This is a genomic window from Desulfothermus okinawensis JCM 13304 (assembly GCF_054654515.1).
On the sequence record NZ_BAAIEW010000006.1, the window covers coordinates 1 to 57,671 of the forward strand.

The 57,671-nt window shown below is 36.3% G+C and carries 57 protein-coding genes (1 of these 57 running past the window's edge); 20 read left to right on the forward strand and 37 right to left on the reverse strand.

Annotated elements, in window-relative coordinates; translation table 11 throughout:
• Nucleotides 1-255 precede the first annotated feature (255 nt).
• The 6 genes from ACYQ0O_RS03460 to alaC are packed head-to-tail and all read right to left on the reverse strand — an operon-like array spanning nucleotide 256 to nucleotide 5,100.
• Nucleotides 256-687, reverse strand: a complete 432-nt coding sequence (locus ACYQ0O_RS03460) for an acyl-CoA thioesterase (RefSeq protein ID WP_459890666.1) — start codon at nucleotides 685-687, stop codon at nucleotides 256-258.
• The gene (locus tag ACYQ0O_RS03465) at nucleotides 684-1,877 is read right to left on the reverse strand and encodes a cofactor-independent phosphoglycerate mutase (protein ID WP_459890668.1); all 1,194 of its coding nucleotides are present in this window, start codon (nucleotides 1,875-1,877) and stop codon (nucleotides 684-686) included. The genes ACYQ0O_RS03460 and ACYQ0O_RS03465 overlap by 4 nt, the downstream gene beginning before the upstream one ends.
• 18 nt (nucleotides 1,878-1,895) lie before the next feature.
• Nucleotides 1,896-2,222: a DUF190 domain-containing protein gene (locus ACYQ0O_RS03470; protein WP_459890670.1), complete on the reverse strand. Its 327-nt coding sequence runs from the start codon at nucleotides 2,220-2,222 to the stop codon at nucleotides 1,896-1,898.
• 10 nt (nucleotides 2,223-2,232) lie between these two features.
• A complete protein-coding gene (gene crcB / locus ACYQ0O_RS03475) occupies nucleotides 2,233-2,604 on the reverse strand; it encodes a fluoride efflux transporter CrcB (RefSeq protein ID WP_459890672.1) in 372 nt (123 codons plus the stop codon).
• A gap of 18 nt (nucleotides 2,605-2,622) precedes the next feature.
• Nucleotides 2,623-3,909 carry a homoserine dehydrogenase gene (locus ACYQ0O_RS03480; protein WP_459890674.1) on the reverse strand — a complete coding sequence of 429 codons (1,287 nt, stop codon included), beginning with the start codon at nucleotides 3,907-3,909 and terminating at the stop codon, nucleotides 2,623-2,625.
• A gap of 24 nt (nucleotides 3,910-3,933) precedes the next feature.
• A complete protein-coding gene (gene alaC / locus ACYQ0O_RS03485) occupies nucleotides 3,934-5,100 on the reverse strand; it encodes an alanine transaminase (RefSeq protein WP_459890676.1) in 1,167 nt (388 codons plus the stop codon).
• 153 nt (nucleotides 5,101-5,253) lie between these two features.
• Between alaC and ACYQ0O_RS03490 the strand changes: the two genes are divergently transcribed.
• The 8 genes from ACYQ0O_RS03490 (at nucleotide 5,254) to ACYQ0O_RS03525 (ending at nucleotide 11,850) form a co-directional block, all read left to right on the forward strand.
• The gene (locus tag ACYQ0O_RS03490) at nucleotides 5,254-5,715 is read left to right on the forward strand and encodes an Hsp20/alpha crystallin family protein (protein WP_459890678.1); all 462 of its coding nucleotides are present in this window, start codon (nucleotides 5,254-5,256) and stop codon (nucleotides 5,713-5,715) included.
• Nucleotides 5,716-5,740: 25 nt separating this feature from the next.
• The gene (gene htpX / locus ACYQ0O_RS03495) at nucleotides 5,741-6,583 is read left to right on the forward strand and encodes a zinc metalloprotease HtpX (RefSeq protein ID WP_459890680.1); all 843 of its coding nucleotides are present in this window, start codon (nucleotides 5,741-5,743) and stop codon (nucleotides 6,581-6,583) included.
• Between the two features lie 220 nt (nucleotides 6,584-6,803).
• Nucleotides 6,804-7,052 carry a DUF4160 domain-containing protein gene (locus tag ACYQ0O_RS03500; protein WP_459890682.1) on the forward strand — a complete coding sequence of 83 codons (249 nt, stop codon included), beginning with the start codon at nucleotides 6,804-6,806 and terminating at the stop codon, nucleotides 7,050-7,052.
• A 12-nt stretch (nucleotides 7,053-7,064) separates the two neighbouring features.
• On the forward strand, nucleotides 7,065-7,331 hold the full coding sequence (locus ACYQ0O_RS03505; protein ID WP_459890684.1) for a DUF2442 domain-containing protein: 267 nt from the start codon (nucleotides 7,065-7,067) through the stop codon (nucleotides 7,329-7,331).
• 331 nt (nucleotides 7,332-7,662) lie between these two features.
• Nucleotides 7,663-9,012 carry a trypsin-like peptidase domain-containing protein gene (locus ACYQ0O_RS03510; protein WP_459890686.1) on the forward strand — a complete coding sequence of 450 codons (1,350 nt, stop codon included), beginning with the start codon at nucleotides 7,663-7,665 and terminating at the stop codon, nucleotides 9,010-9,012.
• A 27-nt stretch (nucleotides 9,013-9,039) separates the two neighbouring features.
• The gene (locus ACYQ0O_RS03515) at nucleotides 9,040-10,107 is read left to right on the forward strand and encodes a glycosyltransferase (RefSeq protein WP_459890688.1); all 1,068 of its coding nucleotides are present in this window, start codon (nucleotides 9,040-9,042) and stop codon (nucleotides 10,105-10,107) included.
• A gap of 25 nt (nucleotides 10,108-10,132) precedes the next feature.
• Nucleotides 10,133-10,864: a polysaccharide deacetylase family protein gene (locus ACYQ0O_RS03520; protein WP_459890690.1), complete on the forward strand. Its 732-nt coding sequence runs from the start codon at nucleotides 10,133-10,135 to the stop codon at nucleotides 10,862-10,864.
• Nucleotides 10,861-11,850 carry a glycosyltransferase family 9 protein gene (locus ACYQ0O_RS03525; RefSeq protein ID WP_459890692.1) on the forward strand — a complete coding sequence of 330 codons (990 nt, stop codon included), beginning with the start codon at nucleotides 10,861-10,863 and terminating at the stop codon, nucleotides 11,848-11,850. The genes ACYQ0O_RS03520 and ACYQ0O_RS03525 overlap by 4 nt, the downstream gene beginning before the upstream one ends.
• On the opposite strand, the gene ACYQ0O_RS03530 is transcribed toward ACYQ0O_RS03525, so the two are convergent.
• From ACYQ0O_RS03530 to ACYQ0O_RS03565, 8 genes are all read right to left on the reverse strand, one after another.
• The gene (locus ACYQ0O_RS03530) at nucleotides 11,827-13,359 is read right to left on the reverse strand and encodes an ABC transporter ATP-binding protein (RefSeq protein WP_459890694.1); all 1,533 of its coding nucleotides are present in this window, start codon (nucleotides 13,357-13,359) and stop codon (nucleotides 11,827-11,829) included. The two genes, ACYQ0O_RS03525 and ACYQ0O_RS03530, sit on opposite strands and share 24 nt — an antisense overlap.
• The gene (gene gpt, locus ACYQ0O_RS03535) at nucleotides 13,352-13,840 is read right to left on the reverse strand and encodes a xanthine phosphoribosyltransferase (RefSeq protein ID WP_459890696.1); all 489 of its coding nucleotides are present in this window, start codon (nucleotides 13,838-13,840) and stop codon (nucleotides 13,352-13,354) included. Before gpt ends, ACYQ0O_RS03530 begins: the two co-directional genes overlap by 8 nt.
• 12 nt (nucleotides 13,841-13,852) lie before the next feature.
• Nucleotides 13,853-14,773, reverse strand: a complete 921-nt coding sequence (locus ACYQ0O_RS03540) for an ABC transporter permease (RefSeq protein WP_459890698.1) — start codon at nucleotides 14,771-14,773, stop codon at nucleotides 13,853-13,855.
• A gap of 1 nt (nucleotide 14,774) precedes the next feature.
• On the reverse strand, nucleotides 14,775-15,833 hold the full coding sequence (locus tag ACYQ0O_RS03545) for an ABC transporter permease (RefSeq protein WP_459890700.1): 1,059 nt from the start codon (nucleotides 15,831-15,833) through the stop codon (nucleotides 14,775-14,777).
• Between the two features lie 4 nt (nucleotides 15,834-15,837).
• Complete coding sequence (locus ACYQ0O_RS03550) at nucleotides 15,838-16,893, reverse strand: BMP family ABC transporter substrate-binding protein (protein WP_459890702.1); 1,056 nt, start codon at nucleotides 16,891-16,893, stop codon at nucleotides 15,838-15,840.
• A 75-nt stretch (nucleotides 16,894-16,968) separates the two neighbouring features.
• Nucleotides 16,969-17,760 carry a nitrilase-related carbon-nitrogen hydrolase gene (locus tag ACYQ0O_RS03555; protein WP_459890704.1) on the reverse strand — a complete coding sequence of 264 codons (792 nt, stop codon included), beginning with the start codon at nucleotides 17,758-17,760 and terminating at the stop codon, nucleotides 16,969-16,971.
• Between the two features lie 2 nt (nucleotides 17,761-17,762).
• Nucleotides 17,763-18,470 (reverse strand): DNA/RNA nuclease SfsA, encoded by a 708-nt coding sequence (sfsA, locus tag ACYQ0O_RS03560; RefSeq protein WP_459890706.1) that lies wholly within the window; start codon nucleotides 18,468-18,470, stop codon nucleotides 17,763-17,765.
• On the reverse strand, nucleotides 18,467-19,102 hold the full coding sequence (locus ACYQ0O_RS03565) for an N-glycosylase/DNA lyase (protein ID WP_459890708.1): 636 nt from the start codon (nucleotides 19,100-19,102) through the stop codon (nucleotides 18,467-18,469). Before ACYQ0O_RS03565 ends, sfsA begins: the two co-directional genes overlap by 4 nt.
• A gap of 277 nt (nucleotides 19,103-19,379) precedes the next feature.
• Here ACYQ0O_RS03565 and ACYQ0O_RS03570 point away from each other — a divergent pair, with 277 nt between their 5' ends.
• Nucleotides 19,380-20,543: an acyl-CoA dehydrogenase gene (locus ACYQ0O_RS03570; protein ID WP_459890710.1), complete on the forward strand. Its 1,164-nt coding sequence runs from the start codon at nucleotides 19,380-19,382 to the stop codon at nucleotides 20,541-20,543.
• 33 nt (nucleotides 20,544-20,576) lie between these two features.
• On the opposite strand, the gene ACYQ0O_RS03575 is transcribed toward ACYQ0O_RS03570, so the two are convergent.
• Both ACYQ0O_RS03575 and ACYQ0O_RS03580 read right to left on the reverse strand, forming a co-directional pair.
• A complete protein-coding gene (locus ACYQ0O_RS03575; RefSeq protein WP_459890712.1) occupies nucleotides 20,577-21,494 on the reverse strand; it encodes an HpcH/HpaI aldolase/citrate lyase family protein in 918 nt (305 codons plus the stop codon).
• Complete coding sequence (locus ACYQ0O_RS03580) at nucleotides 21,482-23,881, reverse strand: ComEC/Rec2 family competence protein (RefSeq protein WP_459890714.1); 2,400 nt, start codon at nucleotides 23,879-23,881, stop codon at nucleotides 21,482-21,484. The genes ACYQ0O_RS03575 and ACYQ0O_RS03580 overlap by 13 nt, the downstream gene beginning before the upstream one ends.
• A gap of 100 nt (nucleotides 23,882-23,981) precedes the next feature.
• Here ACYQ0O_RS03580 and pyrF point away from each other — a divergent pair, with 100 nt between their 5' ends.
• Nucleotides 23,982-24,686, forward strand: a complete 705-nt coding sequence (gene pyrF / locus ACYQ0O_RS03585) for an orotidine-5'-phosphate decarboxylase (protein WP_459890716.1) — start codon at nucleotides 23,982-23,984, stop codon at nucleotides 24,684-24,686.
• A 107-nt stretch (nucleotides 24,687-24,793) separates the two neighbouring features.
• Nucleotides 24,794-25,150, forward strand: coding sequence for a flagellar basal body rod C-terminal domain-containing protein (locus ACYQ0O_RS03590; protein ID WP_075068895.1), 357 nt, complete (start codon nucleotides 24,794-24,796; stop codon nucleotides 25,148-25,150).
• On the opposite strand, the gene ACYQ0O_RS03595 is transcribed toward ACYQ0O_RS03590, so the two are convergent.
• The 17 genes from ACYQ0O_RS03595 to ACYQ0O_RS03675 form a co-directional block, all read right to left on the reverse strand.
• Nucleotides 25,142-25,816, reverse strand: coding sequence for an NUDIX hydrolase (locus tag ACYQ0O_RS03595; protein WP_459890718.1), 675 nt, complete (start codon nucleotides 25,814-25,816; stop codon nucleotides 25,142-25,144). The genes ACYQ0O_RS03590 and ACYQ0O_RS03595 overlap by 9 nt on opposite strands.
• Complete coding sequence (panB, locus tag ACYQ0O_RS03600) at nucleotides 25,813-26,643, reverse strand: 3-methyl-2-oxobutanoate hydroxymethyltransferase (protein WP_075068917.1); 831 nt, start codon at nucleotides 26,641-26,643, stop codon at nucleotides 25,813-25,815. Before panB ends, ACYQ0O_RS03595 begins: the two co-directional genes overlap by 4 nt.
• A complete protein-coding gene (locus ACYQ0O_RS03605; protein WP_459890720.1) occupies nucleotides 26,636-27,568 on the reverse strand; it encodes a ketopantoate reductase family protein in 933 nt (310 codons plus the stop codon). Before ACYQ0O_RS03605 ends, panB begins: the two co-directional genes overlap by 8 nt.
• Nucleotides 27,569-29,830 (reverse strand): aminodeoxychorismate synthase component I, encoded by a 2,262-nt coding sequence (pabB, locus tag ACYQ0O_RS03610; RefSeq protein ID WP_459890722.1) that lies wholly within the window; start codon nucleotides 29,828-29,830, stop codon nucleotides 27,569-27,571.
• 40 nt (nucleotides 29,831-29,870) lie between these two features.
• Complete coding sequence (locus ACYQ0O_RS03615; protein ID WP_459890724.1) at nucleotides 29,871-30,524, reverse strand: anthranilate synthase component II; 654 nt, start codon at nucleotides 30,522-30,524, stop codon at nucleotides 29,871-29,873.
• A gap of 127 nt (nucleotides 30,525-30,651) precedes the next feature.
• Nucleotides 30,652-32,205: a SidJ-related pseudokinase gene (locus ACYQ0O_RS03620; protein WP_459890726.1), complete on the reverse strand. Its 1,554-nt coding sequence runs from the start codon at nucleotides 32,203-32,205 to the stop codon at nucleotides 30,652-30,654.
• Nucleotides 32,183-32,917: an MBL fold metallo-hydrolase gene (locus tag ACYQ0O_RS03625; protein WP_459890728.1), complete on the reverse strand. Its 735-nt coding sequence runs from the start codon at nucleotides 32,915-32,917 to the stop codon at nucleotides 32,183-32,185. Before ACYQ0O_RS03625 ends, ACYQ0O_RS03620 begins: the two co-directional genes overlap by 23 nt.
• Nucleotides 32,907-34,511, reverse strand: coding sequence for a citramalate synthase (gene cimA / locus ACYQ0O_RS03630; RefSeq protein WP_459890730.1), 1,605 nt, complete (start codon nucleotides 34,509-34,511; stop codon nucleotides 32,907-32,909). Before cimA ends, ACYQ0O_RS03625 begins: the two co-directional genes overlap by 11 nt.
• Nucleotides 34,511-35,746, reverse strand: a complete 1,236-nt coding sequence (locus ACYQ0O_RS03635) for an aspartate kinase (RefSeq protein ID WP_459890732.1) — start codon at nucleotides 35,744-35,746, stop codon at nucleotides 34,511-34,513. The genes cimA and ACYQ0O_RS03635 overlap by 1 nt, the downstream gene beginning before the upstream one ends.
• 67 nt (nucleotides 35,747-35,813) lie before the next feature.
• Nucleotides 35,814-36,230 carry a type VII toxin-antitoxin system HepT family RNase toxin gene (gene hepT, locus ACYQ0O_RS03640; RefSeq protein ID WP_459890734.1) on the reverse strand — a complete coding sequence of 139 codons (417 nt, stop codon included), beginning with the start codon at nucleotides 36,228-36,230 and terminating at the stop codon, nucleotides 35,814-35,816.
• Nucleotides 36,221-36,676 (reverse strand): nucleotidyltransferase domain-containing protein, encoded by a 456-nt coding sequence (locus ACYQ0O_RS03645; RefSeq protein WP_459890736.1) that lies wholly within the window; start codon nucleotides 36,674-36,676, stop codon nucleotides 36,221-36,223. The genes hepT and ACYQ0O_RS03645 overlap by 10 nt, the downstream gene beginning before the upstream one ends.
• Nucleotides 36,677-36,921: 245 nt before the next feature.
• Nucleotides 36,922-37,374 (reverse strand): tRNA (adenosine(37)-N6)-threonylcarbamoyltransferase complex ATPase subunit type 1 TsaE, encoded by a 453-nt coding sequence (gene tsaE / locus ACYQ0O_RS03650; protein ID WP_075068884.1) that lies wholly within the window; start codon nucleotides 37,372-37,374, stop codon nucleotides 36,922-36,924.
• On the reverse strand, nucleotides 37,371-38,900 hold the full coding sequence (locus ACYQ0O_RS03655; RefSeq protein WP_459890739.1) for an NAD(P)H-hydrate dehydratase: 1,530 nt from the start codon (nucleotides 38,898-38,900) through the stop codon (nucleotides 37,371-37,373). The genes tsaE and ACYQ0O_RS03655 overlap by 4 nt, the downstream gene beginning before the upstream one ends.
• 21 nt (nucleotides 38,901-38,921) lie before the next feature.
• The gene (acpS, locus tag ACYQ0O_RS03660; RefSeq protein WP_459890740.1) at nucleotides 38,922-39,293 is read right to left on the reverse strand and encodes a holo-ACP synthase; all 372 of its coding nucleotides are present in this window, start codon (nucleotides 39,291-39,293) and stop codon (nucleotides 38,922-38,924) included.
• Nucleotides 39,294-39,297: 4 nt separating this feature from the next.
• The gene (locus ACYQ0O_RS03665) at nucleotides 39,298-40,023 is read right to left on the reverse strand and encodes a pyridoxine 5'-phosphate synthase (protein WP_459890741.1); all 726 of its coding nucleotides are present in this window, start codon (nucleotides 40,021-40,023) and stop codon (nucleotides 39,298-39,300) included.
• A 14-nt stretch (nucleotides 40,024-40,037) separates the two neighbouring features.
• The gene (locus ACYQ0O_RS03670) at nucleotides 40,038-41,687 is read right to left on the reverse strand and encodes an AMP-binding protein (protein WP_459890742.1); all 1,650 of its coding nucleotides are present in this window, start codon (nucleotides 41,685-41,687) and stop codon (nucleotides 40,038-40,040) included.
• A gap of 26 nt (nucleotides 41,688-41,713) precedes the next feature.
• Nucleotides 41,714-42,280, reverse strand: a complete 567-nt coding sequence (locus ACYQ0O_RS03675; protein WP_459890744.1) for a cupin domain-containing protein — start codon at nucleotides 42,278-42,280, stop codon at nucleotides 41,714-41,716.
• Nucleotides 42,281-42,552: 272 nt separating this feature from the next.
• On the opposite strand from ACYQ0O_RS03675, the gene ACYQ0O_RS03680 reads away from it, so the two are divergent.
• Together ACYQ0O_RS03680 and ACYQ0O_RS03685 are read left to right on the forward strand one after the other, a co-directional pair.
• On the forward strand, nucleotides 42,553-43,851 hold the full coding sequence (locus ACYQ0O_RS03680) for a GAF domain-containing sensor histidine kinase (RefSeq protein WP_459890746.1): 1,299 nt from the start codon (nucleotides 42,553-42,555) through the stop codon (nucleotides 43,849-43,851).
• Nucleotides 43,844-45,007, forward strand: a complete 1,164-nt coding sequence (locus tag ACYQ0O_RS03685) for a tetratricopeptide repeat protein (RefSeq protein WP_459890748.1) — start codon at nucleotides 43,844-43,846, stop codon at nucleotides 45,005-45,007. Before ACYQ0O_RS03680 ends, ACYQ0O_RS03685 begins: the two co-directional genes overlap by 8 nt.
• 16 nt (nucleotides 45,008-45,023) lie before the next feature.
• Here ACYQ0O_RS03685 and ACYQ0O_RS03690 read toward each other — a convergent pair whose 3' ends face one another.
• The gene (locus ACYQ0O_RS03690; RefSeq protein WP_459890750.1) at nucleotides 45,024-47,324 is read right to left on the reverse strand and encodes a PEP/pyruvate-binding domain-containing protein; all 2,301 of its coding nucleotides are present in this window, start codon (nucleotides 47,322-47,324) and stop codon (nucleotides 45,024-45,026) included.
• Nucleotide 47,325: 1 nt separating this feature from the next.
• Nucleotides 47,326-48,576 carry a Glu/Leu/Phe/Val family dehydrogenase gene (locus ACYQ0O_RS03695; protein WP_459890752.1) on the reverse strand — a complete coding sequence of 417 codons (1,251 nt, stop codon included), beginning with the start codon at nucleotides 48,574-48,576 and terminating at the stop codon, nucleotides 47,326-47,328.
• Nucleotides 48,577-48,835: 259 nt separating this feature from the next.
• Between ACYQ0O_RS03695 and ACYQ0O_RS03700 the strand changes: the two genes are divergently transcribed.
• The 5 genes from ACYQ0O_RS03700 to ACYQ0O_RS03720 are packed head-to-tail and all read left to right on the forward strand — an operon-like array spanning nucleotide 48,836 to nucleotide 53,636.
• Nucleotides 48,836-49,426 carry a helix-turn-helix domain-containing protein gene (locus ACYQ0O_RS03700; protein ID WP_459890754.1) on the forward strand — a complete coding sequence of 197 codons (591 nt, stop codon included), beginning with the start codon at nucleotides 48,836-48,838 and terminating at the stop codon, nucleotides 49,424-49,426.
• An 18-nt stretch (nucleotides 49,427-49,444) separates the two neighbouring features.
• Complete coding sequence (locus ACYQ0O_RS03705; protein WP_459890756.1) at nucleotides 49,445-49,993, forward strand: 2-oxoacid:acceptor oxidoreductase family protein; 549 nt, start codon at nucleotides 49,445-49,447, stop codon at nucleotides 49,991-49,993.
• Between the two features lie 15 nt (nucleotides 49,994-50,008).
• Complete coding sequence (locus tag ACYQ0O_RS03710; protein ID WP_459890758.1) at nucleotides 50,009-51,604, forward strand: FAD-dependent oxidoreductase; 1,596 nt, start codon at nucleotides 50,009-50,011, stop codon at nucleotides 51,602-51,604.
• Nucleotides 51,604-52,758: a transketolase C-terminal domain-containing protein gene (locus ACYQ0O_RS03715; RefSeq protein ID WP_459890760.1), complete on the forward strand. Its 1,155-nt coding sequence runs from the start codon at nucleotides 51,604-51,606 to the stop codon at nucleotides 52,756-52,758. The genes ACYQ0O_RS03710 and ACYQ0O_RS03715 overlap by 1 nt, the downstream gene beginning before the upstream one ends.
• Nucleotides 52,759-52,769: 11 nt before the next feature.
• On the forward strand, nucleotides 52,770-53,636 hold the full coding sequence (locus ACYQ0O_RS03720; protein ID WP_459890762.1) for a thiamine pyrophosphate-dependent enzyme: 867 nt from the start codon (nucleotides 52,770-52,772) through the stop codon (nucleotides 53,634-53,636).
• On the opposite strand, the gene ACYQ0O_RS03725 is transcribed toward ACYQ0O_RS03720, so the two are convergent.
• Nucleotides 53,629-54,480 carry a deoxyribonuclease IV gene (locus tag ACYQ0O_RS03725; RefSeq protein ID WP_459890764.1) on the reverse strand — a complete coding sequence of 284 codons (852 nt, stop codon included), beginning with the start codon at nucleotides 54,478-54,480 and terminating at the stop codon, nucleotides 53,629-53,631. The two genes, ACYQ0O_RS03720 and ACYQ0O_RS03725, sit on opposite strands and share 8 nt — an antisense overlap.
• A gap of 133 nt (nucleotides 54,481-54,613) precedes the next feature.
• Here ACYQ0O_RS03725 and ACYQ0O_RS03730 point away from each other — a divergent pair, with 133 nt between their 5' ends.
• Entirely contained in the window at nucleotides 54,614-54,958 is a 345-nt protein-coding gene (locus ACYQ0O_RS03730; RefSeq protein WP_075068869.1) for a CGGC domain-containing protein, read from the forward strand.
• A 7-nt stretch (nucleotides 54,959-54,965) separates the two neighbouring features.
• Here ACYQ0O_RS03730 and ACYQ0O_RS03735 read toward each other — a convergent pair whose 3' ends face one another.
• Complete coding sequence (locus ACYQ0O_RS03735) at nucleotides 54,966-55,790, reverse strand: substrate-binding periplasmic protein (RefSeq protein WP_459890768.1); 825 nt, start codon at nucleotides 55,788-55,790, stop codon at nucleotides 54,966-54,968.
• A 98-nt stretch (nucleotides 55,791-55,888) separates the two neighbouring features.
• Here ACYQ0O_RS03735 and ACYQ0O_RS03740 point away from each other — a divergent pair, with 98 nt between their 5' ends.
• A protein-coding gene (locus ACYQ0O_RS03740; protein ID WP_459890772.1) for a PAS domain S-box protein crosses the window boundary here: on the forward strand, nucleotides 55,889-57,671 show its 5' portion. The gene runs 848 nt beyond the window's last position; 1,783 of the gene's 2,631 nt are visible here — the first part of the coding sequence; it begins with the start codon at nucleotides 55,889-55,891; its stop codon lies beyond the right edge, outside the window.

Sequence of the window (57,671 nt, forward strand, 5' to 3'; positions counted from 1 at the left end):
GTATATATTTTTTGAGGACAGGATTAAAAATGTAGTTCAATAGTATTAAGACTACAAAAGGATTTACACAGATTATGTTACAGGCTCATAAAGAGTACTGTATAATAATCACTACAAAAAAATCAAGGTATGCTCTAAATATTGGGTTCTTAGCCTATACAGAAAGCAGCTTTTCAAAAGCACACCTAAACTCTCCCAATGGCCGTAAGTAAACTCGCCTATTATTTTAAAAAAGCTTGAGGTGCAACCATTTACTCAGGTCTTCTTTTGTACCATTTCAATGAGCCAGTCAGGCACTTTTACTATCTTGCCATTTATATCAACACATGGATGCTTGGTCCAACCTGTTGTGATTTTTTTGTTGTCATGTGTCCTGTTATAGATCTCATACACAAATTTTAAAGAAGCCTTACCCCACTCTCTTATTCCACATCTAACTGCAACTAAATCCTCATATCTTGCTGGTCCTAAATAGTTACAATGGGCCTCAATTACAGGTAAAAATATACCTTTTTTTTCTATCTCAAGGTAACTATGACCTAACTCCCTTAAAAAATGGCTTCTGGCCTGCTCAAACCAGTGAAAATAATTGCCATAATAGACCACTTTCATTCCATCGGTCTCACCATAGGATACCCTATGCTCCCACGTAACCTCTGGCTCTGGAAATTCTCCTATTTTTTTCATTTTTTAATTTCTCCAAGGATCCAGGTTATGAGCTCTTCTCCCCTCTCTATAAATATACCTGTATTTTTGGCGTTAGCTTCTGAAAATGCACCATTTTTATCCACTTTTGGTTCTTTAAAATCAACAAAAAGTACAGGGACAGGGTCTTTAACATGCGTGCGTTTATATACTGGGGTCAAGTGGTCACAACAAATTAAGACTCCTCCTTTTTTTGACTTCAAAAAATCACATATTGGTCCCACAATGTGTTTATCAAATCTCTCTATTGCCTCTATTTTACATTTTATATCCCCAGCATGGCTGCATTCGTCAGGACCTTCTAGATGCACAAACACAAAATCATTTTCTCCAAGAAAATCTATAGCTGCCCTTGCCTTTCCCTCATAATTGGTATCAATAAGTCCTGTTGCCCCTTCTATATCTATTACCTCCATATTAGCTGCATATCCCAGTCCCTTTATAAGATCCACTGCAGATATCACAGCCCCCTTTAGTCCATATGTGTTATAAAAATCTGGTAGCTTAAGCCTCCTACCCTGTCCCCATGGCCATATGCAATTTGCCTTGGAGTCTGGGAAATGGGTTTCTAAGATTTGGGCTGCTTCACTTATTAACTTATACAACTCCTTTTCATTTTTATATGTTAGAACATCATCTTTTATTGATTTATCTAAAATATCATGTGGAGGATTTATTTTAATTCTATCTAAAGATGTATCTTTCCCATGTCTTTTAATGAGCAAATGACGGTACTGAAAACCTGGAACTATCTTCCATGTTTTGTCTTCTAATTTTTCCTTTAAAGCAGAAACTATTTTATTGGCCTCTTCACTTGATATATGTCCAGCACTGTAGTCAATCATTATTCCATTTTCAGAAAATTCTGATACAGTCACAAGATTCATTCTAAAGATTATGTCGTCTTCTTGAGTATCTACTTTTAGTGCTGCAGCCTCAATTGGACCTCTCCCAGTGTGGTATAAGGTTGGATCAAAGCCCAATATTGCCATATTTGCTATATCTGATCCTGGCTCCATGTGCTCAGGGATTGTCCTGCAAAGGCCAACTTTTCCTATTTTTGCCAAATTATCCATATTTGGCGTGTTTGCCTTTTGCAAGGGTGTAAGTCCCTCTAGTTCTTTTAAAGGATAGTCTCCCATTCCATCTGCTATTAAAAATGCAAGCTTCATGATATGCTCCACATGGGGTTATGAGTCTTTTTTTCCTTTGTGTACAAGGCAATCGCTTATAATTATGAGTCCATTGTCCTGTACAATATTATATATTTCAGGAAGTAGTGGCTCTATTTTTTCTTCCTCATCAATACACTCAATTACAAGGGGAAGGTCCATAGATAGCCTGAATATGTCAAATTCAGAGACCCCTCTAACTCCGTAGCCGCATATCCCCTTGTATACAGTGGCTCCTCCAATACCTTTTGATTGTAAAAATTCTAAAAGGTATTTATATATTGGCGATCCTTTGTATTTATCACCTTCTTTTACATATACTTTGAGTAATTTTGCCTTCATCATAAAATTTACTTTATCTAAATAGTGCCAGGGCAACCATCCTGCCCAGATAGATTAATATAAGACATCCCAATACATTTATAAAAATATTGAACATGGCTTTTAATATTAATCCTTCTTCAATAAGGGTAAATGTCTCAAATGCAAATGTGGAAAATGTGGTGAGAGCACCACAAAATCCAGTGCCAAATAGGAGTTTATATTCTGGTGGCAGATATATAAACATGGATGTATACATTAAAAAACCAAGAAAAAAACTACCTATAAGATTTACTGTAAGTGTACCAGTGGGGATACCAAACTTAACTGGTATTATTCCACTTACTATATACCTTAAAACAGCACCTAAAAGTCCACCAATTCCAATTATCAGATACTTTCCCATTTTTATATTCTATCTATATTAATTGAGAATCCTGTAGTGTCTTGTCCCTGGCATTACAAATGAAAGTCTATCTATCTCTTCTATTGCATCTTTTATATTTTTTATCTGTGCCCTATGGGTCAAAAATACAACTGGCACATATTTACCTATCTTTTCCTGCCTTTGTACCACTTGGGCAATGCTTATATTCCTCTCCCCCATAATTCCTGCAAGTATCGCCAAAACACCCGGCCTATCTTCAACCTGGAATCTAAAATAGTGACAGCAGGATGTGTATTTATCTTCCAAAATAGTAGCATCCTCTATTTCATCGCTGTAAAAGCCAGTATTATTGTATGAATTAGATCTTATTATTGCCATGATGTCAGATAGTACAGCACTTCCAGTTGGAAGATCACCTGCCCCCTGACCATACAACATAATTGGTCCAACCCCGTTTCCTTCAATTAAAATAGCATTAAACGGTCCGTCAACCTTTGCTAAGATGTGTTTCTTAGGTATGAGCACAGGATAAACACCTGCCTGTAAGTCTCCACTTCTCTCCTTTACTTTTGCTATTAACTTTATGGTGTATCCAAATTCCTCTGCCATTTTGATGTCATATGGGTCTGTGTTGGAAATCCCTTCAATGGTAAGCTTTTCCAGGGGAAAGTTTTTACCATATGCAAGCATAATCAGGATGACAAGTTTATGGGCAGCATCAACTCCCTCGATATCAAGGGTTGGATCTGCTTCTGCATATCCCTTTTCCTGGGCAATTTTAAGGGCTTTTTCAAAGGAAAGTTTTTCCTGGGACATTTTAGATAAAATAAAATTTGCTGTACCATTTAAGATACCGGTAATTGAGATGATTTTATTTCCTGATAGGTTTTCTTTTAATGTCTGAACTATTGGTATACCACCTCCAACACTTGCTTCAAAATAGAGTGCAGTATTCTGGAGTCTTGCCAGTTGAAATAGCTCTCTGCCCATTTCCGCTAACACTGCCTTGTTGGCTGTGACAACATGTTTTTTTGCCAGAATAGATTTTTTTATGAGATCTTTTGCTATATGGGTTCCTCCAATTAGTTCAACCACTATGTGAATTTCTGGGTCGTCAATAATATCTTCTACTCTGTCAGTGAACTTAACATCCTCTGGGGGCAGGAAGTCCCTTTTTTTATTTATGTCTTTAACCAAAATAGTTTTTATTTTTATTTTTTTTCCAATGCGCCTTTCTATGATTTCATTATTTCCAAGGATTAGTTTAGTAAGTCCTGTACCAACAGTTCCAAAACCTGCAATGGCAATATTTATAGAATCCATATTTTCTCCCTGAAATATTCTTAACTAAAATATCTTCTTTAAGCCGCGGACAGCCTGATTAATCCTATGTCTATTTTCAACAAGTGCAAAACGCACATAGTTGTCCCCAAAATGTCCAAATCCCAGACCAGGTGATACAGCGACTTTACACTCATTTAACAGGAGCTTTGAAAACTCAACAGAACCCATTTTTTGAAACTTTTCAGGTATCTTGGCCCATACAAACATTGTGGCCTTAGGTGGTGGTGTTTCCCATCCAATCCTGTTTAGGCCCTGAATCAGGGTATCTCTTCTTATTCGGTATTCTTCTACAATTTCTCCAACACAGCTCTGATCACCATTTAGAGCAATAATTGAGGCTATTTGTATTGGTTGAAAAATTCCATAATCTAAGTAACTCTTTATCCTTGTGAGTGCATGTACCATTTGTTTGTTTCCACAACAAAATCCCACTCTCCAACCTGCCATTGAATAGCTCTTTGACATTGAGAAAAATTCAACACCAACATCCTTTGCACCTTTTGCCTGTAAAAAGCTGGGTGGTGTATATCCATCAAATGCAAGGTCAGCATATGCAAAGTCATGAATTACAAAGATATTGTGTTCTTTGGCAAAGTCCACTATTTTCTGGAAAAAATCCAGATCAACTATTACTGTAGTAGGATTGTGCGGATAAGATATTATAAGCAATTTGGGCTGTGGCCAGGTCTGTTTTGTGGCTGTTAAAAGGTCTTCAAAAAAATCTCTTTCGGGGGATATTGGAATTCTCCTGACATCAGCTCCTGCAATAATTGCACTGTATGTATGTATAGGATAAGTAGGGTCAGGCACAAATACCACTTCACCGGGGCTAAGCATTACAAGGGCAAGGTGTGAGAGCCCTTCTTTTGCCCCTATTGTTACAACTGCTTCGGTCTCAGGATCAATGTCCACATTATATCTTCTTTTATACCAACCGGCTATGGCCTTTCTTAAATTTGGTATACCCCTTGATGCTGAATATCTGTGATTTGTTGGTTTTTGAGCTGCTTCTACCAATTTATCTACTATATGTTTTGGGGTGGCAATATCTGGATTTCCCATCCCGAGATCAATTATATCTTCTCCCTGCCTCCTTAATTTCATTTTAAGCTCATTTACTATGGAAAAAACATATGGAGGCAGCCTCTTCATCCTTGGAAATTCTTGCATGACAATTTCTCCTTGAGGTAGTTAATTGAAAAAGGAAATATAGCCCTATTGATATGTTTATGTCAAAGGTTAACTTGGGTGACAAGAGTTGACTTTTTAAATAAACTAATTACAAATTCTATTAACTAAAAGAGGAAAAAATGGGAGAGTAAAATGGGTTCTTTTAACTATTTGTCTTCGAATCTATTTTTAGAGATCCAGGATATGAAAAAAAGGGTGGATAAGGTTATGGAATATACATTTGATGTCTTTTCAAGAAAGAATGAGTCACCATCTGGCACCTGGGAACCAGCCACTGATGTGTATGAAACTGAAAAGTTTTACGTAATTCAAATGGAAGTGCCAGGTGTTGAAAAAGAGGACATTCAAATTGAATTAAAGGGAGATGAATTGGTAATTTGTGGCATAAAAAGGTTAATTAAAGAAACTCCTACCTGTTCATATATGATTCTGGAGAGATCTTATGGACCCTTCGTAAGAAAGTTTTGTTTGCCAAAGGACATTGATGTAGAGGGGATTTCTGCATCTTTAGATGTGGGGATCTTAGTTGTTAAGCTACCTAAAAAACCCGTTCAGGTAGAAGATATAAAAATCCATATCCAGTTTGAAGAATAAAAAAATTTTACAGGAGGAAGAAAATATGAAAAATCAAATAAAAACAGGGCTTTTTTTGGGGATTTTAACTGCCCTAATCCTGCTTTTTGGAAAGATGCTAGGAGGGAGTACAGGATTATATATTGCCTTTTTCTTTGCTATTTTGATGAATGTTGGAAGTTATTGGTTTTCTGATAAAATAGTATTGGCAATGTATAGGGCAAGGGAGGTGGACTACCACGAGGCCCCCATGCTCCATGAGATTGTAGAAGAATTGGCAAAAAGGGCAGGTATTCCAAAACCAAAGGTGTATATTATCCCATCTGAGCAACCAAATGCATTTGCAACAGGACGAGGACCAAGTAGTGGGGTTGTTGCAGTGACTGAAGGTATAATGGAACTCCTTACCCCTGAAGAGCTAATGGGTGTACTTGCCCATGAAATAGGACATATTAAAAACAGAGATATTTTGATCCAGACAATAGCTGCAACCCTGGCAGGTGTTATAATGTTTATCTCAGACATGGTGAAATGGTCCATGATTTTTGGTTTTGGAAGTGATGACGATGACTCAAATCCATTTTTAGCTATTATTTTGGCAATCATAGCACCTATTGCAGCTATGCTTATTCAACTGGCAATTTCAAGGTCCAGGGAATATCTTGCAGATGAGACAGGGGCAAAGCTGTGTGAGAATCCCCATTATCTTGCAAGCGCCCTGGAAAAATTAGATGCATACGCACATAGGATACCAATGAGGGTGGGGAATCCATCAACAGCGCATATGTTTATTGTAAATCCATTTAAAGCCAATTCTTTTGTAAAGCTATTTAGTACCCATCCACCAATTGAGGACAGGATAAGACGTCTCAGGGAGATGCAGTTGTAAAGTTATATGCCTATTTCTTTAGCTCCGCTTATTGATTGGGTTATGGAGAAAGTGATTAAGTAATTAGTGATTAGTGAATAGTGAAAGGTAGAAGGATGAAGGGTGAAGGTAGAAGGGCGAATAGTATCCACAGACACAAATTACATACACAGACACATCAAAGCTTGAGACTTCGGAGTTAGTGGAATAAGCAGATAAAGTTATTAATTGGGGAAACGATATGCCCATTATAGCTAGGTTTTACGGTATAATAATAAAGATGTATTTTAAAGATCACGGGATTCCTCATTTCCATGCATTATACGGTGAATATAATGGTGTTTTTAGTATAGAGACATTAGAAATGATTGAGGGCGACCTGCCAAATAGAGCTCAAAGTATGATAAAAGAATGGGGTATGATGTATAAAGATGAATTGATGGAATTGTGGAAGACGCAAAAATTCAAAAAACTTCCAGGCTTAGAATAAGGAGGAGAAAAAATGTTTCCAAAGATTAAATATGTACAACCCCTAGAAGGAAAAAAATTATTGGTTATTTTTGATAACCATGTGAAAAAGATATATAATTGCGTTTCTCTCCTATCCCACGAGGTATTTCGACCATTAGAAGACGATGTATTGTTTAAGAATGTAAAGGTCGATCCAGGAGGTTATGGGATAAGTTGGAATGAAGAACTAGATTTAAGCGAAGCAGAGTTATGGATAAATGGAATGTTAGTAGAAGAAATGTCTGAAATAAGATGTTAATTTTTGTTGTTTTTTGTCACAGAGTATCTACCTTCTTATTCCAATGAAAAAAATTGAATTTTAGCGGCTAATCCTTTAAGCTCAGGATTTGTCCTGAGCTTTTTTTATTTAGAAAAATCTGCCTATTTCTTTAGCTCCGCTTATTGATTGGGTTATGGAGAAAGTGATTAGTAATTAGTGAGTAGTGAATAGTGAAAGGTAGAAGGATGAAGGGTGAAGGTAGAAGGGCGAATAGTACCCACAGACACAAATTACATACACAGACACATCAAAGCTTGAGACTTCGGAGTTAATGGAATAAGCAGATAGAAAAATTTAAGGAGTGCTTATTATGAAAAAACAAATTACTCTGGTTATGTTAACACTCTTTTTGTTGTTCTCACACAGTGTGTTTGCAAAAAGTGGATTAGAGATTAGAAGGAATTTGGTTGTCCAGGCAGTTGAAAAAACTGCTCCTGCTGTTGTTAACATAAAGGCAGCAAAGGTGGTTGAGAGGTATTCAAATCCATTCAGGGATTTTTTTGGGGATGAGTTCTTTTCTCCATTTTTTGGGGATATTTTTCCAGGATATAAGCAAAAATTTCTGGAACAGAGCCTTGGATCAGGGGTTATTATTGATGGCAGTAGAAGGCTGGTACTTACCAATGCCCATGTAATTATGGGGGCATCTGACATTAAGGTGAAGTTATTAGATGGTAGGGAGTTCAAAGCAGATTTGATTGGGAGTGACCCTGATTTTGATATAGCCCTTTTAAAATTAAAGGGCACAGGGAAACTACCCCAGGCAAAAATGGGAACATCCAGAGACCTAATGGTAGGTGAGACAGTGATAGCAATAGGAAACCCCTATGGTTTTAGTCATACAGTTACAACTGGTGTTGTATCTGCTCTAAATAGGTCAATCAGGACAAAACAGGGCACTTATTTTGGTTTTATCCAAACAGATGCAGCCATTAATCCTGGTAATAGTGGTGGACCCCTTTTAAATATCCTGGGTGAAGTGATAGGAATTAATACTGCAATTTATGCAAAAGCCCAGGGAATTGGATTTGCCATACCAATAGACAAGGCAAAAAATGTAATATTTGAATTAATACACTATGGTAAAGTGCAACCTGTTTGGCTGGGGATTTTTGGACAGGACGTAGATCCTCAAATTGCATCTTATTTAAGGCTAAGATCTCCACGGGGATTTCTGGTAACTGAAGTGGTTAAGTCCTTACCTGCAGAAAGAGAAGGTATTAAGCCCGGAGATGTTATATTGTCCATAAACGAAGTGGCAATAGAGGATAAAGAAGACTATATTAGATATCTGCTAAATACCACATCTGAATCAAAGTTAAAGATTCGCCTGTATAGAGAAGGAAAATTCTATGAGACATCTCCTCTCACCCCGGTACATTTTACTTTTGATATGGCATCCAGATTTATAAAGAGAAAATGGGGATTTTGGGGAAAATTTAAAAAGGATCACATAGTGGTTACACAGGTGTATCCAAATAGCCCTGCATCAGACTTAGGCCTCAGGCCTGGGGACTTTATTTATAGAATAGGCGTTATTGGGCTAAAGAAAAAACAGAATTTTTTCCGTGCTTATATAAGATACAGGTTAGAGAAAAGGGTCATGTTGGTTGTTGTTCGCCAGGGTCGCATGTACTATGTGAGGATGCACGTTGGATAAGGATAGGTTTTTGCGGCGGTTTTTCCCATGAAGACATTACATTTAATTGGGAGTAAGACCCTTGGAGGAGCTGAAAACTGGTTTTTTAGATTTACCAGTGCACTTGGGGAAAAAGGAGTTGAGACTTATAGGGGAGTTAGGAAGGGAAGTGATTTAGAAGGGGTGATAGATGGTGTAAAATCATTTACACTTCCCTTCTTCACTGTGTGGGATCCCATCTCAAAGTTTAGCATATCAAATCTTATTAAAAGATTAAAACCTCAAATAGTGCAGACTTACATGAGCAGGGCCACAAGGCTTACCCATGTGGATCCTGGGAAATATGTTCACATCGCCAGACTGGGTGGGTATTATTCCCTTAAGGCCTTTAGACATGCCCATGTGTGGATTGGGAATACAAAAGGTATTTGCGACTACCTTATTAAAAATGGCTTTCCAAAGGAAAAGGTCTTTTATTTGACCAATTTCGTAGATCTGCCTAAACCTTGTCCCAATGAGCAGATTTTAAGAATCAAGGATGAGCTGAATATATCCAAAGAGGACTTTGTCATCGTACATCCAGCTCGATTTGTCCCTGTTAAAGGTCATGAGACACTTTTAAAGGCAATATATTTTCTGGCTCAAGATAGAGATATTAAAAGGAGCTTTAAGGTTGTATTACTTGGGAATGGTCCATTAAAACCAAAACTATTTGTCCTAGCCAGTTCCCTTAAAATAGATAAATACTTAGTTTGGCCAGGATGGAAGTCAGATATGTCTTTATATTACCAATTGTCAGATCTTGTGGTTTTTCCCTCAATGGAACAGGAAACCTTGGGAAACGTGATTTTAGAGGCATGGGCACATAAAAAGCCAGTTGTATGTACAAGATTTAGGGGTGCTAGGGAGATAACCAAAGATTTAGAAGACGTTATACAGGCAGATTGTGAAGATGAAAAGGGTGTTTATGTTGCCATAAAAAAAGTGCTTTTAGATGAAGATTTGAGAAATTACATTTCACACAATGGTTATAAAAATGTGCTCAAAAATTATACAAAAGAACATATTGTTAGTGAGTATATTCATTTATATAACTATCTATTAAATAAAATGTAATTTCTTCAAAGGAAAATACAAAAATATGCCTATTTCAGTTTTAATGTACCATCAAGTGGGGGAATTTCGTAAGATAAAATATCATAGAGCAACATATTGCAGACAGAAGAGATTTAAGTCTCAGATGTGGTTTTTGAAGTTTTTTGGATATCATGTAATATCCATTAATGATTTATTAAAAATAATAGAAAATGGTAGGTATGTAAAAAAAAGGATGGTTGTCCTTACATTTGACGATGGATATGCAAATTTCTATAGATACGCATATCCTATTTTAAACAAATACAATTTCCCTTCTATTGTATATCTTCTATCTAATCTCATAGGAAAAAGGGCAATCTGGTTTAAAAGGGAAGGACGAGATGATCCACCCCTTTTGACTAGAGAACAGGTAGTAATACTTAAAAATAGGGGAGTTGATTTTGGATCACATGGTAGGAACCACGTAAAGCTTGCCAAAGTCTCCCATGAAGTTGCACGTGAAGAAATTGTAAGGAGCAAAATAGAGCTAGAACACATGTTTGGATTCCCATTTCAACACTTTTGTTATCCCTATGGAAGTTTGAACCAGGATGTAAAAGAGTTAGTTAAACAAGCTGGTTATAAAACCGGAGTCAGTTGTTATAGAGGTGCAGTCTATCCAGGGGTTGATCCATTTGAAATACCAAGAAAGGCAATATCCTTTGGGGATAACTTAATAGGATTTCTCTGGAAACTGGAATTTAAAAACAGGCTGAAAAAAAGGGAGGCTGCTTGAACATATTAATTTTTAGGCTTTCTGCAATTGGCGACATTATAATGGCCTCTGGTATATTGCCATGTATAAAAGAACATTTTCCCAAGTCTAAGGTTACATGGGTGGTTCAAGAAGAATATAAGGGACTTGTTGAGAGTTCACCTTATGTTGATCTCACAGTTCCAATTAAGAGAAAAGAGCTGTCCTATTTATTTAAAAAGGGCAGGATCAGTGAATTTATAAAAGAGGTAAAAGATACTGTCTCTATCCTTAGAAAAAATAAATACAAACTGATTTTAGATCTGCAGGGTATATGGAAAAGCGGGATATGGGCTCTATTATGCAAAGGTGAAAATAGGGTAGTGGTTGATCCAAAGGAAGGGATAGAATTTTTATATAGAAATAAGGTGTTGTCCAATTCTTTGGATAAAAGAATTGGCGCAGAGTATAAGGTCTTATTGGATTCTCTTGGTATTCCTGGCAAACACTTTAAACTGGGAATAGGAGCGGGATCTCCCGGCGTAGAGCTCCCTGATAAGTTTGTTGTATTTTGTCCATTTACCACCAGGCCTCAGAAATTCTGGGTTAATGAATATTGGATGGAGCTTGCTCACCACATAGGGAATATGGGATATACAGTAGTTTTATTGGGAGGTCCTGGTGACAGGCACATGGTGGAAAAGATTTTCCCTAATTTATCAGGAATAGTTGATTTAGTTGGAAAACTTGGGCTAACTGAATCCATTGGGGTAATAGAGAAATCCACTGCAATAATTGGAGTGGATACAGGACTTACCCATGCAGGTATGCTTTTACAAAAGCCCACTATTGCAATATTTGGATCCACCTGTCCCTATTTGGAGACAGAATTTGAAAAGGGTGTAGTCTTATATGATAAACTTGACTGTTCTCCCTGCAAACGAAATCCAACATGTAATGGTGATATAACTTGTATGAGAAGATTGACTCCTGACAGGGTGATTTCAACTCTGAGCAGATTGATCTAGGGGTATATCTTTTTTTGATTCTCGTATGCCGGCAATATACATTCCAATATTCTCCACTTTCTCTTTATCTCTGGCATTAAATGTGATTATTATTTCCCCTTTAAATATCACAGAAATGGTATCTGCAAGTGTTAATGCCTCTTTTAAATCTCCAGTTAAAAGCAACACCCCTGCATCCTGTCTTGCATCAACTAGATATTTCCATACTTCCCTGGTAGCTGCAATGTCCAGTCCCTGGGATGGTTGTTCAGCGATCACCAGTTTTGGTCTTTTAAAGAGCTCCCGTGCCACAACCACCTTTTGTAAATTGCCTCCTGAGAGTTGTCTTGCCTTTAAGTTTATATCCAAGGGATGGACTTTGTATTTTTTCATCCATTTTAGTGCATGGTCTTTTGCTAGTTTGTTTTTTACAAACACGCCCTTGGAGAAGATATTTCTTGTGGTGAGCAAGAAGTTTTCCCAGATGCTTAGCTCCATGCAACATCCCATATTGGTTCTATCTTCCGGGATATAGGATATACTTTCCAGCATCTGACCTTTTTCATAAAAATCTTCCCATCTAAGCCCCAATATATTTATCTCACCTGATAGGGGCCTTTTAAATCCATAGACAATGTCTATTAGCTCTCTTTGTCCATTTCCTGCAACTCCCACAATCCCGTGTATTTCTCCTTTTTTTACCTCAATGGAGACATCTTTTATTGTCTCTCCCTTTATATTTTCCAGTTTTAAAACAGTCTCTTCTTTATAAGATGACTCTTTTTTTTCTATTTCTAAAATAACCTGTTTCCCCACCATTTTTTTTGCAAGCTCATCAGGAGATGATACATTATCTGTTTTTATCCTATCTATTATTTCTCCTTTCCTGAGTATTGCTATTTCGTCTGATATCTCCATGACCTCTTCAAGCTTGTGGGAGATAAAAATAATGGCTTTCCCTTCTTTTTTCATGTTTTTTAAAGAGTTAAATAGACCTGTTATTTCCACTGGTGTAAGAACAGTTGTGGGTTCATCAAGTATCAGGAGCTTCACATCTTTATACAAGAGTTTTAATATTTCTACCCGTTGCCTCTCTCCCATTGATAGGTCTTTTATTTTCTTCCGTGGATCTATTTTGAGCCCATATAGATCTGATAGTTTTTTTATTTTTGATATAAATTTTTGTTCCTTAAAGATCTTATAAGACCTGTCTCCCAGGACTATATTTTCCATCACAGTGAAGGCAGGTATGAGTTTGAAATGTTGATGCACCATTCCTATCCCAAGCTCAGTGGAGTGTTTTGGAGATTTTATCTTTTTTTCTCTACCTTCTATTAATATTTTACCTGAATCAGGTGACAGATTTCCAGACAGGATTTTCATGAGAGTGGATTTTCCCGCTCCATTTTCTCCCAAAATGGCCAGGATTTCCCCTTTATACACATCCAGGGATATGTCGTTGTTGGCAATAATGTCTCCAAATTTTTTGGTTATGTTTACAAGAGAGACAAAGGGGAGCTTTTTATTCATATTGTTTTCTCTTTTTTATTATTGGCTCAGTAAATTTTGGCTCACTATCCCATGGGAATAAAATCCAGGTATCTTGACTCACTTCAGTTATATAGATGTCCACAAGGGGCCTTCCAGCTGGTTTGGCATAAACTGTTGCAAAGGTGCTTTTTGGAAGCATTGTTCTAATGGTCTTTGCTGTTTGACCAGTGTCCACAAGGTCATCAATAAGGAGCCAATCTTCTGAATCCTTTATGTCAATGGATTTTAATACATTTATCTGTTGTTGTTTTTGATAGTCATAAGATGCTATGCAAACAGTATCCACAAGCCTTATCTCAAGCTCCCTTGCAATTATTGCCGCAGGTACCAGTCCTCCCCTTGTTATGGCCACTATGCCCTTGAACTCTTTTATGTCCATGAGTTTCCATGCAAGTGCCTTGGAATCACGATGCAATTGATCCCAGGTAACTGGAAAGATTTTTTTATATCTCTCATTCAAACCCTGTTCCTCCTAATCCTTTGGCTCAAGATTGATCCCAAGCCCCATTGGTCCCCAGGAACCTTTATGTGCTTTGGATGCAATGGTTAAAACCAATATAGTTAAAATATAGGGCAGCATGAGTAAAATTGAGGAAGGGATATTGGTACCTGTTGCCTGGAGTTGTAGTTGAAACGCCATAATACCCCCAAAAAGATATGCACCTATTACTGCCCTAAAGGGATCCCAAAAGGCAAATATAACAAGGGCTACTGCAATCCAACCACGTCCAGCAACCAACCCATTTGTCCAGATATGGGTGTAGGCCAAAGACAGATATGCACCTCCTATTCCACATAGAAATCCCCCTATGAGAATTCCAGCAGACCTCAACATGCCCACATTAAGACCTGATGTTCTGGCACCTTCTGGAAATTCTCCTGCTGCCCTTATTTCAAGTCCCCACCTGGTTTTGTTGAGTAAAAACCATATACCCAATGGTAAAATATATGAGAGATATACAAGTATGTCCTGTTTAAAGAATACATCGCCGATAATTGGAATTTGTGACAGAAGGGAAAGGTTCAGTTTTTGAAAGCCTGTGGTTTTTTCCCCCACAAATGGGGTGCCCCAGAAATTACTAAGACCAGTGCCAAGTATAGTGAGAGCAAGTCCAGAGACAATCTGGTTGGCCTGAAAAAAGAGCACAGCTATTGCGTGAATTGAGGCGAGGATTGCTGCTCCAATGCCTCCTCCTAAGACTCCTAGGTAAGGATTTCCTGTTATCTTTGTTATAAAAAAGCCAAAAAACGCCCCAATTAACATCATTCCCTCAACTCCAAGGTTCAGAACCCCACTTTTTTCTGTTACTATTTCTCCAAGTGTGGCATAGAGGATTGGGGTCCCTGCCTGGATTGTTGCAGCAGCTGTTGCAACAATTATATTAAGGTCCATATTATTCTCTCTTTATAACAATCTTGTATCTTTCAAAGAATTGAACACTCACAACAAATATTAAGATCATTCCCTGGATAATCATACCATATGCCTCAGGGACTTGCATCTCAAGCTGAAGGCCCTCAACACCAACTAGCATTGCACCAAGAAAGTAAGAAAAAATGCCCATGCCAACAGTTGATAGCCTGGCAAGCCATGCAACGATTATTGCGTTATAACCATAACCAGCAATAACACTGGGTTGAAGTCTACCCAAAGTGGATGTGGTCTCTGTAAAACCTGCTATCCCACAAATGGCACCACTTAAGAAAAGTACAAAAATAATAAGCTTATTTCGTGGAATATGTGAATACCTAGCTACATTTTTATTTTCACCGCTTACCTTTATTTCATATCCAATCCTGGTGGTATGAAAAAATATTTTATATAAAATTCCAAGGATTATACAGAGATAAAAGGTCTTATACAGAGGGGTATTTAAAATAGTAGATATGGTTCCATTGTCACCAAACTGAACACTCATTGGAAAACCAAGGGATGTTGGATCCTGCCACGGCCCATAGACCAAATAGTCTATGAGAAAGATGCCCACATAATTTAACATCAAGGTGGTGATGATTTCATTTGCATCAAAATATACCTTTAATAGACCAGGGATAACTCCAAACAACCCACCTAAGATTGCAGATAAAATAAACATAAGAGGAAGGAGAAAATACCATGCAAGGTTGGGAAAATGAAGATATACAAAGGTTGCCCCTATTGCACCAAGGGCGTATTGTCCTTCTCCTCCTATGTTCCATATTTGCATTTTAAATGCGATGGATAGACCAATTGCACAGATAAAGAGTGGAATTGCCTTATTTAAGGAATCAAAAAAAGCGTACCATGAACCAAAACCACTTTTTAGAAATATTACTATTCCAGATAAAGGGGATTTCCCCAGGGTGGCAAGTAGTAATGAACTAACACTTAGGGCCAGGAGCACCGCCACTACAGATAGAAGTATGCCCCTGGCCCTGGATTGTGTATATATCTTTTTTATCTGGATCTTCATTTTATTATTTTGTAGATCCAACTACCCCGTCAACAAACCAGTTCATGGACCAGATTTCTGTGTCTGTCATCTTTTGTCCAGGTTTTATCCTGAGTTTTTTGTTTTGATCATAGATTGGGCCTTTAAAAATAATAAATTCCTTTTTAATTATTTTATCTCTAACATTCATAACATGTTTTTGTACATTTTCTGGAACCATTTTCCCAAATGGTGCTATATCAACAACACCCTGGTCCATTCCTGCCCAGATATTGCAAGATTTCCATTTATTTTCTTTCACCTGTAGAACTATTTTTTTATAAAGATTTCCCCATTTCCATATTGCAGCAGTTAAATGGGCATTTGGTGCAAACTTGGACATATCTGAATTATAGCCAATTGAATACACGTGTGCCTCCTCGGCTGCTTCCTGGGGTGCTGGGGAGTCCACATGCTGGGTTATAACATCTGCTCCAACATTTAAAAGGCTTTTTGCAGCCTCTTTTTCTGTTGCTGGATCATACCAGCTTTTTGTCCATACGACCCTGACCACTACTTTAGGATTTACTGATCTTGCACCAAGAGTAAATGCATTTATTCCCCTAATTAGCTCTGGAAGGGGATATGCAGCCACATATCCAATGACATTGCTTTTGGTCATATATCCTGCAACCATCCCTGTTAAATACCTTGCCTGATACATCCTTCCAAAATATGTTCCAACATTTTTTGCCCTTTTAAATCCTGAGCAGTGCATAAATATCACATTGGGAAATCTCTTTGCCACCTTTATAACTGAATCCATGTATCCAAAGCTGGTTGCAAAGATAAGGTTGTAGCCCTTTCTCGCCATATTTGTGAGTACCCTTTCTGCATCCTGACCTTCCCTGATAGACTCCAGATAAAAGGTCTTTACCCCAGGAAGCTTGGCTACCTCCTGCCTACCTAAATCATGGGCATAGGAATATCCTGCATCTCCTATTGGAGATACGTAAATAAAACCTACCTTTAGATCCTTTGCAAAGGATGCAGTTGTAAGTAAAATAAAAATCCCTAAAAAGAAGAATATGTTTTTTTTCATTGGACCTCCCCTTTTTTGATTTATTTTTTGTAAATGAAAATTAGAAAGGTTTCTAGTAAACCAAGTCCATATACGTCAAGCTAAATAAAATATATCTTTCCTTATATGCTCAAGACATGGCAAAATTTTTCTTATTTTTTCAAGGCGATTTTTCCTTATGTATCCATAGATTAGACCTTCATCTTCTCCAGCATCACATATCTGAATCCCAAATGGGTCAAAAATAGAGCTTCTGCCACAAAAATTATCCCCACATAGGTTTGATAAGACTATATACATGGTGTTTTCTATGGCCCTTGCTTTGGTAAGACAAGTTAGATGCTCTTCTTTGTGTTTTCCCATATACCAGGCAGCGCATACAATACTTATATCTGTTTTTCTCACTGCCTGATATCTATATATCTCAGGGAATCTCAAATCATAACATATTGATACGCTTAGCTTAAATCCCTTATATTCTATTATCTTAGGAAGGTTATATCCTGGTAAAACCAGACTGGATTCATTGAATCCCAGGGAATTGAATAAATGGAGCTTTCTGTACAATATGGTGTGAGAACCATCCCTTTGTATAAAAATAGTAGAGTTATACGTGCCCCTTTTGTTCTTGTCTGGCTCCCAAGCAGTAGCTATTATATCTATTTGGGTCTCTTTAGAGATTTCCTTAATTTTAGATATAAATTGCTTGTAGTTAGATGAAAGTATGTTGGGTGTATTGGATCTATCAATAACCCCCATACTCATTTCAGGGAACACAATTAGATCTATGTTGTGGCTTTTTGCTTCAGTGCAAATGTATTTTATTTTTTGTAGGTTTTCATAACAGGACTTGTAACCTGCAATTTGACCAATACCAATCTTTAACATCTCTATCCCCTTAAAATAGGAATAATCTTGTTATAATATACAGATTCTCCGTCACAGTATAGAGATACAGGGAAAATTTCAACACCAGTGTCCATTGCCCTGTAAAACTCTTTTGAAAATTCTGGATCTGTTTCCCAATTTGGAGAAAAGTAATTAACTTCTTTAGAGAAGATAAGGATAAGCACTGCAGATCGCACAGTTTTATCTTTTAGTGAAATAAGAGAAGTGAGGTGTTTTTTTCCCCTCTTTGTAGGTGCATCTGGAAACAGGGCAATCTTGTTTTTTATCAAGGTACATCCCTTTGTCTCTATCCATATTTTGGTATTTTTTATGTGTCCCATAAAATCCAATCGTCCATAGGGGACCCTTACCTCTGCCCTGAGTTTGTTAATTGGGGTTATCTCAGGTATTAATGATCTATCCAGAATAACTTCTGAGAATCTTCTGTGGAAACTGGAGTTTACAAATATCCATTCTGTGTCTTTTTTTGCACATAAAAGATCCCACTTTGTCTTTCTGTTTTTGTTTTTGGCTTTGGATATCAATACATGATTCCCAGGATATAAAAGTTCTTTTAACCTGCCAGGATCATGTACGTGAACCTCCACAATTTCTTGGGACTGTTCTAATTTAATGTGGGCTAAAAATCTATTTGGTCTATCAATAAATATACCTTTAACACTTTGTGGGAGTTTTGATATTTTAATCACTTAAATACCTCTCCAGCTTCCATATACCACAGAACTAAATCAAGGTGGTCTAAAGGTATGGTTATTTTTTTTGAAAACTCCTTCATCTTTTCTTCGATCTCAATATATTTTTTATTTGACATGGTTCTTGGGATATCTTCTATTACCCTGTACTTTTTTAAGTTTTTTAAAATATGCCTGTCTAGTATACAGAGATCATCTCCTTTGCCAATATTTCTCAAAAAATGGCTGGCCTCCTTCATGCCAAGCCCTTTAATTTCCTTGACTAAATATGTCCTAATCTCCCTGGGTGTGCCTATCTTGTCTAGGGTTTTCTTTATAACTATTTTATGGTCTTGGGAAAACTTTTTAATTGCCTCTTCAATGTATTTTGCCTTTTTGTACTTAAATCTTACCCCATTTAACTTTTCAAGGATTGTTTCATAGGATGGTTTATAAATTATATCTATTTTTTTTAAGTTTTCAATTGAGGACCAGCAGGTCTTTGCCTTTGATTGAGGGGTTAGAAGACAGAATAATAGTTCATACAGAATATCTTCATCAGAGCCGCTGATATATATATTTTTGAATTCACTTAGTCGCTCTTTTATCTGTTTTTTTATCTCCAGATAAACGCCACGTAGTTTATCCATAAGGCTTCTCCGATTAATTTTGACTATACTTAGAACAAATTAGGGTACTAGCCTTAACTCCTTGTTCTGTCAAATTTACACACACCCATAAGCTACAACATTTTTTAATGAAATGATTACACAAAATTCAACAGAAATTTTGCCTTCCAGGATATCTTGGGAGGCAAAAAGGATTTTTTATCTTGTCAACACTTACCTAAATCATTATCATACCGCCGTTGTCTCTGTAAACGTAGTTTAATTTAATAAAATCAAATTAATATTAAGGAGTGTGTAGATGGGATTTTCTTTGACCAAAGAACAACTCTTAATTCAAAAGAGTGCCAGGGAATTTGCCAGAAAGGAGCTGCTTCCAAAGGCAGCAGAGCGCGATCAAAAGGCAGAATATCCTGCAGATAGTCTGAAGATGATGGGAGAACTTGGATTTTTGGGGATGTTGGTTCCAGAAAAATATGGTGGTATGGAAGTTGACACTGTGTCTTATGCATTGGCCTTAACTGAGATTGCATATGCTTGTGCGTCCACTGCAGTTATAATGTCTGTACATAATTCCCTTGCCTGTGGATGCATTTTAAACCATGGAACAGAAGAACAAAAACAAAAATATTTAGTACCCCTTGCAAATGGTGATTACATTGGATCCTTTGCCCTGTCTGAGCCTGAAGCTGGATCTGATCCTGCCAGTATGACCACCACTGCAAAGAGGGAAGGGGATTACTATGTTCTAAATGGAACAAAGAGGTGGATAACTGGAGGCGCCACATCATATCTTTTTATTGTTCTTGCCAAGACAAATCCAGAGGAAAGACATAAGGGTGTTTCTGCATTTATAGTTACAAGGGACATGGAAGGATTTGTTACAGGTAGAAAAGAGGACAAAATGGGCCTTAGGGCATCTGATACAACTGATATAATCTTTGACAACTGTAAGGTCCCTGTAGAAAATCTCCTTGGCAGGGAAGGAGAGGGCTTTTATGTTGCAATGTCTGGTCTTGATGCTGGTAGGATAGGTATAGCTGCCCAATCCCTGGGAGTTGGATGGGCTGCTCTTGATCTGGCAGTACAATATTCCAAGGAAAGGGTACAGTTTGGTAAACCCATTTGTGAGAACCAGGGCCTTAGGTGGATGCTTGCAGACATGGCAGTTGAAGTTGAGGCAGCAAGGCTGCTGGTCCTTAATGCAGCAGCAAAAAAGGATAGGGGCGAGAAGTGTTCAATGGAGGCTTCAATGGCCAAGTTGTTTGCATCTGAAATGGCCAATCGGGTTGCAGGAAATGCACTGCAGATACACGGTGGATATGGATATACCAAAGAGTTTACAATTGAGAGGCTATATCGGGATGCCAGGGTATTTACCATCTATGAAGGTACATCCCAGGTCCAGAGGATAGTCATTGCAAATGAAGTAATTGGCGATAAAAAGAAAAAAAAGAAGAAATAGAGCTCTATATGGGGAGAGGTGCTCTCCCCTTTTTTATTCATTTATTTTACTAGCCTTATCCAGGATACTTTTTGCAAGTCTGTATGTTGCCCCATCAATCATTCTCCCATCAATAGAGGCTGATCCTTTTTCACCTTTCAAAGATTCTTCAAATGTTTCCACTATTTTTTTGCACCTTTCTATGTCCTCTTCCTCTGGGGAATAGACTTTGTTTATTACCTCTATTTGACTCGGGTGTATTGCCCATTTTCCATCAAAACCAAGATATTTGCTAAGGAGACATGATCTTTTTAACCCCTCTAGATCCTTAAAATTTCCATATGGTGCATCAATTGCCAAAATACCCTTTGACTTTGCAGCCATTGCAATTCTGCTAAGGGGATAATGGAATCTGTGGCCTGGATAAAACTCTTCTTCTTCTCCGTGTCCACTATATCCCTTAAAAAACATTCCAAGGGATACAGTATAGTCTGCAATGCCAAATACAAGGGATCTTATCCTGTTAGATGAATTAACTATTTCTTTTATGTTCAACATTCCCCTGGCAGTCTCAATTGATGCCTCTATCTCTATTTTTCTATTAAGACCAATTGATTTTTCAATCTGATCCAAAAGGATGTGAATCCATTGTATTTCATCCCTGGATTCCACCTTTGGGACCACAATGCTCTGTATTTTATACCCAACCTTTTCTATTACATAAATAACATCTTTATATGCAAAGGGAGAACGTATTTCATTTATCCTGTATGAAATGGCCTTGTTGTTTAGATCTTCTGATGAGAGAAAATCAATTAACATATCCCTGGCAATATCTTTTTCTGAGATACCTACACTGTCTTCTAAATCATACATTATAAAGTCTGCATTTAAATTTTTTGATTTAACCAGCATCCTTTCCCTGTTTGCTGGGACAGATATAGTTGATCTCTGTAAAGTTACTTTATCCATGGCAAAAACTCCTCAGTTTTTTTAAAGGTTTTTATTTCTGTATTTAAATTGTTATCTAAATCCCATGATACGATAATACACCCAGATATAGAGGGACTATATAAATGAATATTTTGTTCTTTTAGGATATTATGGTAATATTTGTAATATTTTCTCGATGTTTTATAACCCCCTCCTGTTAATATCAAAAGATTGGTTTTAATCTTATTTATAAGTTTACCCAGATATTTATGTTTTAGCCCGTATGATGGGACAATAACAGCATTTATATGTTTTATATTATCTGATATCTTTGATAGAATACATTTATTTATTTTTGGAAAAATCACTAAAATTGGATTATTTTTAAATAAAAGGTAGGCCATGAGCCCATGAGTATTTGAGTTCAAACAATCTTTTAAGTTTAAAATATATATCTTTAAATCTTTAGATAAGTAAATTGTATATTTTGTTGATATTGAGTTAATTTTAACCCTTTTTCTCTTTAATGTTTTTAATATATATTTAAATCTATTATTTAGCAATTCGCTACAATAAAATTCGGTTATCTTATATCTTTTTGCCAGATACATTAAACCACCCATGTGGTATTGATCCATTTTTGTTATAATTATTTTGTCAATGACTGGAAATCTATTATACGTCAATATTGGAGATAATATATTTTTCCCAAAATAATATCTACCTATACTGCTTCCACCTGTATCTACTAAAATCCTTTTTCCTTTATAGGACAGGATTAAACTCTGTCCCATTCCAACGTCTAAAATTTCCAATGAGACTTTGTTTTGATTGTTATGTATAAAATTGTCTGCAAATGGCAAAAATATGAGTATTACTCCAATAGTGGCCAGGATTTTAATTTTTCCATTATATCCATGTAATTTTAGATAACAGGTAATTAAAATTAAATAAAATCCAAGTAATATATATCCACCTGGACGGATAGTGACTATGATTGGTAACATATGAAATTTTTTAAGAAGTATTAGCCAATTTATTGAAATGGATAATATCTTATCTGCTATTTGAAATAAAAAAATTGAAATGGGGTGGAATATATCACATAGAGATAGTAAGCCTCCAATAAAGCTTATGGGAAATACAAATAGTCCTATAACTGGAATAAATATTATGTTCGTATAAAATGATATAGGTACTTCTCCAAAATAATAACTTATTATTGGAAAGATTGATATATTTATTATTGAAGATATGATTATTATTGAGATAAAATATCTTGTTAATGTATTTGATGATATATTTAATAAAAATTTATCATAAAAATATGGAAAAAAGGCTATAATCACAATTACTGAAAGATAAGATAGCTGTGCGCCAACATTAAATATTGAATAAGGATTAAAAATTATCAAGATTAGAAGAGAGATTGCTATTCCATCGATAATAGCATATTTATGATTTGTAAAAAAGAGCAAGCTCCATGTTAGATACATAATAGATGCCCTTATTAGGGATGGCCTTGATTCGCTAATAAATAAAAGGAAAATAACAAATAAACTGGAGATTATACATCCTAACTTTTGTCTTGGGATATTTAAGAATATCTGAGGATATATAAATCCAATTAAATATGTTAAGGCAATTCCAATTAGAGCAACAAATCCAATGTGTAAGCCTGATTGGGCTATTAAATGCGCAAGGGATGCCTGTCTAAGTAAATTATTCTGTTTGTATGTCAAGTAATTTCTATTGCCTGTAATCAGTGCGAGAATAAGTCCTTTATTTTTTACATTGGATAATGATTTTAAGATCTTTTTTCGAACATATGTTTTAAATTTCCAAAGAAAGCTTGGACTACCATATATATGGATTTTATGATTTTTATTTGAGTATATTGAGTAGAAGATGTTTTTAAGATTGTATAATTTTGAAAAATTACCACCACTATAATTTTTGTGGGACATAATTGGTCTTAACTTAAATACTCCTTTAACAAATTGACCTGGAAGTGGAACCTCTTTAGAGTGATATATCTTCATCAATACTTTACTATTTAGCCTAATATTATGGCCATTTTTTTTAATATAAACATTTTTTAATATACAGTATGTCTTAAATTGTGGATATGTGATAATTTTTTCCACCTCACCACTAAGGAATATTGGTGAGAGGGTATTTATTTTATCAGGTTTTATTAAATATTTTTGATGGATTTTGCAGGGTATAAAAGATGTCAAAAATATCATAGAGACTATTATTGTAATTTTTTTTGATTTTTTTATTAAAAAAAACAGTATTAGAATTATAAGGCAAATAAGTGCATAGATGGAGTAGAGGCTCCCCCAAATACCCAAAATTAGCCCCATTAAATAGTAGTGGAATGGGAGAAATATATTGTGGTCTTGCCTGTTTCCATATCCCATGGCTTGAATTTTAAATGGGATTTTATTATGTATCTGTTTTAGTTTTTGTTAAACATAGAAAAAACAAAGCGTAATTGTCTAGGACATTAGGTGGTTTTTTATGAAAAAATCTATTGATATAAACCAAAGGATAATTTTTGCCCTGGATGTGAACACTACTTATGAAGTGGACAGATGGCTTGATACACTGAAAGGATATATTAAGTTTTACAAAATAGGCCTTGAATTGTTTGTATCCCATGGCATGGCTGTTGTTGATAGGGTGTTAGATGCAGGGTGCCATGTGATGCTTGATTTAAAACTGTACGATATTCCAAAGACAGTTAATAGGACTGTGAAACAGATATGTAAAAGAAGAGTGGATTTTTTAACAGTGCATGGGAATCTAGATATTTTAAAGGCAGCAGTGGATGGTGCCATGGGTAGTGGGGTAGGCATACTTGGGGTAACTGTACTGACCTCATTAGATGAGAAGGACTTAAGACAGATGGGATATCCACTATTACCAGAGGAGTTAGTTTTAAAAAGGGCAGAGCTAGCAAAAGAGGCGGGATGCACTGGGGTCGTTGCATCTGCAATGGAGGCAAAAATTATTAGGGAAAATTTAGGTAATGATTTAATAATTGTGACACCAGGGATCAGGCCTTATTTTTCAGATAAAGGGGATCAAAAAAGGGTGGTGACGCCAATGGATGCAATATCAAATGGGGCAGATTTTTTGGTGATTGGAAGACCCATTAGGGATGCAGAGGATCCTGTTTACGTTGTTCAAAAAATAATAAAAGAAATAAAATACGCTGGTTAAAACCATTTTTAGATCTATTTTTGTTTGACCATTGACACGTCCCCTATATGTGAGTATATTGATAGTAAGTAGTGTATTAAAAAGATAGCCTCTTTTAGGAGGACATTATGAATAATATTTCAAGCATAAATGCATTACATGCCTATGGGATTAGGCAACAGGTAAATGCAAACAATGTAGCCAATGTAAATACCCCTGATTTTAAGCCATCTAGAGTGGATATGGAAGAGGGTGATAACCGTAGTGGTGTTAGAGTTCAAGACATAAGAAAACAGGAGAATGAGCTAAGGACCCAGAAAAATGGGAATGAAAGGGAGACAGAGAAAAAGAACGCACCCAGTGAGACTGATCTCGTCACAGAATTTACCCAGATGCTTGAAAATAAGAATGCATACAATGCCAATGCACAGATGATTAAAACAAATGATCAAATGAATGGTGAGATTATTAATAAGTTAGCCTAAATAATGGGAATTGATTTTTAAGATAAGCTCCACGATTAGACGTGCAGTTATGCCCCAGATGGTAGCTTTTGGATGTTTAAATACAAAAATTTCATAGTCTAAAGAAGGCCAGGGATTTTGATATTTGGGGGGAAGTCCCAGCTCCTCAATTGGGAGTGTTGAGACCTTCTCCCCATTTTTGTTTGTATAATAGGGCTTCATTTCAACTTTTACCCTGTACTTTTCAGGTGGATTGTTTTCAAACCATGATACAGGAATTGTAAATACTTCTTCTACTTCGTTTTTATCTGGAAAAAGCTCATTTTCCACGTCAATATCTAATATACCAATAAAGCTCTCAATAATGATTCCCCTTGGGGATACAAATGTATCCAATCTCCCTATAATATCTATTTTTTCTCTGGTAATGCCAAGTTCTTCTTCTGTTTCCCTGAGTGCTGCATTTATACAGGATTTGTCGTGAAATGGCTCAAATTTTCCCCCTGGAAAACTTATTTCACCTCCCTGTCTTATGTGGAGTGCCCTTTTTTCAAATAAGAAATAATATTCCTCCCTTTTACAAATAAGGGGAATCAACACTGCAGCGTTAAAAAGTTTCTCCCTTCCCATTATTCCAGGGTGCTTAGGCAGTCTCTTTTCCAATAATTTCAGTTGCTTTATCTTCATTTTATTTTTTTTAGTTCCTCTTCATTTATGCTAAATGAGTGTTCTTTTCCTGGAAATTTACCAGTTTTGACCTCGTCTTTGAATTCCAAAATTGCCCTTTCAATTTCCTTTGATATATTGGTGTATTGTTTTACAAATTTTGGTACAAATCTGTCAAATAGCCCCACAAGGTCGTGGAATACAAGGACCTGTCCATCACAACTAGGACCTGCACCAATTCCAATTGTGGGCACTGGACACTTTTCTGTAATAACTTCAGCTATTGGGGCTGGAATTGCTTCTAAAACAATACTAAAACAGCCTGCATCTGCAATGGCAAGGGCATCGTCTACCAATTTTTTTGCAGCCTCAGCTGTTTTTCCCTGGACCTTGAATCCTCCAAGTTGTGCTGCGCTCTGTGGTGTGAGCCCAAGGTGGCCCTGAACAGGTATCCCTGCATTTATAATTGCCTTTATCTGAGGTAGCACGGTAGCTCCACCTTCCAGTTTCACTGCCTGGGCACCCCCTTCTTTGAGAAAGCGGCCAGCATTAATTACTGCTTGTTCAACGCTTGCCTGGTAAGACATAAAGGGCATATCCCCAATGACCACAGCACGTTTTACTGCACCTGTAACGGCCTTTGTGTGGTGTATCATTTGATCCATTGTTACTGACAATGTGTCTTTGTGACCAAGTACTACCATTGCAAGAGAATCTCCAACTAAAATCATGTCTATTCCGCATCTGTCAACAATGAGGGCAGTAGGGTAGTCATAGGCAGTGAGCATGGTTAGTTTATTTTTACTTTTTGAGCTTATTATTTCCGGAATTGTCAGGGGTTTATCCATTTTTTTCCTCCAGATTTTTTTGTTCAATTAATTTTATCAGGCCTGTGAGTGTTTTATTCACAGGTGTTGGTATTCCAAATTCCTCTCCATATTTTACAATTGCCCCATTTATTGCATCAATTTCGGTCTTTTTCTTGTTTAATATGTCTTGATGCATGGATGATATATTTTTTTCTGTCTTTTTGGCAACATCTAATACCACGTCAAATATATTTTCTTCAAACTCAAGACCAAGCTTTTTTGCAATCAAAATAGCTTCAGATACTGCTGATTTTGATATCTCCCTTGCATGCACAGATCTTTCAATATAACCATTTCTTGCCCTGGCAATTGCTGTAATTGCATTTATGCCTATGTTTATAAGTAGCTTTTGCCATATGAGTTTGGTTGTCTCATTTGTTGCAAAACACTTTAATCTGCATTCATTGAAAATTCCTACAATATCATTAATCCTTTTGGTAACATCTTTGTCTATTTCACCAATATAAGTAACTCCATCACCCCCATGGCGAATATATCCAGGTTTTACAAAGGTGGCTCCCTGGGCAGTTATTCCTGCTATAATCCTGTCTCTATTTATTAATTCTATTAATGTTTCAACATTGCCAATCCCATTTTGTAGGGTAAGATATATGGGATTCCCCTTTAATCTATCTTTAATATTTTTTACTCCATTATATGTGGAGTATGTCTTTAATGTGACAAGTACTAAGTCTGGTGCAAAATTTATTTTTTCTGAATCCAGGACTACTTTTAGGTCGTATGTGTTTACTGTCCCATCTAATTCTTCTATTTTTAGACCATTATCTCTTATCTCTTGCATATGGTTTTTGTTAGTAGAATAGAGGATAACCTCATTTTTTTTTGAAAGTCTTGCACCCAACAGGGTGCCCAATGCACCAGATCCTAAAACAAAAATTTTCATCTAAAGTTCCCTCCAATACTTGAAAAAGTAGTTGTTGATTTCAAATGCCAGTGGAAACTTTGGCTTTTTTAAGTCTTTGTTGTCAATGGATGAAACATCTATTGCCCCAATTAGAGAATTTGTCAAAATCACTTCATCCATATCATCTAACTCATTGGGAAAGATCTTTTTCTCAACCAATAAATATCCTCTGGATGTTAAAAAGCCCAGTGCTTTATCCAGCATAATTCCCTTTAAGAAGTAGGTAGAACAGGGTATTAAGGCACGATTTTCTTTGATGAGCACTATATTTGTGGAACTGCCCTCAGAAATGGAACCATCTGGATTCAATATAATTGCCTCTTCAAAATTATGTTTAAATGCCCACTCCCTGGCCTTTTGATAAAAGAGATAATTTAAACTTTTAAAACTTGCAATAGGAGTATGCCTTTTTTCTGGATAAATTCCAACACAAAGTCCCCACCTTTCACTAAAATCTATCCTTGGTCTATATTCTCTAGCTGAAACCAAAAAAATGTCATCATATGGAGGAAGATCCCTCTCTCCCTTACCAGCGATGATTTTTACTGCACAAATCCTATCCTTGAACTTGTTTTTGTTTATAATCTCTTCAATTATTATTTGAAAATCAATTTGAGGAAATGGATTTTTCATTAGTTTTTCCCATCCATTTTTTAGCCTCTGGATGTGTTGGTCCAAAAAAAGGATGTTTCCCTTTTCAACCCTAATTGTCTCAAAAAGTCCCATTCCATATTGGAATGCGAGGCTAGTTGCTCTGATTTTAGCATCATCTCCTTTAACAAATTTTCCATTTAACCATATCCAGGGACTTGGGTCTGTTTTTTTAGATGCAGATTTATTTTTTAGTATAGTAAAAAAGCTTTGCCCCTTATGAATGGTCTCTTCATATTCCATTACTGGATCTGAGTCATAAACTATTCCGCCTCCAACGGAAAATATTAGCTTGCCACCTATTACAGTTGCTGTTCTAATTGCAATGGATAGATCCATTGTATTGTGAAAACTTATATATCCTATGCTACCAGTATAAATGTGCCTTTTGTTTGGCTCCATCTCTTCAATTATTTCCATTGCCCTTATTTTGGGGCATCCTGTTATTGAACCACCAGGGAAAGTGGCTTTAATTAAATCCACAGAATCTGAACCCATATTTAGCCTTCCTGTAACAATGGATATTAGATGAAAAACGTTTTTGTACTTTTCCACCCTCTTGTGCTGAGCAACCTTTACACTTCCAGGCTCACACACCTTTCCTATATCATTTCTTAGAAGATCCACTATCATTGACAGTTCAGCATCATCCTTTTCACTGTCTCTCAGTTCTTTATGAAATAACTCATCTTGTTCTTTAGTTTTTCCTCTCGGCCTTGTTCCTTTAATAGGTCTTGTCTCAACATAATTGCCATTTTGATAGAGGAATCTCTCTGGAGATGTTGATATAATCTGATGATTATCTCCATTTATATATGCAAAAAACGGGGCTGGGTTTAATTTAAATAACTCAACAAATAGTTCAAATGGGTCCCCTTGAAATGAACAACTAAATCTCTGGGACATATTTATCTGATACACATGTCCCCTTACAATATAATCTTTGATTCTATTAATAGCATCTAAATATTCTTGTTTCTCGAAATTAGACAATAAATTGTCTTTGGCATAAAATGTAGTTTTATCTATTTTCTTTGAATTTATTTCCTTTAATATATCATGTTGGTCAAGGCAAAAGCTTTTGTCCTCTGTATTAAACTGGGGGGTAATTAAAAATATATTTTTTGTCTTGATCTCCTGGATAATTACATATTTTGGACAATACATAATAATATCTGGAAGATTTAGATCGTCAATTGAGAGCGATGGTAATTTTTCAATCTGGTCTTTAAGATCATATGATAGATATCCCATGAGCCCATATTGAAAAGGGAAGTTTAAATAATTATTGTTTATAACTGGTGTAAAATATTTTATAGTTTGTTTTAGCACCTTAAAAGGACTATCGTGGAATGAATATCTCATTTTATTTATTGTTAGTTGTATGTTATTTGACTTTGTCTTTATCTCAAGCCATGGCCTTATTCCAAGTATATTATAATTGGAACAGTCATGATTTCCACCACTGAGAAGTAATACAAAGCCAGGTTCATTGGAAAATTTTTTTGCTATTTTAAGAAAATCATAGTTTGTATCAATTGGTGTTATTTGTAATGTAGATATTTTAGGGATTTTTTTTAGATATTCCATATGCTCTCCCTTGACCTAAGTTTATCAAAACTCGGGTTAGCTATTTTTCTAAAATGGTAAGAAAATTTCTGGCCATTTGTACCCCATATTGTGTCAAAAAACTCTCAGGATGAAATTGTACACCAAACAAAGGATAATCTGGATGGCTAAGGGCCATAATCACCCCATCTTCTGCTGTGGCATCAATTTTTAAGGGAGTTGTTTTTGCTGGTTCCACACACAGTGAGTGGTATCTAGCCACTATAAAAGGGGAAGGAATTCCTTTAAAAAGTCCGTCTTTGTTGTGAAATACCTTTGATGTTTTTCCATGTATTGGAATTGGGGAGCAAGTGGTTTTTCCCCCAAAGCACTCATTTATGCACTGCATTCCAAGACATACTCCCAGTATGGGTATTTGTTTATAAAATGCACATATTACCTGTTTGGAGATACCAGCCTCTTTGGGGGCTTTTGGACCAGGGGAGATAATAATTGCCCTTGGAGATAGTATTTTTATCTGGTTTAAGGTTATTTTGTCGTGTCTGTGGACTTTAATATCATCATACAGTGTAGAAAATAGTTGGACAAGATTGTAGGTGAAAGAATCGTAATTGTCTATAAATAAGAGCATAACTAAACAAGCCTCCTTTATTTTATCTAAAAATAGAAAAGGGGGCCACCCATGAGCCTGGGTGGCCCCCTTGAGGCCTGACATAACCCATGTCCTAAACAATTTTTACGATTTTTTAATTTTTTATTGAAAAAAAGTCAATTTCTTCCACAAATTTTTAATGTCCCAATTGGGGACTGGTTAAAATTTCTTCCACTTAGACTGGGGGAGTTTAGTTTTGTATTTCTTTTATGTATTTTGAAGAAATAATAAGTGCTGCAGTGCTCCCAACAAACTCAATTAGTTCAGGCACTGATATCCTCCCATTAAATTCTCCCAAATGTGGCCCTGTTTTTAGGACTATGTCCCTTTCTCCCCTTTTAATTTGATTTATTTCATCAATTGACATGCCATTACTTTTTAAAAATATCTTAAATTCATCTTCATTCATTTCCATCTGATCAACTGTTCTCAAGACCTCATCCATATACCTATCAACTCCCATTTCATCAACTAATCTTTCAATAAATTGATTCATTTGTATGTAGTTAAAATCTTTCAAATCAAAACCACAGAATCCTGAAAAATAATTTTTAACAACTAATAAAATAGCCTTTTTAAATATATCCTTATCAAATAATTCTCTTAGATCTACTGGCGATCCATCGGGATTTTGTCCTCTAATTTTCGGGCATTTCATCCTAAAATAACTTCCAATAATAAGTAAAAAGGACAAAATATGGTTGCCAACCTCAGTATAAAGCCTTCTTTTATTTTTCCCATCATAGCTAATTAGGTGTTCAAAGTCCCTTATTCCTGATTTCCCAATATTTGGATAAAGGGATGAATCAAGCCACCTGTCAAGTCTTCCGCCCCTATCCCATAAATATATCCCCCCATCATCTCTCCTTGTCCTCTGGGTCCTGTTGTGAAATAAAGGTATCACTGCTGTGTGGATTATTCCACTACCTGTTAGTTTCCCCAGTATTTTCGCGCTCTTTGATATGATTTTTAAAAAATCCCTTTCTAAGACATTTGAATTTATCCCAAGACCATTTGGGTAATAAAAATAATCAGGTGAGACAAAAAATGAGATAAAGGGAAATCTGTATTCATTCATATTAAAAATAGATCTGTCATTTATGGTAATTTCCCCTGGTATTTCAAATTTGTTTACCCATCCCAGTTTCTTTAGGAGCTTTAGCCATTTAACCTCTGTAAGTAGGTTTTTTGTGTCCTGTTTATTTTTTGCAAATTTAAATACAAGGAGTTTATTTTTCCCTTTAAGTTGCCAGAGCAGTGATCTGCCCATTTTAGTTTTTTTTGTGGGTTCTACTCCAAGTTTATGGAAAAAACTATTTAAGTCTGTTTGTAATATTTTATCTGAAATATCTATAGATTCTATATCCGGTCCAATTAGATTTAGGGGAAGGGTTCCAAGGGCAAGGGAGGCAGGAAGTGATGACCGGTTCAGGATATTTAAAGAAAATTTCTTTAGTATATCTAAAGACAGCCATTTTTTTTGGGGATCATTTGTCTTTATTGATATGTCCCTTAGGAGGTGAGCGGCCTCTCTATAAAGGATAGATGCCAGTTTCTGTTTGTCATGGCCCTTTTGTTTTAATATTTTTTCCAGGATCAATATTATGTTTATATCCACATTTTCTGGTGATTCAGATAAAAGCTCCTGGATATTTTTTAAGGTCATGTAATGGGAGGTAAAACTACCCCCCATGTAAGTGAGAATAGACTTTGATGTATGGTTATACATCCAGTTCTGTCTCAAGTGTGTCCCCTATTTTTGAATAAATAAATAGTTTGGTATTTAAGGGAACATGAGATTCTTTGATCATCTTTAAATGATCATACTTACCAAATGTATGCATTGGAACAAATATTTGGGGCTGTACTACTTCTAAAAATTTAATACCTCCGCCAAAATTTTTAAGCCTTGGATCTACATTTGAAAAACCAATATCTATTTTTTCTCCTTTAAGTTCATTTAATATCTCTTTAAAATAGTTTATAACAAACTCCCTTTCTTTTTCTCTCATATCAGGCCATATCCATTCAGCAAGATCCCCTCCAAAATAGATTTTTATACCATTAAATGAAATGAGGTAAGAGTTTCCAAGGTCATTGCTCTCAAAAGATTTTACATCTATTCCATCTATATCTATCTCATCTTCAGGCTCCAATACATAAGTATTCTTTGAAAATCTGGGTGCATAATTTGAGTAAATATCATAGGATACAATGAATTTATAATTAGAGAAAAAGGGACTTATAATTTTTTCTATATTTTCATTAAAGTGGTCTGCATGGGAGTGTGAGAAAAAGACCAATAGAGGCTTTTTATTTATACATCTATGGAGCACCTCTATTCCCTCTTTGGGCAGGTGTGCTTCATTGGGTAGGTCAAACAAGAAATTAAACTTAGGAAATTCAACAAAGAATGAGCTGTGATATATATATGTTATTTTTACATTAAACCCCATTTCCCTTTTCCCTATCGTCTTTAAAGAGTTTATAGATTACAGAGTCTTGTAGGGCCTTCCAGCTGGCCTCAATAATGTTATAAGATACCCCAACAGTAATCCATCTCTGTTTTTGATCTCCAGATTCAATAAATACCCTAACCATTGAGGCAGTACCTGCAAATTCTGGATCCTTTGGAGTGAGTACCCGGACCTTAAAATCAAGGAGCCTCATTTCCTTTAAATTGGGATAGAACTGCTCAAGTGCCTTTCTAAGTGCATTGTCCAGGGCATTTACTGGGCCTTTGCCTGTGGCTGCTGTGTGGGAGAGCATGCCACCTACTCGTACCATAACAGTGGCCTCTGAAATTGGCTCTTGTATCTCTTTTTGCATTGCATCAAGGACCCTAAATCCAATTAGATCATAATATTTTCTCACCTTACCCAATGTCTTATATAAAAGGAGTTCAAATGATGCCTCTGCAACAGAAAATTCATATCCCAGCATCTCCAGATTTTTTATCTGCTCTAGAAGTTCCAATACCATTGGGTCTTCTTTTTTTAGATTAAGGCCAAATTGTTTTGCTTTAAATATTATATTGCTCTTGCCAGCAAGGTCAGATAAGAGTACCCTTTGTCTATTTCCAACTTTTTCAGGGGAAATGTGTTCATATGTCCTGGGATTGGACATAATGGCACTCACATGTATACCCCCTTTATGGGCAAAGGCAGATTCTCCAACATATGGTTGTCTTTTAAAAGGGGAGAGGTTTGCAATCTCTGCCACAAATCTAGAGAGGGATGTTAATTTTTTTAAATTGCCTTCTGGAAGGCATCTGAGTCCCATTTTAAGCTCTAAATTTGGGATAATGGAACACAAATTGGCATTTCCACACCTTTCACCATAACCATTAATTGTACCTTGTACATGTCTTAAACCAAGTCCAATTGCAACAATGGAATTGGCAACTGCAAGTTCAGCATCGTTATGGACATGGATTCCATAATTGGGTTCTGGTAACTCCTTTACCACCTGTTCAATTATTTCCTTTATCTCCATGGTGAGGCAGCCACCGTTTGTATCACAAAGGACAATACAGTCACATCCTGCCTCATGCGCCTTTTTTATACAGGCCATTGCATAGTCTTTATTTTCTTTATAACCATCAAAAAAGTGTTCAGCATCAAAAAAAACTTCATGTGCCTTTTTTTTGGCAGATTTAATTGAGTCAAAAATTATCTCTAGATTTCTGTCTAAAGTTGTCTTTAATGCCTCTTTTACGTGGATATCCCAGGACTTACCCACAAGGGTTACAACGTCTGCCTGTGCATCAATTACCTTTTTAAATGAATCATCTGTGTCTACATTTAGTTTTGGGTGATGGGTGCTTCCAAAGGCAGCAATCTTTGAGTGTTTAAATTCATAGTTTTTTATATCTTTAAAAAAGGTCTCATCAGTGGGATTAGAAGATGGCCATCCTCCCTCAATGTAGTCAATACCAATTTCATCTAATTTTCTGGCTATCCTGATTTTGTCTTCAGGGGAGAAATGTACTTCTTCTGCCTGTGATCCATCCCTTAATGTGGTGTCGTAAATAAAAACTTTATCTCCCATTATATGCTCTCCATTTGTGGTTCTTTGTCAAGTCCAAAGGCCTCATGTAGCGTCCTTACAGCAAGTTCAGTATATTTTTCTTCAATAAGACAGGATATTTTAATTTCTGATGTGCTGATCATGAGTATATTTATGTTTTCTGATTTTAGTGCACGAAAGGCAATTGCAGCGACCCCAGAGTGATTTCTCATACCAACACCAATAATAGATACCTTTACTACATTTTTGTCATAAAATATATCCTTTGCACCTATTTCATCCTTTACCCTTTTTATTATTTTTATGGCATCATCCACTTCTTTTCTACTTACAGTAAATGTAATATCTGTCCTTCCTTCGTGAGAAGGGTTCTGTACAATCATATCCACCACAATGTTGTGGGTAGCCAGTGGCTCAAAAACAGCAGCAGCAACACCTGGTTCATCAAATACGTTCACAAGGGTAATTCTTGCCTGGTCTTTGTCATATGCTATTCCTGATACAAGTACTGATTCCATGATTTCATCCTCCTTTACAACCAATGTACCTGGTTCATCACTGAAAGTGGATCTAACATGTACAGGTACATTGTATTTTTTGGCAAATTCCACAGATCTGATCTGCAATACCTTGGCACCCATTGATGCCATCTCCAACATCTCATCATAGGCGATTTTGGGAAGTTTCCTGGCCTTTGAACACACATTTGGATCAGTTGTATAGACCCCATCAACATCTGTATATATTTCACATACTTCACCATTTAATGCAGCTGCTAGAGCCACTGCAGAGGTGTCAGAGCCTCCCCTCCCCAGGGTGGTTAGATTTTGCTGGAAATCACAACCCTGGAATCCTGCAACAACTAAGACGTCATGAGTCTTTAAAAGGTCCAATATCTTTTCTGCATCTATATCCAATATTCTGGCCTTTCCATAGGCCTTGTCAGTATGAATGGGTATCTGGAATCCAAGCAAGGACCTGGCCTTTATTCCAGCATCTTTTAAAAGCATTGAAAAAAGTGCTATTGACACCTGTTCTCCTGTTGTTAGTAATACATCCATTTCAGCAGGGTCTGGTTTTTGGGAAAATTCATTGGCAAGTCCAATCAACCTGTCTGTTTCACCAGCCATTGCAGATAGTACCACAACAACCTTGTAGCCCTTTTTGAGTTTTTTTTCTACCTTGGCCTTTACCTGTTTCATTCTCTCCAGGCCAGCAACAGAAGTTCCACCGAATTTTTGTACAACGATTTTCATGGATGAGCCACTCCTTTTTAGGATTCGATTTGTATTGTAATGGAATTTTTAGTAAATCCCATTGTCCTTATAACAGGGTTCCAATAATTTGTGTAAGTTCACGCAAATCGTCCAGTGATTCATGGACAATCTGGTATATCTTTTTATAATCTATTTCCCAGTATCGATGCACCAACATATTGCGAAAACGAGCCATTTTTTGAAGTCTATGACCCAGCTCATATGGTATAATCCCTGAGTTAGCAAGGATTGCAAAACACTCTGCATATCCTTCAGGTACCTGGTGTAGCTTTTTGGAACTAATATGTACACATATTTGAATAGCAGCCTCTATTGCTATAAGTAAACGATAACATGTAATGTCAATAATATCTCTGTCATTAAGGAATTTTTCCTGGGACATACCTTTTATTTTTTCCAAACGGATCATAGATTCATTTATGTCCTGAAAACGTTGTTTTATAAGGTCTATGTTTATTTCCATGATGTCATGGCTTCCTTAAGGGCCTTATAACGTATGGGTTTTAAGTCTAAATATCTAGTTACAACCCATACTGTCCAACCAACTCTTATATCCTCATTTCTGGAAAAAAGTAATGTTCCCTTAATTACATGATAAGAAAAGGTTACTGGTGCTTGATTTAGTATTTTTATGTCTATTGGTATATATCCAGGACCTTTTTCTTTTAATTTATCCACTATAATATTTTCTATATAATTACCAATATCCAGATCTATTAAGATGCTATTGTTTTCAATCTCTGGCCTCAAATATATGCCAATGTCTATATCTCTGAATGGCATTTCACTTACAAAAGAACCATATATATAACAAAAGATAATTTTGTCTATGTCTATCAGGCTCTCTTTTAAGACTATTTGAATCTTATCCCGTTCTTTTTTATTTAAGTAAAATAATCTTTCTTTCATAATTTATCTCTATATGAGTCACCTAGTCTGTTTCATTAACTCCGAAGTCTCAAGCTTTGTTGTGTATGTGTCTGTTATCTGTGTCTGTGGGTGTCTAAAGTTCAAAATTCAAGGATGAAGGTTGAAGGACGAAGGTTCCATACAAGATTGAAGGATTAATTTTGTTTGTTATTTTCTCGCCTTCACCCTTCATCCTTCTACCTTCTCACTAATCACTATTCACCATTCACTGTTCACTATTCATATCAATCACCTAAGAGTTCAGAAAATATAGTTCCCTTAACTCTGATTTCTAAGAATCTATTTACTTGTTTAGTTTTAAATTTTATTAAAATATACTCAGATGGCCAGTAAAATTCTGGCAACTTTTCACACCATTCAACAAATACAATATGTTCTTCAGAGGATAGATATTCTAGAATTTCCTCTTCTAATTCCACACAGCGATATAAGTCAATGTGAATTATCTCGGGTTCTGTTGGATATATATTAAATAGATTAAAGCTTGGGCTACTTACTTCTGCATTTTGAGAACCAGGAATGTTGTAGGTAAAGAATCTAACAAATGTAGTCTTTCCAGCTCCAAGATCCCCTTGCAATAAATAGATTCCATGTCCAATTTCCAGTGTTTTTTTAGCCAGTTTTTGGGCAATGTCCCTTAGTTTATTAATATCTGTCACATCTACAGTAAAATTCATTTTCTAACCTCTGGAATGGACATGGCTATTTCCTGGGCTAGATTTCCCCTGTGGGGATATTTTTCTTTTAAATATTCACCAGCAAGTGAATGCCACATAACTCCCATACATGCAGCATCTTTTGATTCTACTCCCATTCCCTTTAGGTATCCAATTATGCCTGATAAGACGTCTCCTGAACCGCCAATGGCAAGATTCTTACATGCAATATTTGATATATATATTTTTTTATTGATATCTCCAATAAGGGTCCCAGCGCCTTTTAATACACATACACATCCATATTTTTCTACTAATGATGTTACTGCTCCAAATCTATCTCTTTGTATTTTGTCAGTTGTAGTGTTTAAAAGATATGCTGCCTCACCTGGATGTGGTGTGAGTATTGTCTCTGGATCCATTTTTACGTCATCTTTATCCAGCTTAGATAGATTGTACAGCCCATCTGCATCTATTATGGTTGGAGGATGGTCTGTTTTTAGATATTTTTCTAAAAATTTTCTAGCACCTATATTTCTCCCCATTCCAGGACCAATTACAAGTGCATCAAATCTTGACAGTTCATCTTTTATCTCATCAAAATGGTACTGTTCAAATTCAAACTGATCCTTTGATCCAACAGATTTTGTCATTATTTCTGGCCAGTTTATCTTGATATTTAAACTGCATCCACCAGGTATAGCTGCAGTAACCAGTCCAGCTCCAGCCCTGAGCGCTGAGATAGAGCACAGGGTAGCTGCCCCACAAAGGCCACCCGCACCTCCAATTACAAGTACATGTGATGCTGATCCCTTGTGAGCCATATCTGTTATATCTGGAAGATATTTTATTATATCCCTGGGGATTCCATAAAAAGAAGGGGGATTTTCCAGTTTTACTTTTTGGGGGATTCCAATTTTTCCAACAATTAATTTGCCAACAAATTCTTTTGCCTCAGGAAGAAATAATCCTACCTTTGGTTCTTCAAAGGTAACAGTGGCATCTGCCATTACTGCAACAGGTGAGGGAATACCTGTTAGTCCATTTAGACCAGACGGTATATCCACAGACAAGATATAGCTAGTGGTTTTTGCCCCATTTATTGCATCTACGACTTTTTTGTAATCATTCCTGAGTATTCCAGAAAAACCAGTTCCAAGGAGTCCATCTATAATTATATCATATTCCCTTAGATCCATATTTTTTTCAGAAATTTTTTCAGCCATTACCCCCATTTTCAGAGTTAAATCAACATGATATGCAGCATCCTTTTTGTAAGATTCAAGGTCTTTTTTATACAATATTTTTACCTCTGCACCCATATCATTTAAGTGCCTGGCAACTGCAAAACCGTCCCCGCCATTGTTTCCTGGCCCAGCAATTATGGCAATCTTTTTTTTGTTTAGATTTTTAACTTCACCTTTAAGGCCATATACAACCTGCCAGGATGCGTTTTCCATGAGTATCTCACCATGGATTCCAATATGTTCAATGGTAATTCTGTCCCAGTTACCCATTTCCTTTGGTGTGGGTAGGGGAACATACATATATTTGCCTCCTCAATTTTTTTATTTCTCCAAAATTACCATGGCACCAGCTAGATTTTTCTCATGGGATATGGAGAGAAATATTTTTTTTAAGCCCAATCTTTGGGCAACCTCAAAGGCCCTTGAGTTTAATTCTATTTGTGGTGGACCATTTGAGACAGAAATTATTTCAATGTGTTTTAAAGATATACCATTTGAAAATCCAGTTCCCAATGCCTTTACAAAGGCCTCTTTTGCAGCAAATCTTGAGGCCAGGTATCTTACCATATCTTTGGGAGCCAGTTCTTTTTCCCGTGTTGTTAATATGCGAGATGAAAATTTATCTCCCCATCTCTTAGTGGCCCTCTTTATCCTTGGAATTTCCACAAGGTCAAAGCCAATGCCCAGGATCATCTATCTAATCCACAAAGGTCCTTATAATCTCAACCATTTCCTTAACTGCCCTTTCCATTCCAACTAAAGCAGCTCTGGCAACTATACTGTGGCCAATGGAATATTCACAAATACCATGTACCTTGGAAAATGCCCATATGTTCTCATAATCCAGCCCATGTCCAAGGTTTACCTTGAGTTTTAGATCCTGGGCCAACTTTATCCCTTTAAGTATTTTTTTTAGCTCATCTCTAACAGAGAGATCGTCTTTAGCATCTGCAAAGTGGCCTGTGTGTATTTCTATATACTGGCTTCCAATCTTTTTGGCCGCCTCAATTTGCTTTTCATCTGCATCAATAAACAGGGATGTCTTTATCCCGGCCTCTTTTATGGGTTTTAAAAACTCCTTTAAAAAATCAATCTTTGATGCAGCATCCAGTCCTCCTTCTGTTGTGAGCTCCTGTCTTTTCTCAGGCACCAAACACACCATATATGGTCTTATCTCCAAAGCTATTTTTTGCATCTCCTCTGTTGCAGCCATCTCCAGGTGGAGCTTTGTCTTCACAGTTTGCTTTAGGAGCAAAACATCCCTGTCCTGGATGTGTCTTCTATCTTCCCTTAAATGGACAATGATTCCATTTGCCCCTGCAACTTCTGCTAGAAAAGCTGCATGCACTGGATCTGGCTCCTTGGATAGCCTTGCCTGCCTAATTGTGGCTATGTGGTCAACATTTACTGCAAGTTTTGGCATAAAAAACCCCTTTTTTAATCTGTATTAAAGATTTGAGCGGCCTTTTCCCTTAACTTAAATTTCTGGACTTTTCCACTTGCTGTCATATCATAGGATTTAACAAAGGCAATATACTTTGGTATCTTGTATCTTGCAAGCTTTCCCCTGCAAAATTCTTTAATATCTTCTTCAGTATAATTATACCCTTCTTTTAAAATAATAAAGGCACCAACCTCTTCCCCATATTTTTTGCTTGGGACCCCAACTACTTGTACATCGTAGATTCCTTCCATCTGGTATAAAAATTCTTCTATCTCCCTGGGGTAGATGTTTTCACCGCCCCTTATTATCATATCCTTTAGTCGACCGGTTATGCTGAGGTATCCGTCTTTATCCATTACTCCCAGGTCCCCAGAGTGCAAGAAACCATCCTGGTCTATGGCCTCTTTGGTTGCTTCTTCCATTTTGTAATATCCCTTCATTACATTATAACCTCGACAACATACCTCTCCCTGGACCCCTTGTCCTACTTCTTTACCTGTTTTTGGATCTACTAATTTAACTTCAATTCCAGGCAGGGGTTTTCCCACGGTTTCAACCCGTTTTTCTATGGGATCGTCTGTTCTTGTCTGTGTAATAACTGGTGACGCCTCTGTAAGTCCATAACAAATGGTAATTTCTTTCATATTCATTTTATCCATTACCTGTCTCATGACCTTAACTGGACATGGTGATCCTGCCATAATTCCAGTCCTGAGAGAGGAGTAATCAAATCTGGAAAACATGGAATGTTCAAGTATTGCAATAAACATTGTGGGCACCCCATATAGGGCAGTGCATTTTTCCGCCTGTATGGAACTCATTGCAAGTAAAGGATTAAATTCTTCCAACACAACCAGAGTGGCTCCGTGTGATACTGCTGCCAGTACCCCTAATACACATCCAAAACAGTGAAATAATGGAACTGGTAGGCAAATTTTGTCTTTATGGGTTAGTTTCATATTTTCTCCTACCCAGAATCCATTATTTAAAATATTGTAATGGGTTAGCATAACCCCTTTGGGAAATCCAGTTGTACCTGAAGTATATTGCATATTGACCACATCATGTGGCGATAGCTCTTCCTGCCTCTTTTTGTATTCTTCATCTGAAACTATATTTCCCATACCAATTATTTCTGGGATGGAATAAACTCCTTTGTATTTTTCATGCCCTAGATAACATACCCTTTTTAAATTGGGTAGCTCTTTGCTCTTTAAATATTCTCTGGGCTGCTCCTTTAGTTCAGGAACAAGATCATATACCATTGAGAGGTAATCAGAATCCCTATATCCTTCCACCAAAAACAAATTTTCTGCCTCTGATTGGGACAACAAATATTTAAGTTCAGATGATTTATAGTGGGTATTTACTGTAAGGAGTATTGCACCAATCTTGGCAGTGGCAAATTGAAGTGCAATCCAATAAGGTACATTTGGAGCCCATACTGCGACTTTTTCGCCTTTTTTAACCCCAAGTCCCATAAGACCCTTTGCAAGTCTATTAACAAGGTCCAGAAATTCCCTGTATGTGAACCTTAAGTCCCTATCTACATAGACTACTACTTCATTGTCAGGGTATTTACTTACTGTATTATCCAATAGTTGTCCAAGGGTAATTTCCTGTAAGTATATGGTTTCCTCCATAACAAAACTCCAGTTTAAGTATTTTTTTACGGCATATATAAAACAGCATAGATCTTTGCCACTTCAGCACCTGCACACACCACTTTGTGTGGTACAGCTGAGTTGTAGTAAATTGAGTCCCCTTGCTTTAATATATATTTTTTATTTCCATAAGTAACTTCAATTTTACCAGATACAACTACTATAAATTCTTCTCCTTCATGGCTTGAGAAGTCAATGTCCTTACTACTTGGATAAATCTCTATATAAAAGGGCTCCATGTGTCTGTCTGTTTTACCCCTTCCAAGTGAGTAAAATTTAAGGGGTAGTTCGCCTTTTCCACCCCTGTATGCTGACTTTTCATGGGGCCTTGAATCGTTATGAATAACTATTGGGTCTTCACTGATTTTATCATCAATAAATGTCCCAAGCCTTGTTCCCAATGCCCTTGATATCCTAAGGAGGATTCCAATTGCTGGATACACCCTGTCCTCTTCAATATCCCTTAGAATATCTTCACTTAGACCAGTCCGTTTGGACAATTCTTCTAAATCTACTTCTTTTAATTCCCTAAATTTCGCTATCCTTTTGCCTATACCCAAGATCTTGTCCATACCCTTCTCCTGATATTTTGGAATTTTTAATTGGATAAATAAGGGTAAAAGAGATATAAAAGAAATATTGTCTTGTAAAGTGACAAAATTGTACTTTTTGAGAATATACAAATGAATTAGTGTTTGATACATTTGTTGAGTTAAATATCAATTAGCCTGAGTTTACCATTTTGATAAATTCGAGTTAGATACTTGTGGATTTTTTAATTTTTTTATATCTATAGGATCACATGTTGTAATATTAATTATTAATAGATCAGAAGGTATTTTATATGAAGAAGGATATTGAAAAAGAACTTGGATTTTTAAGGTCAATTATAAATATTTTGTCATCTGATAAGCTGAGTTTAAATAAAAAGATGGATAAGAGCCTCAGGCTTATCCTGAGGAAAGTACGTGCTTTGAAGGGTTCTATTATGTTGTATTCACAGGAAAAGGGAACCTTTCAAGTGATGGCTGCTACAAATAAAAAGATATTAAACAACGAGATCCCTGTTAACCCTAAATCCATATCTGGTTATGTTCTATCAACTGGTGAACCAGTTTTTTTTAAAGATATTAGAAAGTCAAAGAAATTTAAATCATTTGCAATTGGCAAGAATTATGATACCCCCTCACTTATATGTATGCCCCTTAAAAGTGGAAAACATATTTTAGGTGTGATTAATATCTCAGACCATGTGGAGAAAAGGTCTTTTACTGAAAATGACTTTATTTTTTTAAAGGATTATGCATCTATACTATCACCGCTCATAGAAAATTCATGTCTCTTGCACAAATTAATTGAGGAGAAAGAAAAATATAAAAAATTATCAGAGGAATTAAAAATAAGTAAAGAAGAACTCCTTATGACATATACAGAAAGACAGGAATTGGTGCAAATGGTGGTACATGATTTTAAAAGCCCCCTTTCTGCAATTATATCAAATTTGGATCTGCTCAAATATATTGGACTAAGTGACCAACAAAAACCAATAGTGGACACTGCATTAAATGGTGCTAAAAAGCTCCTTGATATGATTAATGAATTTCTTCAGATTGCAAGGGTGGATCAATTTCAAAAGGAAAAAATTAAATTTGAGCCTGTGTCTCTTTTGTCAGTTTTAAATGAAATCATTGATGAACTAAAACCACAGGCAGATATAAAGTCCTTAAAAATAGTTATTGAGACACAAGAAGATGTAAAACTAAGGGGAACCAGGTCCTTGATTTTTCATTTAATCCAGAATTTAATGTCAAATGCAGTTAAATATACCCCAGATAATGGACAAATAAAGATTTCCTGGAATGTATTTTCCACAAAAAGGGCAGGGGATAGATTTAAAAAAATTGTTCGGGTGTGTGTAGAGGACAGTGGACCTGGAATACCAGATGATCTAAAGACAGTTATTTTTAATAGATTTGAGAGGATAAATAGGGATAGGGGAGTACAGGGCACAGGAATTGGTCTTTTTATTTGTAAGAGAATAATGAATTTATTAGAGGGCAGAATTTGGGTTGAGGACGTAAAACCCACAGGGAGCAGGTTTTGTTTTAGTTGTTTTGTATATGAGGAGGAGGAAGATGGATAAAGAAAGACCCATTTTGTTGGTAGATGATATTCAACCAACCAGAGAAACCCTGATTAATATCTTACGAGTCCTGGGGTATAAAAATTTTTTAGAGGCCTCAAATGGTGAAGAGGCTATAGAAATTATTAAAAATAATAAGGACATCCAGCTAATAATAAGTGATTGGAAAATGCCAAGGATGAGTGGCTTTGATCTATTAAAGTGGGTCCGTAGCCAGGAAGAATATAAAGATATTCCTTTTATTATGGTCACATCAAAAGGTGAAAAGGAAGATATAGCCCTGGCAGCAGAGCAGGAGGTAACTGAATACCTGGTAAAACCAGTTACTGTGGAAGCCCTTATTTTAAAAATGGAGGATATAGACAAAAAGCTAGAAAAATCTAATGAGTTAAATAAACGTTTAAAAGAGATAAAGGAGCTAATTGCTACCTGTGAAGATGATGTGGTTAAGGAAAAACTTGATGAGGTCCTTAAAAAATATGAAAAAGACAGACCAAGGTTGCTTGCAGAAATAGCAAAGGTCTATATGGAAAAAGGTCAACTGGACAAGGCAGAGGAGATGGTGAGTTCAGCTGTTTTGGAAAATCCTTTATACACAAAGGGATGGCTACTTAAAAGTGATATTGCCCTGAAGAAAAAAGACCTTAATGGAGCACTTTCTGCCTTAAAAAAATTATATGAACTAAATCCCAATTCATCTAAAATCCTATATAATATTGGTAAGGTGTATCTATTAAAAGAAAGATTGGATAAGGCCAGGGACTTTTTTTTAATGGCCCTTAAAGTAGATCCAAACAATGACCAATTGGTACAGGATATATGGAACTTATATCTTGAAAAAGATCTGGTAAATGAAGTTGTGAGGGATTTTAGTCATATCTTGTTTGAAAGGTTGACAGTTGAGACCTTAAACAATCTGGCCGTGTCTTTGAGTAAACAGGGAGCAATGGATCAGGCCATAGTTGCTTATAGACAGGCACTTAAAAAAGAGCCTAAAAATCCACGGATTCACTATAATCTAGCAGTTGCATATTTAAAGACCGGGAAAAAGAAAAATGCACTGGCTCATCTAAATGAGGCCATACAAATTGATCCTGAATTTGAAAATGCCCAGAAGCTCCTGGAAAAACTTGTGAAGGAAAAGGAAGAAAAGTAAGCAAACATAAGGATAACTAGAACTTATTCAAAAAGCCTATGCCATATTGTTGTTTGCTGTTTTGATAGATATTTAAATACTTCCCTTTGTGTTCATCTGGTACGGAGATTACAAATATAATGTCATTAAATTCTTCTGCTTCAGGTAAAAATTGGGTAAGTAAGTTTTTACCTTTTTTGAAAAATTCCTCTCTGAAGATTGAGCCTTGGTGGTCTGGGAAAATAGCTATTGGAACTATATTGGCCTCAACAAGGTCACTGAAAAAGTGGGTACCATAAGATACCTCTGGGGTACAGCCATTTTGTTCAAATGCCACCTCAACAAGGACCCTGGTTCGATTAATGTCTTCATAATTTACTTTTACCCCCAGGTTGAGATCATTTGATCCCCATCTGCCAGGTCCAAACAGTCCAAAGGACCTCTTCTCAAGTCTCCTGTTTAATTTACCCACAATCCTGCCCACCTTTAATTTCTTCTCTGGGGAATCTATCATTGCATATTTTTTGGGGTCCACATAGACCACAAATTTTAGTCCCTCAATTTTGCAATTATTTAAGACCTTGTGGGTTGTAAATATGATGTCTTCGTCCTGGATTTCTTCTGGAATTTCAACCTGATCCACATCCTGTGTAACAGATAAGGATCTGCATTGCAGGATATATAACTTTTCTTCATCCCACGCAAATTCTATGTCAACTGGCCTATTATAGGCCTTTTCTAATTTTTTTAAGACCTCTTTTATAAGGGGGATGAACTTTGTTTTTTTTATAAGATTGTCAAAGGTAATACATGTGTTCCCAATGTCTATTTTTTTTGTTTTAAATAGGGGAGGGGAAATGTGGTCTCCCTGTTTTATTGAAACTGCATAAAAAAGGTCTGGATGTTTCACTTCCTTTAAGAACTCTTTAAGCAGAAGGGTCTTAAAGGAGCCATCCTCAAGGTCAATTACATCTACAAATTTTTGAGAATACCTACTAATATCGTCAGCAGAGACCTCTGGCCTCAAAGTTGGATGGGAGAGATAAATCATCCTTGGATAATCTCCTCCTGTCCTATCCACTGCCCTTGTTCCAAGTCCAAAGACCAACCTTATCATGCCCTGTTTTTTGTCTATTTTTGGTGTCCATGAATATGAGCTGTATGAAAAACCAACTCCAGCGGCAAAGGGGAGAAAATAGCGTCCAAACCTTCTGCCAACCACTTTTTGGACAAGTACACTCATTTTCTCATCAAAATCCAGTAAATTTCTATCTCTCCTGTAAATAATGGCTGCTGGTGAATAGGTGCTCATGTGGACCTGTTTTAGACCCCAGATAAATTGCTCAAGTCTTTTGTCTATATCTCCCTGGTTTGCCAGAAAAACAGAGTCATATTTTCCAGAAAAGGCGTAGCCAAAATTATCTTCCAGTAGACTGGAAGACCTGAGTATTAGGGGATGTTGTCCAACTCGTATTAAGAATTCCCTGAATTGTTCAACAATATCCTCTGGGAATGTTGCCTTTTCAAACAGGGCTGAAATCTGTTCATATCCCTTTTGAATCTCTTCCAGTGTCTTGTATTTTTGTGTGTGGAACTCATATAAGTCGTTATGATCTATAAATTCTGAAAAGATCCCTGAATTAAAAAAATAGGACTCAGGTATGGTGATATATTTTTTTAGTTCACCAATGGATTTATCAAACCTTGGGACAAGTATGCGATAGGCAAGATACATCCCTGCGGCCTTTCCACCTATCTTTCCAGGACGTCTCTTGCTCCTATAGGTATGATCTAAGATATCATTTATGTCTCTCACTGTTATGTGTTTTTTGGCGATACTTATAAATGCAAGCTGATTTGAAATAAAATAATTGATCAGAGCAACACGTATGCCTTCTACTTCATCTGGAGGAAGGTAGATATTGCCTTCAGGGATTTCACAAAAGCTCTTAACTGCCCTGAGGATCTGTCCAAAGGTTGCCCCCTCTTTATTAACTGTTTTTGTGAGTTCCCTGAAGGCTACTTTTTTTCTGGCAAAATTTATGTATTCATCCCATTCAGCCCTGTTAAAATAGAGACAAAAATATATAAATACCAATGTATCTTCGAGTTTTATTTTGTCTATCTCTTCTGAGGAGTCTGATGATGATATTATCTCATCTGCAGTTTTAGATAAGAATTCATCATCAATTCCCATTTTTTTTCTAAGTGCTTCTTTAAAGACTTCAACTATTATTCCCTTAATTTCTGGGTACTGGAAAACTCTTTCTAATAACAAATATCCCTTTAACAATTTTTCAATGGTATCTGTATCAATGTGCTGAATTTTTTCTTCCATATTACACCCAACCCCTAAGTTTACAGGCCTCAGCTACCCTTGATACTGCAAGTAAGTAAGCTGCTTCTCTCATATGAACCTTTTCATTTGTGTGCATTTCATATACAGATCTAAATGCCTTAGTCATCTTATCACATAGTCTTTTTTGTATTTCCTTTAAATTCCAATAATAGTTGTATGCATTTTGTACTTGTTCAAAATAAGATACAGTAACTCCTCCTGCATTGGCCAGAAAATCTGGAAGAGTGAGTATCCCTTTGTCATATAATATATGGTCTGCCTCTGGGGTGGTTGGCCCATTTGCCAATTCACAACATATTTTGCATTTTAATTTATCTGCGTTTTTCTCGGTTATTACATTTTCCAAGGCAGCAGGAAACAATACCAGTACGTCTAGTTCAAGTAATTCTTCATTTGTTATGGAATCTGCATCTTCAAATCCAACTACAGAGCCAGTCTCTCTCTTGTAATCAATTAATTTTTTTATGTTAAGACCATTGGGATTATATATACCACCCCTTGAATCAGATACAGCAACAAGTTTCATTTTTAGTATTGTTTCCCCTAAAATTGCCGCATGTTGTCCTGCATTTCCAAACCCTTGCACAGCCATTGGTTTACCTGTTAAGTCAATACCCATTGTCCTGGCTGCTTCCCTTACCACATATATTCCTCCCCTTGCTGTGGCCCCTTTCCTTCCAGGAGACCCACCAAGGGCCAGAGGTTTTCCAGTTATAACCCCTGGGTGCTTTTCCCCAACAAGGGTTTCATACTCATCCATCATCCAGGCCATTATCTGGGGATTTGTATATACATCTGGCGCTGGTACATCTTGAAACACTCCAAGGTGTTTTCCTGCTGCCCTTATATAACCCCTGGCCAACCTCTCTTTTTCTGGCTCAGATAGCTCTTTGGGATTGCATATAACACCGCCTTTACCTCCACCTAATGGGAGGTCTAACACCGCAGTTTTCCAGGTCATCCATGCAGCAAGTGCCCTTACAGTGTCTATGGTTTCATCGGGATGCCAGCGAATTCCTCCCTTGGCTGGTCCCCTGGCAGTGTTGTATTGTACCCTGAAGGCATCAAAGATCCTTACGCTTCCATCGTCCATTCTAACAGGTATGCGAAAATGGAGTTCCATCATGGGCCATCGCAGAAACTCATGTGTGGATTCATCTAGGCCAAGGTACTCAGCTGCTTCATCAAGTTGTTGTTGGGCTATGTGAAAGGGGTTTAAACTATTTTCCATTTTTCTCCTCCAGGTGTTTATAGATTTATTAAGTTAAAACATTAATTTTTATTAACCCAAGTCTGTGGAAATGATAAACTCAAATTAAGACAATTTTAATATTTTATTTCTTAAATTCAAGTAAAAAGCAATACTAAGTGCATTTAATTAAATTAATTTATCCTTGCATTTTGACAATAGTAGGATATAGTAGACAAAAATATTATTAACAAACAATGCTTATAAAATAAACCTTTTTTTATTAAGGGGTACAGAGAAAATGTCAGACATACAGAGCTCTTATGAATTAAAGATTGGGGAAAGGATCAAATTGATCCGTGAAAATAAGGGGATGGATATATCAGAGGTAGCGGAAAAGACAAATCTATCCAGACCCCTTTTAAACCAGATTGAAAGTGACCTTATCTCTCCTCCTCTCTCCACATTGCTTAAAATAGCAAATTGTTTGGGAGTGGATTTGGGAATTTTGCTTGGTGGTGAAAAGAAGGATATTAAAATAGCTGTAGTGAGAAAAGAAGAGAGGATCCATTCCCCAAGGAGGAAGTTAAAAGGTAGCAACGTATCCCTGGGATACAGTTATGAATCCCTTGCACACAAAAAGTCTAATAAGCACATGGAGCCTTTTTTGATCACCTTTGAGCCAAAGGAATCCAAGGATGTTGTGATGTTTGCCCATGAGGGAGAGGAATTTCACTATGTTTTAGAAGGAGTACTTGAGTTTAGTAGTGAAGAAGAAACCATTTTATTGTATCCTGGTGATAGTATTTATTTTGATTCAGATATTCTTCATGGCTTTAGGGCCCTTGAAGGAAAAATAGCAATGTCCCTTGCAGTTATTTTTAATAAATAACCATTAGGAGATATACCGGTGATAGAAATCCGCATACATGGAAGGGGAGGCCAGGGGGCTGTTATACTTTCCAAAATCATAGCCTACAGTTATTTTTTAGAGGGAAAATATTCTCAATCCTTTCCAACGTTTGGTGCTGAGAGGAGGGGAGCCCCTGTGGCATCCTTTGTTAGGGTGGACAATAATTTTGTATATCTTAGGGCTCCTGTAAAATCGTGTGACTACGTTGTTGTATTGGACTCCCATATTGCTGAAACTGAAGATATATTGTATGGACTGAAGAGGGAAGGTATTGTGATAATTAATTCAAAAAAAGGTCCTGAACATTTTTCAGTATCCAAAGAGGCCTCTGTTAAAACCATTGATATGAATAAAATTGCCTTAGAATACAACTTGGGGACAAAGATATCACCTTTTATAAATGCTGTTTGTGCGGGTGGTTTTGGAAAGATATCAAGATCTATTTCCCTTGAATCTTTAAAAAAAGCAGTAAAGAGATTTATTCCAGTGAAAATAGATGATAATATAAAGGCAATGGAATATACCTATAAATACATTAAAATATAAGTTTAGGAGTATTTGATGGTAGAAGGAATTGAACAAGAAAGTGTACTTTCATATCTGGATCTAGAAGATGTTCCAATGTCACTTACAACAACAGAAGGTAATTTAACTGGTAGCTGGAAGTATTTAACCCCTAAGTTTTCGTATAAATTATCTCCCTGTCAGAATTCATGTCCTTTAAAAAACAATATACCTGTAATTGTTAAATACATTAAACAAGATAGATTGGATGTTGCAGTAAATTTACTTAGAAAAACAAACCCCATCCCTGCCACTTTGGGTAGAATATGTCCCAATTTTTGTGAAAAAAGTTGCAGCAGAAATTACATAGACGAAAATGTGAGCATAGGGAGGATTGAAAGATATCTTGGTGATATTGCACTTGATATTCCATTTCCCAAGATAGAGGAAAAAAACAATTTAAAAATTTTAGTTATAGGCAGTGGTCCAGCAGGACTTGGCGCAGCATACTTTTTGAGAAGAAATGGATGTTATGTAAAAATTTTTGAAAAAAGGTCCATGTTAGGTGGGCTTTTAACCAGGGTGATACCAGAATATAGATTGCCAATTGAAGTTGTGTTAAGGGAAATCAACAAACTTATACAAGAGCTTGGTATAGAAGTAGAATTAGAAAGAATTGTAAATAAAGATGATATAGTGGAACTTTTAATGGAGTTTGATGAAATAATTATAGCATCTGGTATGCAAAAATCCCATATACCGAATAAATTTAAAGGCTATAAAAATGTAATAGGGGCATTAGACATACTTGAAGACATAAAGTCAAAAAAATATATAGATGGGGACACCTTTTATATTATAGGTGGTGGAAATGCAGCAATGGATGTTGCAAGGTCCCTAACAAGACTGGGTAAAAATGTTAAGATAATCTACAGAAGGACAAAGGATCTAATGCCTGCATACAAGGAAGAGATAGATGAGGCAGTAATGGAAAATATTTCCATAATAGAAAAAACAGTGGTTTTAGATGTTATTCAAAAAGAAGATAGCCTGGATGTGAAATTATGTAAAACAAGGTTAAACCAAGATAAGGTTGAGGTCATTGGGGATAGCTGGACAGAAACTGTTGATAGGGTGGTCTTTGCAATAGGTCAGGAAAATGACCTTACTTATCCACAGATGGACAATATATATATTGCTGGAGATCTATCTTTAGGACCCTCTTCTGTTGCAGAGAGTATTGCATCTGGAATGTTGGCAGCAAAAGAGATTTTAAGAAAACATGGAATAATAAAAAAAGAGTCAGAAGATGATGAAAAAGTGGTGCAAACAGATAAGCTGAGCTTTGAGTTTGTTGAAAAAAAAGCTTCTTTTACAATGGATATATCTATACCAGAAGAACTTTCTGGGAATTTTGATGAAATAAAAAAAGATGTAACCAGAGAAGAGTTTGAAACAGAAGTCAACAGATGCCTTGAATGTGGCACGTGCACAGGATGCAAAACCTGCTGGTTTTTTTGTCCTGATATCTGCATCCAAATTGGAGAAGTTGGAGGTGGTTATATTGCCAATATAGACCTTACCCATTGCAAAGGGTGCGGGATTTGTTCTTCTGTTTGTCCAAGGGGGATGATTGAGATGGAGGAAGATTGATGAATGAAAAATTGCAAAGGCACGATATGTTACTTGGCAGTGAGGCAGTGGCAAATGGTGTTGCCCTGGCAAAACCCGCTGTGATAGCTGCTTATCCAATAACTCCTCAAACACACATAATAGAGACTTTATCAGAAATGGTGGAATCAGGAGAGTTGGATGCTCAATTTGTTAGGGTGGAATCAGAACTTTCTGCAATATCCACCTGTTTTGGAGCAGTTGCAACTGGGGTTAGGGCCTTTACTGCAACTAGTTCCCAGGGTCTGGCATTGATGCATGAGTTTTTGCACTGGTTTTCTGGCTCAAGATTTCCAATGCTCATGGTAAATGCCAATAGGGCACTGGGATCCCCATGGAATATATGGACTGATCAGTCAGATTCCATGAGTCAAAGAGATACTGGATGGATTCAGATATATGCATCAACAGTTCAAGAGGCCCTGGATTTTGTATTTATTGGATATAGACTTACTGAAAAAATAATGGTTCCTGTTATGCTCAATTTAGATGGTTTTATATTGTCCCATACTTTAGAACCCCTCTATATCCCTGATATATCTCTGGTGAAAGAGTTTCTTCCAGATTATGAACCCAAATATTTTTTGGATACAGATAGTCCCCGCTCATTTTGCGCACCAGCAACTGCTGATAATTTTTATTTCTTTAAAAAAAGACTATTTGAAACAACGTCCTCATCTTCTGATGTTTTAAAGAATATTTTTGAGGATTTTAAAAGTATTTTTGACAGGGAGTATTCGTGCATTCTTGAATATAGAACAGAAGATGCAGAGGTATTAATTGTATGTTGTGGGGCAATTTCAGGCACAGCAAGGGTTGCAGTGGATAATTTAAGGGAAAAAGGAATCAATGCAGGGTTACTTGACCTTAAATTGTTTAGGCCATTTCCAGAGGATGAATTTCTTAGTTTAATAGATGGATGCAAAAGGATTATTGTTTTAAATCGTTCTGTTACTTATGGTTGTTGTGGGACCATTACCCAGGAAATTAGAAATGTTTTGTTTAAGTCTTCTTATCAAATAGACGTTGCTGATGTAATAATCTCTTTGGGAGGTAAGGTTGTTGAAGTTGATACAATATCTAATATGGTAGAAAATTTCCACACTTTAGATACCAATAAAACAATCTGGTTATAAAGGGAATAGATATGTATAGAGAAATTACTTCCATGGAATATTTAAACCAAGGACATATGGCATGTCCTGGTTGTGGGGCTTCTCTTAGTATGAGACATGCAATTAAGGTCATGGGGGATAGGACCATCTGTGTAATCCCTGCGTGTTGCTGGTCTATAATTGGAGGGATATTCCCCACCACTGCGCTGTCTGTTCCACTACTCCATGTGCCATTTGCAACAGCTGCTGCCTGTGGATCTGGGGTAGTAAGGGCACTTAGATCAAAAGGGGATCTTGATACAAATGTAATGGTGTGGGCAGGTGATGGAGGGACCTTTGATATAGGGCTTCAGGCCTTATCTGGTGCTGCAGATAGGAAAGAGGATTTTATTTATGTGTGTTATGACAATGAAGCGTATATGAACACTGGGATTCAACAGTCCTCTGCAACTCCTCCTTATGCATGGACCACCACTTCAACAAAGGGAAAACCAGGCTTTCAACCCAAAAAGGATATAATTTCAATTGTCATGGCACACAACCCAGCCTATGTGGCATCTGCAACAATAGCCTATCCTGAAGATTTTATAATGAAATTTAGAACGGCAAGGGATAAAAGGGGCTTTAGGTTTATACACCTTTTGAGCTCTTGCCCTCCAGGTTGGAGGATAGATTCTAAAGATTCAATTTCTACCTTAAGGATGGCGGTAAAAACAGATATCTTCCCCTTATTTGAGTTAAATGAAGAAGGTAGGTTAGTACGTACTGTGGAAATTAAAGAGATGGCTGATGTTAAAGAATACTTTAATATGCAAAAGAGATTTGTAGAGATTTCAGACAGAGATATAGAACTGATTAATGGTTATATTGAAAAAAGAAATAGACGTTATTTTAAGTAGCTATAAGACTTCTTAATACCTTTAAGTTTTTTATGTCTTCTTTTAGATCCTTTCCCTTTGGTGTTTCTAATACCATGGGATGATTTTTAAATAGTGGATCATTTAATAGAAATTTAAATGCAGAAAGTCCTATTTTCCCCAATCCAATGTGCTCGTGTCTATCCACCCTAGAGCCCAACCCTGTTTTGGAATCATTTAAATGGAAAAAGTGTATCTTAGATATACCTATGGTCTTATCAATAAGCTCCATGGTGTTTTTATAACCATTTTCATCCCTTATATCATATCCAGCCTGAAATATGTGTGCAGTATCAATACACACCCCAAGCATGTTGGAATACCTGGAATATGTTATAATATGTGCCAGCTCCTCAAATCTACTCCCAAGGCCATTTCCCTGTCCAGCTGTGGTTTCAAGAAGAATTGATACATTATTTTTGGGAGAATTTTCAATGGCAGAGTCAATTGAATAAACTGCCCTCTTAACTCCAGCATAAATCCCATCTCCACCATGGGAGCCAGGATGGGTTATTAGATATCCTATTCCAAGTAAACAAGCCCTATTAATCTCATCTATAAATGCCTGGATAGATTTTTTCTGTATCTCTTTATCCTTTGCTGCTAAGTTAATTAAATATGAGGTGTGGATGGCGATTTTATATTTGCCCCAATTCCCCCATTTTTCCCGAAAAAAGGTGATGTCCTCTTGACTTAGGGCATGGCTCTTCCACTGTCTTTGATTTCTGGAAAATATTTGCAGGGCTTCTCCCCCAACTTTTTTGATTCTATCAATTGCCCTGTGGAGTCCACCGCTAATTGACATATGTGCACCCAGATGTGGCATAATATTATCCTTTTTGTTAAAATTCTTTACTAATTGGAATAATAGGTGTAAATTTTAAAAGTGATAAATAACCGGATGGTTCTCACTTGTAAAGGTATTTAAGTAGTAACCATAAACATAAAGGGGGTATGGTATGAAAAAGGTAGCTGTAATCTATTGTTCCAGGTATGTAGATTCTGGTTTTGGGTGTCCAGGTGAATGGAGATGTCTAAAGGCTGCAGCACTTGGTGAAGGCAAATTTGATGAGCCTTCTAATGTGGTCTTTTGGATAAAGTGTGAATGTCCTGGAAAGACAGTTATTCCAAATACCAAGATGGCAATGAAGTTGTCTGAAATAAAACCCGATGTTATTCATTTTAGTTCATGTCTTGCAGGTTCCTATCCGCCATGCCCTTATTATGATGTACAGGAGATGGCAGAAAAGATAAAAGAAAGCTTTGATATTCCAGTAGTTTTAGGAACTCATGAATACAAATAATATATTGCTAGGGGCATCTTTTGCCCTTAGCGTTTTTATTTTCAATATCTTTAAGATTTTTTATCAATTTTTGTTTCCATTCATTGTATAGGCGATCTAGTGTACCATTACGTCTTAAGATAGATAATCCTTTGTTGAAATCATGTAATAATTTCAGGGAATTTTTCCTGTTTTTTGGAAAACACACATACAGATTTTTATATTCAATAATTGGAGATAGTACCTCTACTTTATTTATACAATGGGGAAGATATTTTTTCATTAGATAGTATGCAACATACTTATCTATAACTATTAGATCCACCCTTCCCTTTATTAATTTTTTTAGATTGATAAGGTCATTTCTTGCATAGTCCTTTATGAGATAATTGGCATTGTCTATTTTATCAGTGTTAATGTAACCTTTTACAAGACCAATTCTATATGTTCTTAGATCTTCAATATGTTTATATTTAATTTTGCTTTGTTTTCTTGCTAAAAATACAATAGGTCCTCCATAGAATGGATCAGAAATATAAAAATATTTTTCTCGCCACTTGACATAATATGCAGGGAAAAAGCCATCAATTTCTCCTTTTTTACCCTTGTGAATAATCCTTGTCCATGGCCTGAACTTTATCTCAACAGAATATCCCATCTTTTCAAGGACTTTTTTAACTAACACATAGGTATATCCTTTTTGGGGTAATTCTTTTCCAACGTAGGGAGGCCATTCAAGGGTAAGGAGGGTAATTTTTTCTTTTGCTATATAATTGGTTTGAGGAAAACCAGTGGTTTGGATTGTTAAAATCCATATTATCAGTGCCATTAATGAGACTGTTATATATCTCATGGTGATTATATGGGATAAAAAAAATGTTTGTTGTCAAAAGGATATTTTTTCAGTAAGTTAACATGGAAAAAGAAAAATGTAAATAGGTGGGGAATAATATGTTTAATTCTTTAAAAACAAAGATAGTATGTTGGACTGTGCTGGTATTAGTAGTAGTATTTTTAATTGGCAGCTTCTTTTTTTACTCAAGTGAAAAAAATAAGGTTTTAGAGTCTATTAATAGAAAAGCTAAGTACCTTACAAACAGATTGAGCATTAGTACTGTGGGTCCTCTATGGAATGTGGATAAAGAAGAGACAATAAGATTGCTAAATGCACAGTTGGTGGATAAAGATATTTATGCAATCATTGTCTTAGATGAAGACAATAAAATCTTTGCAGGTCTAATCAGGGATAAAAGATGGGAGATAAAGAGGTTTTCTCAGACCAATCTTCCCCATGTTAATAGATATATTTACAACCATGCAGAAATTATCATGCCTAAAGGGGAAGAAAAAGAAAGAATCGGATCAGTTCATGTATATATTACCCCAAATTTTGCCTACAAACAATTAAAGAAGTCTGCATTTATAGTGCTCTCTCAATTTGGTTTTCTAATCCTGCTTTTGGCGGGTGTCTTAATTGTTTTTATGGATAAAATTGTCATAAATAGGATAGATGCCCTGGTGAATGGTATCTCTTCTGTGTCTAGGAAGGATTTTTCCCAGGAGATACCCGACTTAGGAGATGATGAAATAGGATTTTTGGCAAAAGAGTTTAATTTTATGGTGGATGAGCTAAAAAAGTATGAGGGAGAACTAATTTCTGAGATGAGACGGTGGGAAGTGACTCTAAGGGCAATTGGTGATGGAGTTATTGTCACAGATCCACAGGGTCGAATTGATCTCATGAATGATGTTGCCTGTAAGTTAACTGGATGGAGAGAAGATGAGGCCAGGGGAAGAAGTTTGGAAGAGGTATTTGTTATTGTAAATGAACTAACAAGAAAGCCTGTGGAATCGCCTGTAAGGAAAGTTATCAGACATGGAAGGATCGTTGGCCTGGCAAATCACACTGTTTTGATTTCCAGAAGTGGTAGAGAAATACCAATAAAAGACAGTGCAGCACCAATAAAGGACGATTCAGGAAAGATTTTGGGAATTGTAATGGTGTTTACTGATATGTCTGTTGAGGTAGATCTTTTAAAGAAAGTCGCCCATTCCTCTATGGTTCAAAGGGGACTTATGGAGGTGGCCAATGTAATAATTGCCATAACAGATAAAGATGATAAATTACTTTTTTGGAATAGGGCTGCTGAAAAGATTACAGGATATTTAAGGGATGAAGTTTTAGGAAGTAGAGAAGGATGGGAGCTAATTTATCCAGATAGAGAATACAGAGAAAAAATGTTGAAAATAATACATTCTGTTATGGATACAGGTAGACCCTTAGATGGAGGAGAGTCAAAGATTATCACAAAAGATGGAGACAAGAGGATTATATTTTGGTATTCAGCGTGCTTGCAAGGAAAAGATGGAGAGTCTGCTGGTTGTTTGCATGTGGGTGTGGATGTTACTTATAAAAAGAAGTTAGAGAAAGAGATATTAAATGTGAAGAAGATGGATGCCTTGAGTTTGTTTGCAGGTGGTATTGCCCATGATTTTAATAATATCTTGACTTCTATAATGGGAAATATTTCCTTGATGAAATATTCAGACTCACCAATGGATATTCAAGAGAGGCTAGAGTTGGTGGAGAATGCAGTAAACTATGCCTCTTCATTGGTCTCTAAGCTACTAACTTTTTCTAAAAAAGATACCCCTGTAAAGGAAGTAGTTTCCCCTGATAAAATAATAAAAGAAACAGTTGAACTTGTTTTAAGTGGGTCCAATGTTAAGTGGG

Bases quoted from the DNA above. Each gene is read 5' to 3' on its own strand.
- ACYQ0O_RS03460 (WP_459890666.1), bottom strand. From the start codon at position 687: ATGAAAAAAATAGGAGAATTTCCAGAGCCAGAGGTTACGTGGGAGCAT.
- ACYQ0O_RS03465 (WP_459890668.1), bottom strand. From the start codon at position 1,877: ATGAAGCTTGCATTTTTAATAGCAGATGGAATGGGAGACTATCCTTTA.
- ACYQ0O_RS03470 (WP_459890670.1), bottom strand. From the start codon at position 2,222: ATGATGAAGGCAAAATTACTCAAAGTATATGTAAAAGAAGGTGATAAA.
- crcB (WP_459890672.1), bottom strand. From the start codon at position 2,604: ATGGGAAAGTATCTGATAATTGGAATTGGTGGACTTTTAGGTGCTGTT.
- ACYQ0O_RS03480 (WP_459890674.1), bottom strand. From the start codon at position 3,909: ATGGATTCTATAAATATTGCCATTGCAGGTTTTGGAACTGTTGGTACA.
- alaC (WP_459890676.1), bottom strand. From the start codon at position 5,100: ATGCAAGAATTTCCAAGGATGAAGAGGCTGCCTCCATATGTTTTTTCC.
- ACYQ0O_RS03490 (WP_459890678.1), top strand. From the start codon at position 5,254: ATGGGTTCTTTTAACTATTTGTCTTCGAATCTATTTTTAGAGATCCAG.
- htpX (WP_459890680.1), top strand. From the start codon at position 5,741: ATGAAAAATCAAATAAAAACAGGGCTTTTTTTGGGGATTTTAACTGCC.
- ACYQ0O_RS03500 (WP_459890682.1), top strand. From the start codon at position 6,804: ATGCCCATTATAGCTAGGTTTTACGGTATAATAATAAAGATGTATTTT.
- ACYQ0O_RS03505 (WP_459890684.1), top strand. From the start codon at position 7,065: ATGTTTCCAAAGATTAAATATGTACAACCCCTAGAAGGAAAAAAATTA.
- ACYQ0O_RS03510 (WP_459890686.1), top strand. From the start codon at position 7,663: ATGAAAAAACAAATTACTCTGGTTATGTTAACACTCTTTTTGTTGTTC.
- ACYQ0O_RS03515 (WP_459890688.1), top strand. From the start codon at position 9,040: ATGAAGACATTACATTTAATTGGGAGTAAGACCCTTGGAGGAGCTGAA.
- ACYQ0O_RS03520 (WP_459890690.1), top strand. From the start codon at position 10,133: ATGCCTATTTCAGTTTTAATGTACCATCAAGTGGGGGAATTTCGTAAG.
- ACYQ0O_RS03530 (WP_459890694.1), bottom strand. From the start codon at position 13,359: ATGAATAAAAAGCTCCCCTTTGTCTCTCTTGTAAACATAACCAAAAAA.
- ACYQ0O_RS03540 (WP_459890698.1), bottom strand. From the start codon at position 14,773: ATGGACCTTAATATAATTGTTGCAACAGCTGCTGCAACAATCCAGGCA.
- ACYQ0O_RS03545 (WP_459890700.1), bottom strand. From the start codon at position 15,833: ATGAAGATCCAGATAAAAAAGATATATACACAATCCAGGGCCAGGGGC.
- ACYQ0O_RS03550 (WP_459890702.1), bottom strand. From the start codon at position 16,893: ATGAAAAAAAACATATTCTTCTTTTTAGGGATTTTTATTTTACTTACA.
- ACYQ0O_RS03555 (WP_459890704.1), bottom strand. From the start codon at position 17,760: ATGTTAAAGATTGGTATTGGTCAAATTGCAGGTTACAAGTCCTGTTAT.
- ACYQ0O_RS03565 (WP_459890708.1), bottom strand. From the start codon at position 19,102: ATGGATAAACTACGTGGCGTTTATCTGGAGATAAAAAAACAGATAAAA.
- ACYQ0O_RS03570 (WP_459890710.1), top strand. From the start codon at position 19,380: ATGGGATTTTCTTTGACCAAAGAACAACTCTTAATTCAAAAGAGTGCC.
- ACYQ0O_RS03575 (WP_459890712.1), bottom strand. From the start codon at position 21,494: ATGGATAAAGTAACTTTACAGAGATCAACTATATCTGTCCCAGCAAAC.
- ACYQ0O_RS03580 (WP_459890714.1), bottom strand. From the start codon at position 23,881: ATGGGATATGGAAACAGGCAAGACCACAATATATTTCTCCCATTCCAC.
- pyrF (WP_459890716.1), top strand. From the start codon at position 23,982: ATGAAAAAATCTATTGATATAAACCAAAGGATAATTTTTGCCCTGGAT.
- ACYQ0O_RS03590 (WP_075068895.1), top strand. From the start codon at position 24,794: ATGAATAATATTTCAAGCATAAATGCATTACATGCCTATGGGATTAGG.
- ACYQ0O_RS03595 (WP_459890718.1), bottom strand. From the start codon at position 25,816: ATGAAGATAAAGCAACTGAAATTATTGGAAAAGAGACTGCCTAAGCAC.
- panB (WP_075068917.1), bottom strand. From the start codon at position 26,643: ATGGATAAACCCCTGACAATTCCGGAAATAATAAGCTCAAAAAGTAAA.
- ACYQ0O_RS03605 (WP_459890720.1), bottom strand. From the start codon at position 27,568: ATGAAAATTTTTGTTTTAGGATCTGGTGCATTGGGCACCCTGTTGGGT.
- pabB (WP_459890722.1), bottom strand. From the start codon at position 29,830: ATGGAATATCTAAAAAAAATCCCTAAAATATCTACATTACAAATAACA.
- ACYQ0O_RS03615 (WP_459890724.1), bottom strand. From the start codon at position 30,524: ATGTCAGGCCTCAAGGGGGCCACCCAGGCTCATGGGTGGCCCCCTTTT.
- ACYQ0O_RS03625 (WP_459890728.1), bottom strand. From the start codon at position 32,917: ATGGGGTTTAATGTAAAAATAACATATATATATCACAGCTCATTCTTT.
- cimA (WP_459890730.1), bottom strand. From the start codon at position 34,511: ATGGGAGATAAAGTTTTTATTTACGACACCACATTAAGGGATGGATCA.
- ACYQ0O_RS03635 (WP_459890732.1), bottom strand. From the start codon at position 35,746: ATGAAAATCGTTGTACAAAAATTCGGTGGAACTTCTGTTGCTGGCCTG.
- hepT (WP_459890734.1), bottom strand. From the start codon at position 36,230: ATGGAAATAAACATAGACCTTATAAAACAACGTTTTCAGGACATAAAT.
- ACYQ0O_RS03645 (WP_459890736.1), bottom strand. From the start codon at position 36,676: ATGAAAGAAAGATTATTTTACTTAAATAAAAAAGAACGGGATAAGATT.
- tsaE (WP_075068884.1), bottom strand. From the start codon at position 37,374: ATGAATTTTACTGTAGATGTGACAGATATTAATAAACTAAGGGACATT.
- ACYQ0O_RS03655 (WP_459890739.1), bottom strand. From the start codon at position 38,900: ATGTATGTTCCCCTACCCACACCAAAGGAAATGGGTAACTGGGACAGA.
- acpS (WP_459890740.1), bottom strand. From the start codon at position 39,293: ATGATCCTGGGCATTGGCTTTGACCTTGTGGAAATTCCAAGGATAAAG.
- ACYQ0O_RS03665 (WP_459890741.1), bottom strand. From the start codon at position 40,023: ATGCCAAAACTTGCAGTAAATGTTGACCACATAGCCACAATTAGGCAG.
- ACYQ0O_RS03670 (WP_459890742.1), bottom strand. From the start codon at position 41,687: ATGGAGGAAACCATATACTTACAGGAAATTACCCTTGGACAACTATTG.
- ACYQ0O_RS03675 (WP_459890744.1), bottom strand. From the start codon at position 42,280: ATGGACAAGATCTTGGGTATAGGCAAAAGGATAGCGAAATTTAGGGAA.
- ACYQ0O_RS03680 (WP_459890746.1), top strand. From the start codon at position 42,553: ATGAAGAAGGATATTGAAAAAGAACTTGGATTTTTAAGGTCAATTATA.
- ACYQ0O_RS03685 (WP_459890748.1), top strand. From the start codon at position 43,844: ATGGATAAAGAAAGACCCATTTTGTTGGTAGATGATATTCAACCAACC.
- ACYQ0O_RS03690 (WP_459890750.1), bottom strand. From the start codon at position 47,324: ATGGAAGAAAAAATTCAGCACATTGATACAGATACCATTGAAAAATTG.
- ACYQ0O_RS03695 (WP_459890752.1), bottom strand. From the start codon at position 48,576: ATGGAAAATAGTTTAAACCCCTTTCACATAGCCCAACAACAACTTGAT.
- ACYQ0O_RS03700 (WP_459890754.1), top strand. From the start codon at position 48,836: ATGTCAGACATACAGAGCTCTTATGAATTAAAGATTGGGGAAAGGATC.
- ACYQ0O_RS03710 (WP_459890758.1), top strand. From the start codon at position 50,009: ATGGTAGAAGGAATTGAACAAGAAAGTGTACTTTCATATCTGGATCTA.
- ACYQ0O_RS03715 (WP_459890760.1), top strand. From the start codon at position 51,604: ATGAATGAAAAATTGCAAAGGCACGATATGTTACTTGGCAGTGAGGCA.
- ACYQ0O_RS03720 (WP_459890762.1), top strand. From the start codon at position 52,770: ATGTATAGAGAAATTACTTCCATGGAATATTTAAACCAAGGACATATG.
- ACYQ0O_RS03725 (WP_459890764.1), bottom strand. From the start codon at position 54,480: ATGCCACATCTGGGTGCACATATGTCAATTAGCGGTGGACTCCACAGG.
- ACYQ0O_RS03730 (WP_075068869.1), top strand. From the start codon at position 54,614: ATGAAAAAGGTAGCTGTAATCTATTGTTCCAGGTATGTAGATTCTGGT.
- ACYQ0O_RS03735 (WP_459890768.1), bottom strand. From the start codon at position 55,790: ATGAGATATATAACAGTCTCATTAATGGCACTGATAATATGGATTTTA.